48 protein-coding genes and 1 pseudogene (1 of these 49 running past the window's edge) are annotated in these 57,671 nt (G+C 39.6%); 40 read left to right on the forward strand and 9 right to left on the reverse strand.

Annotated features, from left to right (window positions below):
* Positions 1 to 520 precede the first annotated feature (520 nt).
* The 5 genes from ribD (at position 521) to ACVRZ8_RS06855 (ending at position 4,181) form a co-directional block, all read left to right on the forward strand.
* Positions 521 to 1,612 (forward strand): bifunctional diaminohydroxyphosphoribosylaminopyrimidine deaminase/5-amino-6-(5-phosphoribosylamino)uracil reductase RibD, encoded by a 1,092-nt coding sequence (ribD, locus tag ACVRZ8_RS06835; protein ID WP_447448575.1) that lies wholly within the window; start codon positions 521 to 523, stop codon positions 1,610 to 1,612.
* Positions 1,597 to 2,205, forward strand: a complete 609-nt coding sequence (locus ACVRZ8_RS06840) for a riboflavin synthase (RefSeq protein ID WP_447448576.1) — start codon at positions 1,597 to 1,599, stop codon at positions 2,203 to 2,205. The genes ribD and ACVRZ8_RS06840 overlap by 16 nt, the downstream gene beginning before the upstream one ends.
* Positions 2,198 to 3,373, forward strand: a complete 1,176-nt coding sequence (ribA, locus tag ACVRZ8_RS06845; RefSeq protein WP_447448577.1) for a GTP cyclohydrolase II — start codon at positions 2,198 to 2,200, stop codon at positions 3,371 to 3,373. Before ACVRZ8_RS06840 ends, ribA begins: the two co-directional genes overlap by 8 nt.
* A 13-nt stretch (positions 3,374 to 3,386) precedes the next feature.
* A complete protein-coding gene (gene ribH / locus ACVRZ8_RS06850) occupies positions 3,387 to 3,860 on the forward strand; it encodes a 6,7-dimethyl-8-ribityllumazine synthase (RefSeq protein WP_447448578.1) in 474 nt (157 codons plus the stop codon).
* A gap of 120 nt (positions 3,861 to 3,980) precedes the next feature.
* Positions 3,981 to 4,181, forward strand: coding sequence for a hypothetical protein (locus ACVRZ8_RS06855; protein WP_447448579.1), 201 nt, complete (start codon positions 3,981 to 3,983; stop codon positions 4,179 to 4,181).
* 118 nt (positions 4,182 to 4,299) lie between these two features.
* Here the strand turns inward: ACVRZ8_RS06855 and ACVRZ8_RS06860 are convergent, their stop codons facing one another.
* Complete coding sequence (locus ACVRZ8_RS06860) at positions 4,300 to 5,235, reverse strand: dihydroorotate oxidase (protein WP_447448580.1); 936 nt, start codon at positions 5,233 to 5,235, stop codon at positions 4,300 to 4,302.
* A gap of 198 nt (positions 5,236 to 5,433) precedes the next feature.
* On the opposite strand from ACVRZ8_RS06860, the gene ACVRZ8_RS06865 reads away from it, so the two are divergent.
* From ACVRZ8_RS06865 to ACVRZ8_RS06890, 6 genes are all read left to right on the forward strand, one after another.
* Positions 5,434 to 5,736 carry an ArsR/SmtB family transcription factor gene (locus ACVRZ8_RS06865; protein ID WP_447448581.1) on the forward strand — a complete coding sequence of 101 codons (303 nt, stop codon included), beginning with the start codon at positions 5,434 to 5,436 and terminating at the stop codon, positions 5,734 to 5,736.
* 2 nt (positions 5,737 to 5,738) lie between these two features.
* Positions 5,739 to 7,619, forward strand: a complete 1,881-nt coding sequence (locus ACVRZ8_RS06870; RefSeq protein WP_447448582.1) for a heavy metal translocating P-type ATPase — start codon at positions 5,739 to 5,741, stop codon at positions 7,617 to 7,619.
* 138 nt (positions 7,620 to 7,757) lie between these two features.
* On the forward strand, positions 7,758 to 8,453 hold the full coding sequence (locus ACVRZ8_RS06875) for a phosphoglycerate mutase (protein WP_447448583.1): 696 nt from the start codon (positions 7,758 to 7,760) through the stop codon (positions 8,451 to 8,453).
* Between the two features lie 117 nt (positions 8,454 to 8,570).
* Positions 8,571 to 9,086 carry a transcription repressor NadR gene (locus ACVRZ8_RS06880; protein ID WP_447448584.1) on the forward strand — a complete coding sequence of 172 codons (516 nt, stop codon included), beginning with the start codon at positions 8,571 to 8,573 and terminating at the stop codon, positions 9,084 to 9,086.
* A gap of 80 nt (positions 9,087 to 9,166) precedes the next feature.
* Positions 9,167 to 9,697: an ECF transporter S component gene (locus ACVRZ8_RS06885; RefSeq protein ID WP_447448585.1), complete on the forward strand. Its 531-nt coding sequence runs from the start codon at positions 9,167 to 9,169 to the stop codon at positions 9,695 to 9,697.
* 197 nt (positions 9,698 to 9,894) lie between these two features.
* Positions 9,895 to 10,158, forward strand: coding sequence for a nitroreductase family protein (locus ACVRZ8_RS06890; RefSeq protein WP_447448586.1), 264 nt, complete (start codon positions 9,895 to 9,897; stop codon positions 10,156 to 10,158).
* 361 nt (positions 10,159 to 10,519) lie between these two features.
* On the opposite strand, the gene ACVRZ8_RS06895 is transcribed toward ACVRZ8_RS06890, so the two are convergent.
* Positions 10,520 to 11,053 (reverse strand): PadR family transcriptional regulator, encoded by a 534-nt coding sequence (locus ACVRZ8_RS06895; RefSeq protein WP_447448587.1) that lies wholly within the window; start codon positions 11,051 to 11,053, stop codon positions 10,520 to 10,522.
* A 3-nt stretch (positions 11,054 to 11,056) separates the two neighbouring features.
* Positions 11,057 to 12,433 (reverse strand): MFS transporter, encoded by a 1,377-nt coding sequence (locus tag ACVRZ8_RS06900; protein WP_447448588.1) that lies wholly within the window; start codon positions 12,431 to 12,433, stop codon positions 11,057 to 11,059.
* 505 nt (positions 12,434 to 12,938) lie between these two features.
* Here ACVRZ8_RS06900 and relB point away from each other — a divergent pair.
* From relB to pynA, 3 genes are read left to right on the forward strand one after another with little or no spacing between them, the layout of a single operon-like run.
* Positions 12,939 to 13,232 carry a type II toxin-antitoxin system RelB/ParD family antitoxin gene (gene relB / locus ACVRZ8_RS06905; RefSeq protein WP_447448589.1) on the forward strand — a complete coding sequence of 98 codons (294 nt, stop codon included), beginning with the start codon at positions 12,939 to 12,941 and terminating at the stop codon, positions 13,230 to 13,232.
* Positions 13,225 to 13,563, forward strand: coding sequence for a type II toxin-antitoxin system RelE/ParE family toxin (locus ACVRZ8_RS06910; protein ID WP_447448590.1), 339 nt, complete (start codon positions 13,225 to 13,227; stop codon positions 13,561 to 13,563). The genes relB and ACVRZ8_RS06910 overlap by 8 nt, the downstream gene beginning before the upstream one ends.
* Before the next feature lie 31 nt (positions 13,564 to 13,594).
* Positions 13,595 to 14,296 carry a pyrimidine 5'-nucleotidase PynA gene (gene pynA / locus ACVRZ8_RS06915; protein WP_447448619.1) on the forward strand — a complete coding sequence of 234 codons (702 nt, stop codon included), beginning with the start codon at positions 13,595 to 13,597 and terminating at the stop codon, positions 14,294 to 14,296.
* Between the two features lie 476 nt (positions 14,297 to 14,772).
* On the opposite strand, the gene ACVRZ8_RS06920 is transcribed toward pynA, so the two are convergent.
* Together ACVRZ8_RS06920 and ACVRZ8_RS06925 are read right to left on the reverse strand one after the other, a co-directional pair.
* Positions 14,773 to 15,969, reverse strand: coding sequence for an MFS transporter (locus ACVRZ8_RS06920; RefSeq protein ID WP_447448591.1), 1,197 nt, complete (start codon positions 15,967 to 15,969; stop codon positions 14,773 to 14,775).
* A gap of 20 nt (positions 15,970 to 15,989) precedes the next feature.
* Complete coding sequence (locus ACVRZ8_RS06925; RefSeq protein ID WP_447448592.1) at positions 15,990 to 17,480, reverse strand: FAD-dependent oxidoreductase; 1,491 nt, start codon at positions 17,478 to 17,480, stop codon at positions 15,990 to 15,992.
* Positions 17,481 to 17,593: 113 nt separating this feature from the next.
* Between ACVRZ8_RS06925 and ACVRZ8_RS06930 the strand changes: the two genes are divergently transcribed.
* The 4 genes and pseudogenes from ACVRZ8_RS06930 (at position 17,594) to uvrC (ending at position 21,825) form a co-directional block, all read left to right on the forward strand.
* Positions 17,594 to 18,478, forward strand: coding sequence for an AraC family transcriptional regulator (locus tag ACVRZ8_RS06930; RefSeq protein ID WP_447448593.1), 885 nt, complete (start codon positions 17,594 to 17,596; stop codon positions 18,476 to 18,478).
* A gap of 100 nt (positions 18,479 to 18,578) precedes the next feature.
* Positions 18,579 to 19,193 (forward strand): NADPH-dependent FMN reductase, encoded by a 615-nt coding sequence (locus tag ACVRZ8_RS06935; RefSeq protein WP_447448594.1) that lies wholly within the window; start codon positions 18,579 to 18,581, stop codon positions 19,191 to 19,193.
* Between the two features lie 11 nt (positions 19,194 to 19,204).
* A pseudogene (locus ACVRZ8_RS06940) lies at positions 19,205 to 19,754 on the forward strand (NADPH-dependent FMN reductase); the annotation flags it as partial.
* Positions 19,755 to 20,040: 286 nt separating this feature from the next.
* Positions 20,041 to 21,825: an excinuclease ABC subunit UvrC gene (gene uvrC / locus ACVRZ8_RS06945; RefSeq protein WP_447448595.1), complete on the forward strand. Its 1,785-nt coding sequence runs from the start codon at positions 20,041 to 20,043 to the stop codon at positions 21,823 to 21,825.
* A gap of 74 nt (positions 21,826 to 21,899) precedes the next feature.
* Here uvrC and treR read toward each other — a convergent pair whose 3' ends face one another.
* Positions 21,900 to 22,610: a trehalose operon repressor gene (treR, locus tag ACVRZ8_RS06950; RefSeq protein ID WP_447448596.1), complete on the reverse strand. Its 711-nt coding sequence runs from the start codon at positions 22,608 to 22,610 to the stop codon at positions 21,900 to 21,902.
* Between the two features lie 187 nt (positions 22,611 to 22,797).
* Between treR and treP the strand changes: the two genes are divergently transcribed.
* The 13 genes from treP (at position 22,798) to ACVRZ8_RS07015 (ending at position 42,384) form a co-directional block, all read left to right on the forward strand.
* Entirely contained in the window at positions 22,798 to 24,762 is a 1,965-nt protein-coding gene (treP, locus tag ACVRZ8_RS06955; RefSeq protein WP_447448620.1) for a PTS system trehalose-specific EIIBC component, read from the forward strand.
* Between the two features lie 61 nt (positions 24,763 to 24,823).
* Complete coding sequence (gene treC / locus ACVRZ8_RS06960) at positions 24,824 to 26,458, forward strand: alpha,alpha-phosphotrehalase (protein WP_447448597.1); 1,635 nt, start codon at positions 24,824 to 24,826, stop codon at positions 26,456 to 26,458.
* Between the two features lie 92 nt (positions 26,459 to 26,550).
* Positions 26,551 to 27,531, forward strand: a complete 981-nt coding sequence (locus tag ACVRZ8_RS06965; protein WP_447448598.1) for an NAD(P)-dependent alcohol dehydrogenase — start codon at positions 26,551 to 26,553, stop codon at positions 27,529 to 27,531.
* 152 nt (positions 27,532 to 27,683) lie between these two features.
* Positions 27,684 to 29,222, forward strand: a complete 1,539-nt coding sequence (cls, locus tag ACVRZ8_RS06970; RefSeq protein WP_447448599.1) for a cardiolipin synthase — start codon at positions 27,684 to 27,686, stop codon at positions 29,220 to 29,222.
* A 272-nt stretch (positions 29,223 to 29,494) separates the two neighbouring features.
* Entirely contained in the window at positions 29,495 to 30,286 is a 792-nt protein-coding gene (locus tag ACVRZ8_RS06975) for a hypothetical protein (RefSeq protein ID WP_447448600.1), read from the forward strand.
* A 201-nt stretch (positions 30,287 to 30,487) separates the two neighbouring features.
* Positions 30,488 to 31,564: an aspartate-semialdehyde dehydrogenase gene (locus ACVRZ8_RS06980; RefSeq protein WP_447448601.1), complete on the forward strand. Its 1,077-nt coding sequence runs from the start codon at positions 30,488 to 30,490 to the stop codon at positions 31,562 to 31,564.
* Positions 31,565 to 31,690: 126 nt separating this feature from the next.
* On the forward strand, positions 31,691 to 32,626 hold the full coding sequence (gene dapA, locus ACVRZ8_RS06985) for a 4-hydroxy-tetrahydrodipicolinate synthase (protein ID WP_447448602.1): 936 nt from the start codon (positions 31,691 to 31,693) through the stop codon (positions 32,624 to 32,626).
* 160 nt (positions 32,627 to 32,786) lie between these two features.
* Positions 32,787 to 33,476 carry a ribonuclease III gene (gene rnc, locus ACVRZ8_RS06990; RefSeq protein ID WP_447448603.1) on the forward strand — a complete coding sequence of 230 codons (690 nt, stop codon included), beginning with the start codon at positions 32,787 to 32,789 and terminating at the stop codon, positions 33,474 to 33,476.
* Between the two features lie 2 nt (positions 33,477 to 33,478).
* The gene (gene smc, locus ACVRZ8_RS06995; protein WP_447448604.1) at positions 33,479 to 37,012 is read left to right on the forward strand and encodes a chromosome segregation protein SMC; all 3,534 of its coding nucleotides are present in this window, start codon (positions 33,479 to 33,481) and stop codon (positions 37,010 to 37,012) included.
* A 667-nt stretch (positions 37,013 to 37,679) separates the two neighbouring features.
* Complete coding sequence (gene pheS, locus ACVRZ8_RS07000; RefSeq protein ID WP_447448605.1) at positions 37,680 to 38,723, forward strand: phenylalanine--tRNA ligase subunit alpha; 1,044 nt, start codon at positions 37,680 to 37,682, stop codon at positions 38,721 to 38,723.
* 25 nt (positions 38,724 to 38,748) lie between these two features.
* Positions 38,749 to 39,273, forward strand: a complete 525-nt coding sequence (locus ACVRZ8_RS07005) for a GNAT family N-acetyltransferase (protein ID WP_447448606.1) — start codon at positions 38,749 to 38,751, stop codon at positions 39,271 to 39,273.
* A 190-nt stretch (positions 39,274 to 39,463) separates the two neighbouring features.
* The gene (gene pheT / locus ACVRZ8_RS07010) at positions 39,464 to 41,869 is read left to right on the forward strand and encodes a phenylalanine--tRNA ligase subunit beta (RefSeq protein WP_447448607.1); all 2,406 of its coding nucleotides are present in this window, start codon (positions 39,464 to 39,466) and stop codon (positions 41,867 to 41,869) included.
* A 176-nt stretch (positions 41,870 to 42,045) separates the two neighbouring features.
* Positions 42,046 to 42,384, forward strand: coding sequence for an ATP cone domain-containing protein (locus ACVRZ8_RS07015; protein WP_447448608.1), 339 nt, complete (start codon positions 42,046 to 42,048; stop codon positions 42,382 to 42,384).
* Between the two features lie 377 nt (positions 42,385 to 42,761).
* Here ACVRZ8_RS07015 and ACVRZ8_RS07020 read toward each other — a convergent pair whose 3' ends face one another.
* On the reverse strand, positions 42,762 to 43,997 hold the full coding sequence (locus ACVRZ8_RS07020) for an aminotransferase-like domain-containing protein (protein WP_447448609.1): 1,236 nt from the start codon (positions 43,995 to 43,997) through the stop codon (positions 42,762 to 42,764).
* A gap of 96 nt (positions 43,998 to 44,093) precedes the next feature.
* On the opposite strand from ACVRZ8_RS07020, the gene ACVRZ8_RS07025 reads away from it, so the two are divergent.
* From ACVRZ8_RS07025 to ACVRZ8_RS07035, 3 genes are all read left to right on the forward strand, one after another.
* Positions 44,094 to 44,945 (forward strand): pyridoxamine kinase, encoded by an 852-nt coding sequence (locus ACVRZ8_RS07025; RefSeq protein ID WP_447448610.1) that lies wholly within the window; start codon positions 44,094 to 44,096, stop codon positions 44,943 to 44,945.
* Positions 44,942 to 45,478, forward strand: a complete 537-nt coding sequence (locus ACVRZ8_RS07030) for an ECF transporter S component (RefSeq protein WP_447448611.1) — start codon at positions 44,942 to 44,944, stop codon at positions 45,476 to 45,478. The genes ACVRZ8_RS07025 and ACVRZ8_RS07030 overlap by 4 nt, the downstream gene beginning before the upstream one ends.
* A gap of 322 nt (positions 45,479 to 45,800) precedes the next feature.
* A complete protein-coding gene (locus tag ACVRZ8_RS07035) occupies positions 45,801 to 47,342 on the forward strand; it encodes an ABC-F family ATP-binding cassette domain-containing protein (RefSeq protein WP_447448612.1) in 1,542 nt (513 codons plus the stop codon).
* A 557-nt stretch (positions 47,343 to 47,899) separates the two neighbouring features.
* Here ACVRZ8_RS07035 and ACVRZ8_RS07040 read toward each other — a convergent pair.
* Entirely contained in the window at positions 47,900 to 48,304 is a 405-nt protein-coding gene (locus ACVRZ8_RS07040) for a PASTA domain-containing protein (protein WP_447448613.1), read from the reverse strand.
* 259 nt (positions 48,305 to 48,563) lie between these two features.
* Here ACVRZ8_RS07040 and nox point away from each other — a divergent pair, with 259 nt between their 5' ends.
* Both nox and ACVRZ8_RS07050 read left to right on the forward strand, forming a co-directional pair.
* Complete coding sequence (gene nox / locus ACVRZ8_RS07045; protein WP_447448614.1) at positions 48,564 to 49,931, forward strand: H2O-forming NADH oxidase; 1,368 nt, start codon at positions 48,564 to 48,566, stop codon at positions 49,929 to 49,931.
* Between the two features lie 92 nt (positions 49,932 to 50,023).
* Positions 50,024 to 50,830, forward strand: coding sequence for a methyltransferase domain-containing protein (locus ACVRZ8_RS07050; protein ID WP_447448621.1), 807 nt, complete (start codon positions 50,024 to 50,026; stop codon positions 50,828 to 50,830).
* 293 nt (positions 50,831 to 51,123) lie between these two features.
* Here the strand turns inward: ACVRZ8_RS07050 and ACVRZ8_RS07055 are convergent, their stop codons facing one another.
* On the reverse strand, positions 51,124 to 52,113 hold the full coding sequence (locus tag ACVRZ8_RS07055) for an L-lactate dehydrogenase (RefSeq protein ID WP_447448615.1): 990 nt from the start codon (positions 52,111 to 52,113) through the stop codon (positions 51,124 to 51,126).
* A gap of 184 nt (positions 52,114 to 52,297) precedes the next feature.
* Between ACVRZ8_RS07055 and gyrA the strand changes: the two genes are divergently transcribed.
* The 4 genes from gyrA to ACVRZ8_RS07075 all read left to right on the forward strand — a co-directional run.
* Positions 52,298 to 54,751 carry a DNA gyrase subunit A gene (gyrA, locus tag ACVRZ8_RS07060; RefSeq protein ID WP_447448616.1) on the forward strand — a complete coding sequence of 818 codons (2,454 nt, stop codon included), beginning with the start codon at positions 52,298 to 52,300 and terminating at the stop codon, positions 54,749 to 54,751.
* A gap of 639 nt (positions 54,752 to 55,390) precedes the next feature.
* Positions 55,391 to 56,143, forward strand: a complete 753-nt coding sequence (locus ACVRZ8_RS07065; protein WP_447448622.1) for a class A sortase — start codon at positions 55,391 to 55,393, stop codon at positions 56,141 to 56,143.
* Positions 56,144 to 56,349: 206 nt separating this feature from the next.
* On the forward strand, positions 56,350 to 57,312 hold the full coding sequence (locus tag ACVRZ8_RS07070; protein WP_447448617.1) for a DUF1002 domain-containing protein: 963 nt from the start codon (positions 56,350 to 56,352) through the stop codon (positions 57,310 to 57,312).
* A 132-nt stretch (positions 57,313 to 57,444) separates the two neighbouring features.
* Positions 57,445 to 57,671, forward strand: partial view of an NRAMP family divalent metal transporter gene (locus ACVRZ8_RS07075; protein ID WP_447448618.1) — the start only. 1,039 nt of this gene lie beyond the right edge of the window; 227 of the gene's 1,266 nt are visible here — the first part of the coding sequence; its start codon is at positions 57,445 to 57,447; its stop codon lies off the right edge, out of view.

A 57,671-nucleotide genomic window follows, 5' to 3' on the forward strand; every position in this document is an offset into this window, starting at 1 on the left:
GGCTTTCGAAACTTCAAAAACTTTAAAACTAAAATTCTTATCGCTTTGAACATGCAAAGAGAGAGAACCAATCTGATTCTCTCTCGTGCTTAGTTATAAGTCACCCACTACAGTTGACAAAGAGCCCCAATTTCTGTTTTTGCAGAACTTGTGCTCTTAATTAATTGTTTGATTAATTTGATTTCTTTTACTTTTGCCCCGTTATCTTTAGATAGCGGGTTTTTGTTTTGTATCGTTTTTCAGTTTGCTTTTAGTATGAGGCAACGTCTTAAGAAAATCCGCTAATGCTGGATTTTCTACGCCAAGCTCTATGGAGCTGGCTAAAGACCTTACTAGCTCGTTGGTGAAATAATATCGATTTCACCTCCTCGCGTCGCGACGAGCTGCAGGCTTTGCTTGAGTACAGTAAAGCGAGTTAACGAAGTCATAAAAGAAAAACTGAATGACTATATAACAAAGAAAAGACTCTCCCTGTTTTCCTGTTGACAGTCTATTTGAATTCATAATGAGAGGAGTTAAAATGGACAAAACATTCATGGCTTTAGCTATTGAAAAAGCTAAAAAAGGGTTTAAACAGACTTATACCAATCCCCTTGTTGGAGCTGTCATTGTAAAAGATGCTCAGGTTGTAGCCTGTGGAGCCCATTTGAAATATGGGGATTACCATGCCGAAAGAAATGCTATAGAGGCCTGTTCGAGTTCAGAAGTTTTAGAAGGTGATACCCTTTATGTCACCTTGGAACCCTGTCATCACCAAGGCAAACAGTCGCCTTGCACACAAGCCATTCTTGAAGCGGGTATTAAACGGGTTGTTATTGCTCAATTAGACCCCAATCCGCTTGTTTCTGGTAAGGGCAAACAATTTCTGGAAAGTCACGGTTTGTCAGTTGAAACGGGTCTTCTGGAAGAAGAGGCACGAGCTCTCAATCCTTATTACAATCATTTTTATCAAACAGGCAGACCTTACATTGTTTTGAAGACTGCTATGAGTTTGGATGGGAAAATAGCCTTGAAGGGGGAACGTACACAGCTGACTGGCTCCATGGCTAATCAATTGGTTCATGAGGAGCGTGATCACTTTCAAGCGATTCTGGTTGGCAGTGAAACTGTTTTGGTGGACAATCCCAGCCTTTTAGGAAAAAACAGCAGCCTCTATCCTCCCATTCGTATCGTCTTAGATCGCAGAGGCCGCATTTTCAAGCAACAGCAGCTAGCTCTTTTTAACAAGAATCAGGCACCGCTTTATGTTTTTACTCAGAGAGAGTTGAGTCAGCAGGAAGCAGCAGACTTGCCCAGTCATGTCACTGTTTTTACTGCCAAGCAATGGACGGTTTCTGAAGTTGTTGCTAGATTAGCTCAAGAAGGTATTCAGTCTCTCTATGTTGAAGGTGGCGGCCGCATTCATGATGCTTTTTATGAAGCGGATTTGTGGGATGAATGGTTACTTTACTTAAGTCCGACACTTTTGGGGGGCAATGCTCTGCCCAGTCTCAGCAGCCTAAGAAATGCTAAAGCAATGACACGGCTATCCGATGTCTCTTTAGAGCAAATTGGTCAGGACTGGCGCATTTCCGCTAAGAAAGGAAGGTTAGCATCATGTTTACAGGATTAATTCAGGAAAAGGGGAAGATTATTCGTCTTCATCACAGTAGCAAAGGCATTCAGTTGACCTGCCAAATTTCGGCTACTTTACTGGCTCAGATTAAAATCGGTGACAGTATCGCTGTTGATGGTGCCTGCCTGACCTGCATTTCTAAAAAAGGTCGCCAGTTCACTGTCGATATCATGCCAGAAACCTTTAAACGCACTTGCCTATCGCAAAAGCATATAAATGATACTGTTAATATTGAGCTAGCTATGACAGCAAGCAGCCGCTTTGAAGGACATATTGTCACGGGGCATATTGACAGTCAGAGTCGCTTGTTGGTCAAAAAATCTTTAGAAAATGCCCTTATTTTAACGTTTTCATATCCCAGCGAACATGAGGGAGAAATTATTCCTCAAGGCTCAGTTGCCATCAACGGTGTCAGTTTGACGGTTGTTTCTTGTGATAATCAGTCCTTTACCATTTCTCTTATTCCTCATAGCCGTCAGGAAACGAACCTCGGTCAACTGAAAGTTGGAGATAGTGTTAATATTGAAACGGATATTCTCGGAAAATATATCAAAGCTCAGTTTAAAGGTGAAAGGAGAGCCTATGTTTAAAAAAATAGAAGTAGCGATTGAACGATTAAAAAGAGGAGAGCTCATTATTTTAGTTGATGATGATGAGCGCGAAGCAGAAGGAGATTTGGTTGGTCTGGCTGATTTGGTCACTGCTGAAAATATTAATTTTATGACCAAATACGCGCGTGGTCTCATCTGTGCTCCTGTTTCCAAAGAAATTGCCAATCGACTAGATTTATCAGATATGCTGCAGGAAAATACAGATGACTTTGGGACGGCTTTTACGGTCAGTGTTGATCACAAGACGACTTCGACTGGTATTTCTGCTTTTGATCGAGCAGCGACCATTCATGCTTTAGCGCTTGGTAATAGCAGAGCTCATGATTTTCATAGGCCTGGGCATATCTTTCCTTTGATCGGAAAAACTGGCGGTGTTCTCACAAGACGCGGACACACAGAAGGGGCGCTTGACTTAGCTCATTTAGCTGGTTCGACAGCCGCCGCTTATATTTGTGAGATTCTCAAGGATGATGGGCATATGGCCAGACGAAAAGATTTAGAAAAGCTGGCTCAAGACTGGCAAATGCCCTTAATTTCAATAGAAGAGCTGGCAACTTACTTGCGTTTTCAGGAAGCAGTGAAAACAACTTTACCTACCCGATATGGGCACTTTGACCTGACTCTTTTTGAGGATAGTCAAGGCAAGGAAAATCTGCTTTTATCAAAAGGTGACCTGAGTCAAGAAGAGGCTCCGCTCTTTCGGATTCATTCGGAGTGTGCGACAGGAGATATTTTTTCATCAGTGCGCTGTGACTGTGGTGAACAATTGGAAACAGCCATGAAACTGATTGAAAAGGAAGGCAGTGGCGCTATTCTTTATCTTAGACAGGAAGGCCGCGGTATTGGTTTGAAAAATAAGCTGCGCGCTTATCAGTTACAAGATAAAGGATTTGACACTTATGATGCCAATATTGAGCTCGGCTTTGCAGCAGACGAACGCCATTATGATTTTGCCAAATCTGTTTTAGATTACTTAGGAGTAGAAAAGGTTAGACTCTTAACCAATAACCCTGATAAGGTTCAACAGTTGGAGGCAACAGGTATAAGTGTAACGGAACGCCTGCCTCTTCAAATTCCTGCACGTCAGGAAAATATCACTTATCTCAGAACTAAAAAAGAAAAATTTCAACACGATATTCAATTATAAGAAAGGATATAAAATGACTGTATTTGAAGGACAATTTAATGTAAATAAAGAGAAAAGAGTTGCGATTATTGTGACCCGTTTTAACGAATTTATTACCTCAAAACTGCTGGCGGGTGCTAAGGATAATTTGCTGCGCCATGGTCTGGCAGAAGAAAATATTGATGTTTATTGGGTACCGGGAGCTTTTGAAATTCCTTATTTAGCACAACAGTTACTGGCACATAAAGATTATGATGGCATCTTAACTTTAGGCTGTGTCATCCGCGGGGGCACTAGTCATTATGACTTGGTTTGCAATGAAGTGGCTAAAGGGGTTGGTCACCTCAATCTTGAAAGCAAGATTCCGCTTATCTTTGGTGTCTTGACAACAGAAGACATTGAGCAGGCGATTGAGCGCTCAGGCACCAAGGCTGGTAACAAAGGTTATGAAACAGCTCAAAGTCTCTTGGAAATGATGTCTCTAACAGAACAGATTAAAGAAGGTTAATATGGACGGGCAGCTTTATAGATTGTTATGACGAACCTTATTATGTTATAATCAAAATACTGATAGAGCTTTTGTCTTCAGAAATCTATATAATCTTACAGAAGTTAGTGAGGACTTCGAATGACCGTTTTGCATATTGTTATTATAGGACTTTTAATCTTTTCACTGTTTAAAATCATTTCCTTCGTTTTTATCATGCGGGCAATGAAACCGAGTGAAGAGAAAATTGCTCAATCAAAAGAAAGACAGGCTGAAACATCTAATAAACAAGATAAAATTCAAGAACTAGAAGACCGTTTAGAAGATGACTCCCTATTTTAAAATCTCGCTCTGCTAGGGCGGATTTTTTTATTTAGTATATGGATACTATGTTATTTGTTAATGAGAATTTAAGATTAGTGACCCAATAAAAAAAAGCCACAGATGTGACTTTAGTTTGTTAATCAATATATTGGAGTTTACCGCGGAAATCTTCGAGGCTGCTGTATCCTTTTTCCTCCATAATGGCTCTAAGTTCATCAGTAATACGTTCAAAGACTTGAACTCCTTCTTTTTGAAGAGCTGTACCAATTTGAACCATGCTGGCTCCGCAGAGAATATGTTCAAAAGCATCACGACCGGTTTTAACGCCACCTGTTCCAATAATTTTGATTTCTGGTTTTAAACGTTGATAAAAGGCATGGACATTAGCAAGGGCAGTTGGTTTAATGTAGTCGCCTCCGATACCGCCAAAACCATTTTTAGGTTTGATAACCACGGCCTCGTCATCAACGTAAAGCCCATTACCAATAGAGTTTACACAGTTAACAAAAGCCAGTGGAAATTGATTGAAAACAGCAGCTGCCTGATCAAAATGAACAATATCAAAATAAGGCGGTAATTTCACTCCAAGAGGCTTAGTGTAGTAGGAGAATACTTTAGTTAAAATTTCGGTTGTTGTTTCAAAATCATAGGCAATTTGAGGTTTGCCAGGGACGTTTGGACAAGAAAGGTTGAGTTCCACCAACCCTTGATAGTCACTGTCCTGAATTGTTTGAAGAATTTTATGCGTCTCATCAACAGACAAACCAACGACAGATAGGAAATGGTTTTTAGTATGAGGTTGATTTTGCAGTTCGATCACATAATCCAGATAATAATTAAAACCGTTATTTGGCAGTCCCATTGAATTGATAGAGCCCAATGGAACATTGACATAGCGGGGCTCTGGATTTCCTAAACGTGGTTCAAGAGTCCCTGTTTTGGTAACAAATGAGCCAGCAGCAGAAGCCTCGACCTCCGCCAATTCATCCTTGGTCATGCAGTAGACACCAGCAGCATTCATGAGGCAGTTGTCAAAGGTAAAATTTCCGATTTTGGTTGCAGTTGATGGCATAATATTCCCCTATTGTAAATGATTTACTCTATTTTACTATTAAAAAAATCCTAAAGCAAGTATTTTCCGAACAATACTATTTTATTGATATAAAGGATTGCAAAAATACTTTTGAAAGCATATAATAGAACTAAAGAACAATTGAGCAAATGTTCAATCATAATATTCAATAAATTGGCATTTCAAGGGAAGAATCAAATGGAAAAAAAGGACTTATTAGAAATTGATTTATTAAAAGATGTTTCAAGTTTTTTTAAAGCATTGGGGAATGATACCAGAAGTCAAATTCTTTGGTGTCTGAGCCAAGGAGAACTGCGTTCCAGTGAACTTGCTGAGATTTTAGACATGACGCCATCGGCAATTTCACACCAATTAACCTTGTTAAAACATTTAAAAATCGTCTCATCACGGCGTGACGGAAAAAATCAAATCTATTCGCTGGCAGATGAGCACATCAACCGAGTCTTAACCTCGGTCGTAGAGCATTATCAGGAGGATTAGTTATGACAAGCAAGGATAAAAAGCGGCTGATCCGTATTGTTTTGGCGAGTTTCATTTTGATTTTCGTCTATGGTTTTAGTAAAATGGCAGAGCTGTCTTTGCCGCTTCAAGCTTTGCTCTATTTATTTCCTTATCTGCTGGCAGGATATGATGTTTTGGGTAAGGCTTTTAAAAAGATCAGGCAAGGTAAGGTTTTCAGTGAACATTTTCTCATGTCTTTAGCCACAATTGGAGCTTTCGCTCTGAGTTTCATGACAGGAGAAGCAGAGTTTGCGGAAGCTGTTTTTGTCATGATTTTTTATCAGATTGGCGAACTTTTTGAACACATTGCAGAAGGCAGCAGTGAAAAATCTATCTCTGCCCTGCTAGATTTACGGCCTGACACTGTTCAACTAGAGAAGGATGGAGACTTGCTTACTGTTTCGCCGAAAGAGTTGAAAAAGGGACAAATCATCCTGATTAGGTCTGGGGAAAAAGTTGCTGTTGATGGTATTATCATTGAAGGTAAATCACAAATTGATACAGCAGCACTGACGGGTGAAAGTTTACCACGTTCTGTGGATGTCGGTGACGAAGTACTTTCTGGGACTATCAACATGACAGGACTCATTCGCGTCAAGGTTCTGCGTCCTCTGGAAGAATCAACCCTGACTAAAATTCTTGATTTGATGCAGCACTCTGCGGCTAATAAGTCTAGAAATGAAACTTTTATTACTCGTTTCGCTGCAATCTACACTCCAACTGTTGTCGTGTTAGCAGTGCTGGTTGCTTTTGTGCCACCGATTTTTTCAGGAAGTTTTGTAGAAAACTTTCCAGAATGGTTTAGCAGAGCCCTGACTTTTCTGGTTATTTCCTGTCCCTGCGCTTTAGTTATTTCTATTCCCATGAGTTTTTTCGGAGGTTTGGGAGCCAGCTCCAAGGCTGGCGTCTTAGTTAAGGGATCAAATTATCTGGAAAATCTTGCCCATCTTGAAACACTCGTCTTTGATAAAACTGGAACGCTGACCGAGGGTGTTTTCACAGTAACTGCCCTGCATCCTAAGGGAATTGATGAAGAGCGCCTTTTACACTTGGCAAGCCATGTGGAACGTTTTTCTAGCCACCCCATTGCACAATCGCTGCGCACTGCTTATCAAAAAGAAGCTGATGATTGTTTGATTACCGATGTCGTTGAAACGGCAGGTCATGGCATTAGTGCTAATGTGAACGGTCATATTGTGGCTGTTGGCAATACAAAATATATGGATCTACTTGGTGCGGACTGGAAAGTCTGTCATCAGGTAGGAACTATCGTTCATGTGGCTATTGATGGTGTTTATGCAGGTCATATCGTCATTTCTGACCGAATCAAGCCTGATACAAAGAATGCCCTGCACAAACTACAACATTTAGGCCTCAAACATTTAGTTATGTTAACGGGAGATCAGGAAAAGGTTGCTCAAGCTGTAGCTGCTGAGTTGGACTTGACTGATTACAAAGCAAGCCTACTACCCGCTGACAAAGTGTCAGAACTTGAGTTTTATCTCAATCATAAATCTCCAAAGAAAGCTGTCGGCTTTGTTGGTGATGGCATCAATGATGCGCCTGTTCTAGCACGAGCGGATGTCGGTATTGCCATGGGAGGTTTAGGCAGTGATGCGGCGATTGAAGCCGCCGATGTTGTTGTTATGAATGACCAATTAAGCAAAATAGCGCAAGCCATTATCATTGCCAGAAAAACCATTAGAATTGCTCACGAAAATGCTATTTTCTCAATTGCTGTGAAAATTTTAGTCTTACTTTTAGCTACTATGGGCTTTGCTAATATGTGGTTGGCTATTTTTGCGGATGTTGGTGTCACAGTTTTGGCGGTTCTCAATGCTATGCGAGCATTAAAAAGTTAAAATTTTAATGAAAACGTTATTTTAGTAGCTTTTTTCAGTAATTTTTTGTAAAATGAAAAGGTAGGCGACATTTATGTCGCAAATAAAACAAAACACAGCTTTTATAAGCTATGTTATCTTTTGAAGGAGACACAACTAATGGTAAAATTGGTTTTTGCTCGCCACGGTGAGTCAGAATGGAACAAAGCAAACCTCTTTACTGGTTGGGCTGACGTTGACCTTTCAGACAAAGGAACTCAACAAGCTATTGATGCTGGTAAATTGATCAAAGAAGCAGGTATCGAATTTGATGTTGCCTATACATCAGTTTTGAAACGTGCTATCAAAACAACTAACCTTGCTCTTGAAGCAGCAGATCAGCTTTGGGTTCCAGTTGAAAAATCATGGCGCTTGAACGAACGTCACTATGGTGGTTTAACTGGTAAAAACAAAGCTGAAGCAGCAGAGCAATTTGGTGACGAACAAGTTCACATCTGGCGTCGTTCATATGATGTTTTGCCACCAGACATGGCAAAAGATGACGAATATTCAGCTCATACTGACCGTCGTTATGCACACCTTGACCAATCTGTTATCCCAGATGCAGAAAACTTGAAAGTCACTTTGGAACGTGCCCTTCCTTTCTGGGAAGACAAAATCGGCCCAGCTCTTGTTGATGGTAAAAATGTTTTCGTTGGTGCACATGGTAACTCAATCCGCGCCCTTGTAAAACATATCAAAGGTCTCTCAGACGATGAAATCATGGGTGTTGAAATTCCAAACTTCCCACCATTGGTGTTTGAATTTGACGAACATTTGAATGTTACTGCAGAATATTACCTTGGTGACAAATAATCAAGACTTAAAGCCAAATCTTCGGATTTGGTTTTTCGTTTTATTGCCTACTAGAAGCTGTCATTACTGTGTTTCTTATTTTTGTGGTAAGATAAAAAAAGAAAATGGAGGAACAATATGAAAGCTAAAGAGCGACGTCAAGTCATTTCCAAGTTATTGCTGATGGCCAGTGAACCTATTTCTGCCTCAAAGCTGGCAGAGCAAGTAGGCGTTAGCCGACAGATTATTGTGGGAGATGTGGCGCTTTTAAGGGCTAATGGTTGGGATATTTTATCTACTCCCAAGGGCTATATTCTATCTCCAGCTGTTACAGTCAGTGGTTTCACAGGAAAAATTGTCTGTCATCATAGTTTAGAGGAAACAAAAAGGGAACTGGATATTATTGTGGCTAATGGCGGTCAAATTCTTGATGTTGAAGTGGAACACCCTCTTTACGGTCTTTTAACTGCTCAGCTGCAAATCAAAAATCAAGACGACGCAAATCGTTTTTGGCAGCGCCTATCTCAATCAAAAGCAGAGCTTTTGTCCAGTTTAACAGAAGGTATCCACCTGCATACAATAGCTTGTCAAGATAGCGATACTTTTGAACAGATTAAAAAAAGTTTGGCAGCAGAAGGATTTCTGCTTGTTTAATCTACGGGATATTACAGGTGTCTTGACACCTGATTGAAAAACTTTTATAATAATACCATTACTAAAAAGAGAGATTATTAATGAGACGACAAGAGACAAAACATCTAGCTTTGGCTGCAGTTCTGACTGCTTTTGGAATTATTATTCCCATTATTATGCCAGTTAAATTAATTGTTGAACCGGCTTCCTATACTTTAGCCAGTCATGTACCGCTTTTTCTGGCCATTTTTATTTCACCAGTCGTTGCATTTTTTGTTGGTGTTGGGACTGCAGTTGGTTTTCTAGTTTCTGGTTTTCCAACAATCATTGTTTTTCGTGCGCTGTCTCATTTGATTTTTGCTGTCATCGCAGCTGTTTACCTTAAAAAGCGTCCGCAGACTTTAGAAAAGCCCGTTTCTACTTTTGTATTCGCTTTTTGGGTAAATATCATTCATGGTTTAGCAGAATTTCTTGTGGTAACAGTTTTGGCAACAACAACCTTGACTGCAGCTTATCTGTGGACACTTTTTAGCCTAGTGGCAGTTGGCTCAGTTATTCACGGTCTCATTGATTTTTACATTGCTTATTATATCTGGTTTTTCTTAACTAAAAAAGCAGGTTTCAAAATCTAACTTAAGTCACCCTGGCCTGGGTGGCTTTTTAATTTGCCAATAGTCTATAAAATCTGTAATCATATTATTTTTATATTACTCTTGACAAAAAGTAGGTAGATGATATAATGATACCCTTTATCAAAATTTGTGGGGGCGATATGTCGGATATTTATTTACAGGGTTCACAGTTTCATTTGTCATTGCATAATGAAAAGATGATTGTGAGGAATGAAGAAAAGGGGATTGAGGGTTTGCGATTAGATGTTGGTCTATTTGCTATGAATCTCATGCAGGTGGTGCGAACTTTTGGCTATGATAGCGTACCTATGCGGGGTGTTGATTTTGAGGTAATTAAAACCTATCTCAAAGTACCGAATGATTGGGAACCAATTTTGATGCTGCCAGTGGGCAAGGCCTTACAGGCGGGTTATCCACATGTGAGAAATACTGTTGAGGAATTTGCCGAAATCATTGAATAGAATAATATTGGAGATTAGATGAATTGGGTAGTAAAAAAACATAATATACTATTTTAAAGGATGGCTAATTCACACTAATATTTATAGTTATAGCTGCTTTAGATTTTGGGGTTCATGACTACCTTTATCTGACTTAGTTTCAAAGTGATGTATCAAATTAGGTGACTATTTTTTAGAATTCTGAGGTTGTTATTTACTTACTACGGTAAGCTATAAACAAAAGGAAGTTTAGAAAACGAAAAAATGACTTAGAGATTTTCCTAGGTCATTTTCTTGTTATTAAAAGGAGTTTCGCATGCTGTTTGGCTTCTACTTCTGTCACTTATTTAGGATTCCAAGCATAGGAAATAGAATGTTTGTTTTATTTATTTGACAAAGAGGTCTTCTCTTTTTCCTTTTTTAATTGCTTCAACTCCTCAATTAAAACCTCTTTTTGTTTCAATCCAGTTTCTAGGCTAAATTTTTGAAATCTATTCATCCGTTTTTCGAGTAATTTTTGAAGTTCGAGTAACTGTTCTAAACTATCTTCTTGTCTCATCAATTCAACATCAATTATTTCTTTCTGTTTTTGGATTGGCAAGTTATCTGCAAAATACATTCGCACCATGAAATCCCATTTATTTTTCCGAGGTTCAATTTCTGTTTGAAGATAGTAATAAAAAGACTTTAATCCATTTTCAGTAATTGTATAAACCTTTTTATCAGGTTTACCATCCTGATGAACAACTGAAACTTCAATTTTTTCTTGTTGTTCTAGCTTGTGGAGAATTGGATAAATGCTGCCAAAAGAAGCATTATAAAAATTGCTAAAAACTGTTTCAAATTTTTGCTTAATTTCGTACCCCGTTGAAGGAGATTCAGATAAGATTCCTAATAAAACATCTTCACTTCTCATTTTTTACTTCCTTACATTTATGAATTTATTTGGAAGATACCAAAATAATAACACTAATACGAATGCAACAGGTGCTGCATAAAGATAAATGCTAGTAAACGAAGAAATATAATCCTTCAACCCTTTTGCCAATGAGAGATTATAAGTTAAGCCACTAATAAAAAGAGTTGTTGCTAAAACTGTTCCTAACTGTCTCAACACACCGATTACACTCTGCGAGACTGTTAAACGACTTCCCCTAAAATCAGAAGTTGATAAAACGCTAATTGGACCAACAATTAGCCCATATCCCGCTCCTATAAATATACTACAAATGATGTAAAAAATATAGTTAAAAGGAAGCTGAAGAAAAGATAGCCCTAAATATCCTAGACCAATGGTGAGAAATCCAAATGCTAATAAATAATAAGGTCGTACTTTCTTAATCAATTTACCGGCGAAAGGAGATAAGAGGAAAATCATAAAAGTAGACGGTGTAATCAATAAAGCAGCTTGTAAGGCAGTTTTATGGAAAATATTTTCAAAGAATGTAGGCATTAATACCATAAATCCAACTAACAGAATCTGTCCTAAAATAGTTCCGATAGTTGCCATATTAAAGTTTGAGCTTTGAAACAAACTAAAATCTATAACAGGATTACTAATCCTTTTTTCATGCCAGATAAAGAAAATAAAACTTAGTAGGGAAACAAAGAGTAAAGATAACATCAGTAAAGACAGCCCTTCACTTCTGATATTTATTAGAAATAGAGTTAATGTAAAGAGACCAATTACCATTCCCATTGTTCCTAGCCAATCAATTTTAGTATTTTCTATTTTTTCATTAACTGAAGGCAAATAAAAGAGGGTAAGTAAAAGTGAAAATAGCGCAATTGGAATATTGATAAGAAAAATCCATCGCCAACCTAAGAAATGAATTAGAGTACCACCAATAGTGGGACCAAAAGCGGAAGCGGAACCTTGAGTAATACCCACAATTAAAGTTGCCTTACTTCGATAAATATCTTTTTGTGAAGAAATAGCCATATCCATACTTAAAGGAAAAATGACAGCTGCACCAATACTTTGTAAAATTCTCCCTAACGTCAGCCAAAAGATAGTCTGAGATAAACCACTAACAAGCGAGCCTAAAGCAAATAAAAATAAAGCATAAAGATAAAAACTCTTCTTTCCAAAAATATTTGCGAGTTTTCCTAAAGGAATGGTAAGTGAAGCAAAAAGAATTGTATAAGCATTTAAAGGTAAAGATAAATCTGAAAGAGTCACAGAAAATTGATTTTGAATACTTGGTAAAGCAATATTCATGATAGTTGTATCAAGCATTACAATAAATGTTCCTAAACACATTGCAAGGACAATAAGTTTATGCTGTTTAGTCATACTAATCACCTTATTTCTATAATATGAATTAAATTTATATAAATTTAATTCATATTATACTTATTGTAAAACTACTTGTCAAGCATTTATTAAAATTTTTACAAGCTTATAACCTTTATTTGTTATTCATTATCGAAATTATGACCCCCAATTGTCAAGTCAAGTACAATAAAAGAGGCGAATTTGTCCTAAAATTTCTACTCTTCAAAATCAGTAGAAGTTGATTGATACAAATAAACAATTAAAATCCCTTAGAATCGCTTGATTTCAAGGGGTTTTCGTATATGCTGAAGCTAAACGAATAAGAAAGAACTGGTTGTTATTTCTTGGCAAATTGGAAATTTTGACTGAATTTCTGTAATCGTTTGGATAGTTTCAAATCGTTAGATAGTTTGATACAATATGATGATATTTAGTGCTAGAATCATGACCATTTTTGATTGCTTTGTAGCTTTGTGTGTGATAAAATGTATTTACAAAATATCTTTACAATGAGGTGGTTATTATGGCAAGCACTCAACCAGTGAATTTTAGAGCAGATTCCGCTTTTTACCAACAAACAAAAGAAATATTGGCAAATGAGAAAGTGACCTTGTCTGATGTGCTAAACGCAGCACTTCGTAAAATTGCGACTGGAGCAGTTGACCCTAAAGAGTTTGTATCCAGTGATTCTCAGGAGACGAAATATCAAGTCGCCTTTGAGGATTTGAAAAAGGAGATTCTTCTTGGTCATCAAGAAATTGAGCAAGGTAAGCTGACTGCTTTGGCAGATGTGAGAAAGGAATTTGGTTTTGGATAATCATAAACGTTACCATGTTTCTCTTACGGATCAAGCAAAGAAAGATTTACGAGAGATACATGATTATATTCTACTCAATTTCTACAGTCAACAATCGGCAGATGGTAAACTCGACCTTATTCTAACAGCTCTTGAAACCTTGGAAACTTTTCCAGAGGCTTGCCCATTGGTTTCTAGCCGAGGCTATGGGGAACTGACAGATGATGGTAAACGCTATCGCTACATGCCGATTGAGAATTACTTGACCTTTTACTATATCGAGAACCATGATATTTACGTTGCTAGAATATTGAGTTCCAAGCAAAATTGGGCGAAACTATTTAATAAGTAAGAGATTCACTAAAATGAAAGGAAAAAGCCTCTTGTCTTACAAATTTCTACTCTTCGATCTTGACCATACGCTTTTGGATTTTAATGCGGCGGAAGATGTGGCTTTAACACAATTATTGAAAGAGGCTCAAGTGCCTGATGTTCAGGCTTATAAGGCGTTTTATATTCCCATGAATCAGCAGCTTTGGCAGGATTTGACCTTGAAAAAAATCAGCAAGAAAGAGCTGGTCAATACGCGTTTTGCACGGCTTTTTGCTCATTTTGGCCAGCAAGTAGATGGTTCTGCCTTTGCCCACCGTTATCAGGACTTTCTCAGCCAGCAGGGACAGACCTTGACTGGTGCTAAGACCTTGTTGGAAAATCTAACTGATGATGGTTATCGTATTTTTGGTGCGACCAATGGGATTACCAAAATTCAGACGGGACGTATGGCCAAGTCTGATATTGCGCCCTATTTTGAGCAGGTTTTCATCTCAGATAGGATTGGTTTTCAAAAACCTGATAAAGCCTTTTACGATTATATTGCTAAAGATATTACTTATTTTGACCATAGCAGAGCCTTGATGATTGGAGATAGTTTATTAGCCGATATCCAAGGTGGTAATAATGTTGGCATTGACACTGTCTGGTATAATCCTGAGAAAAAAGAAAATAAAACAGCCGCAAGGCCTACCTTTGAAGCAACGACTTATCAAGAAATCCAAGAAATTCTAGAAAACAAAGCAATTTTTTGATGGTATGGCTGTAGCTAAAAAGGGCATCTATAAATGCATAGATGTCCTTTTTTTAATTGATTTTGTTTTTATACTCTTTGAAAATCAAATAATACATCGTTAACTTCGCCTTGCCATACTTTTTGAGGAAAGGCAAGCTTTCCTTATTGCCATAACCTCAAAAGCTCCCCCAGATCTTTTGAGTTGCCTGCGGTTCGTTGCGACGCGAGGAGGTGAAATCGATACTATTTCACCAACGAGCTAGTAAGGTTTTTAGCCAGTTTCATAGAGCTTGGCGTAGAAAATCCAGCATTAGCGGATTTTCTTAAGACGTTTGCGACGTGAGCCGGAGAAGCCGATAATGCTTCGGTAGGCGAGCTAGTAAGGTTTTTTAGCCAAGGTCCTTATAGGACATGGCGTAGCAAATTCAGCGTCAGCGAATTTGCTTAAGACGTTGCCTAGTCTGATTTTGATTTTCTTTGCGTCTGATTTTATTTTTAGGATGCTTTTTTAGCATCAAAGAAATTGTAGATATATTCAATGATTGCAAGGATGGTAAATCCAATGGCTACCAGACCAAGAACACCTGTGGCACTTGTCCGACCAAATGCTCCTGCAACGGCATTGACCATAGGAGCGGCAAAGGCGGCGCCTAGATTGATCCCCATGAGAATGACAGAAGTTGTTAAAGTTCCGCCGTTTTTAGGACCTACTTGCGCTACGCGAAGAAAAGCCTGTGGGAATACCCAGCCAAAGAAGATTCCTGAGATAACCACGCCAGTTGTGACGATAACAGTGTTTGATGCTGTTGCAACAAGGTAGAATCCAAGGGCAATTCCTGTGTAGGAGACGGGCAGAATGAAGTTGCCGATTAGTTTTGAGACAGGGGCATAAAGCAGAGCAGCCACCATAGAGGCCAAGCCAAGGAGAGCTAAAATGGAAGAGGCTGTAGATGGTGTGAAAAGTCCCGTTTCTTGCCCAAGCACTGCCATTTTAATGGTCATCATGAGAAACATAGCAAAGGTTACAAGGAAAAGCAAGGCCAGAAGCAAGATATGACCGTTGACCGCTTCCTTAAAGCTAGATTTAGCAGGTGCAGGGGTCTCGGAACTTGCTGTTTTATCATCAGGAATAGTAACAAAAATCCAAATGAGAATGAGCGGAATTAGGCCAACGAAAAATCCAGTAAAAGCCGTACGCCAGCCACTGATAATCAAAGCTGACAGAAGAAATCCGAAGGCTGCATTTCCGAGATTTTGAGCGGTGTTTTGAAAACCAAGCATGCTTTTGAGTTGCTGTCCTTCGTAGAATTTGTACATGAGGCTGACAGAGTAAGGATTGAACAATCCGATTCCCAGTCCCATGAGAAGACGCGCCGCTATGATAATAGGAAAGCTTGTTACGACCGCAGGAAGGACACCTCCGATAATGTAGAGCGTTAAGCCAAAGAGAATGGTGCGCTTAATTCCAAACTTATTGCCGATAACTTCTGCAAAAAGAATGAGGACAAGAACGCTGAAGTTAGGAAGTGTCGAAATCAGCTCAATAGTTGATTGAGAGATTTTTGGGAAAGCCTCTGCTAGCTGTGTGTTTGCGATAGAAATAGAAGGTGCGGTCTGTGCCAAAAGAGATAAAGAAAGCAGTGCTCCTTTAAAAAGCCAAGAAGAGGCATTAACTGTTTTTTGCTTTGTCATGATCGTTCTCCTAAATGTTCTTATTTATTTTCAGCAATGTCTTTGACAGCTGCTAATCCGGCTAGGCGCCCAGAAGTCCAGGAGAAGCCAGAAGCCAAACCTTCATAGGCAGGATAGTTGCGTGGAGCATAGTAGCCGCCAGCATTGGCACCGCCAGTGTAAAGTCCAGGAATTGGTTTGTTGTAAACGTCCAAAACACGCAAGTCCTTGTCAACACGAACACCACCAACGGTTCCAAGATAAACGACCTGAGCGATAAAGGCATAATAAGGACCATTTTCAACAGCGTATTTAAGGGAAGCTGCTGGTTTTGAGAAATGCTTGTCATTTTGTGAATGAATGGCAGTGTTGTATTCTTTGATGGTTTGCTTGAAAGTTTCTGCATCAAAGCCTGCTTTTTGCGCCAATTCTCCAATACTATTTCCTTTGAAAGCGATGCCTTGCTCTACGGCCTCGTCAGCCAGAGCGACAAAATCTCCTTTGGCATCTGAAGCACCTGGTCCTGATTTGGAAATGACAACTTGCGGTTCTTTGGTATAGCTGTCTAGTGTCGCCTTGTCCATCACGTAGAAATATTTTGAGCCGATACCATAGGCAGCATTGGACCATTGAACGGTGTCGTAGACCACATCTTCATTGGTGAAGCGAGCACCATTTGGATCAACCCAAAGGAGCGGTGACAGCAGCAGTTGTGTCAGAGGTGAGTCATTAAAGCCTGCTAACCGCTTGCCTTTGGTTTCTTGACTGACAACAGATTCTGCCATTTGAGCAGCATGGATAAGAGCGGCGCCATCAATATTGACCCCGCCGGCATTTTCCATAGCAGAGAGTCCTTCACCAAAGTTTGGAACACCTAGGGAACGCAGGTTGATGGTACGCATAACCTTTGCTACCCGGCGTTTGTCTGCCCCAAAGCCACCGGTTGTAATGATAGAAGCCTTAGCATGTACGATGATTTCCTCACCCTTGTCATCTGTAGCTTTGACACCTGTAATGCGGCCAGAAGTATCTTGAAGGAGCTCTTTCATGGTAACGCCAAAGATAAATTCAGCCCCTTCAGCTTCGATAGAATGCTGCACCGCTGGGAAAGTGCGATCCTTGTCCATATACATGTGGTAGGATCCGCCACGGTATTTATTATCACGATGGGCGAACTGGGTGGTGTTTTCAACAGGATTGAGCTGAATCTCCATACCCAAGCTTTCGATTTCTTCTAAGGTTTCCTTGGCGTGTTCAATAACATTTTTAAGCAGTGCACCATTTGATAGAAAATGATTATGCTCTTGCAGCTGATCAATTGCTTCTTGGGTTGTCAAATCGTAGCCAAGTGCTTTTTGTTCCTTCGTTTCAACGGCAAAAAAGCCAGATGAAATCTTGGTATTGCCACCTACCTGCGGTAATTTTTCAAGAACAAGAACTTTAAGTCCGTTTTGGGCAGCAGCGTGAGCAGCGGAAAGTCCAGCACCACCAGCTCCAGCAATAACAACATCAACAGTAAATTCTTTAGTCATGTGAAATTCCCCCACTTCGTTTTTATGCTATAATTATAAGTGAAATAAATCACGTTTGTAAGCCCTTTAAATATCTTGTTTTATGACTTTTAATGACTTTTACGAGGTGTATCATGCTAAAAAAGATTTTTAATTGTCAGGAGTATCTCTTGAATGAACCGATCTTACCGCAAGATGAAAAAAAGAAGCACCTTTATATTTTGGAATGCTTGTCGTCTGTTTCCGTTAAGCATCCCAAGGGGCAAGTTATGATGAAGCCTTTTGATCTTTTGGTGGGACAGACCTTTATAGATTTTCAGCTGTCTTCCCAGGATCGTACGCCTCTTCTTTTAAGACTTTACTCAATCTCCTTTGACCTGCCAACTCCCTTGAGCCAATACACTGTTGGTGATAATCCGCTTATCCATGATTTGATGAATGAGGAGAATGCCAGTCAGGCTTATATTTTTTTCACAGAACTTGATGCCAAGCTTTGCCATGCTTATCTGGATGCGCTGGCTTGTTTGGAGGACTTGTCTGAGAAGGCCAAGGAAACTGATTATGTAGCTTTTCAAAGTCAAAAGGTAGCAGGACTTTTATTTACTGAATTGCTGCGCGATCATGAGCACAAGGTCTCTAAATCAGCTTCGCAATTCCCAAGTGCACAAGTAAAATACGCCAGCAAGGAGACACAGTCGGGCATGATTATGAAATATGTAACAGAAAATATTCAGTCGGTAAGTTTGAAGGAGGCAGCTGCGTATTTCGCCTATCAGCCAAACTATTTTTCCCGTCTCTGCCAGAATTTATTTGGGCTTAGCTTTAAGGAACTTAAAACTCATATCAAGCTAGAGCTGGCCAAGGAACAGCTTCAGCTGACCACCAAAAGCTTGGAAGAAATTAGTCAGGAGCTGGGTTATAAGGCAGTTTCCAATTTTCATCGCAACTTTAAGTCTTATACTGGGCTGACGCCTAAGGCTTATCGTCAGGAGAGTCGATTGCCAAGATTTGAGGACTAAAAGATACCAAAAGTCATGTTATAGGATACAAATTATTTGAGTCAACTTAGACATTTTTCCTTATAATTATTGTTAGAATGTTTACAATAAGGAGAAGCCTATGACTAAATTGATTGCATTGGTTGGAACTAATTCTGATAAATCTACCAACCGTCAGCTTTTACAGTTCATTGCCAGCCATTTTGAAAAAGAGGCAGCTATTGAACTGATGGAAATCAAGGATATTCCGCTATTTCACAAAGGTTTGCTCCATTCAATTCCAGATACGGTTAAGAAAAAGGAAGAGAAGATTGCGGCAGCTGACGGTGTCATTATTGCCACGCCAGAATATGATCACTCTATCACATCAGCACTTCAAAATGCTTTGGAGTGGTTTTCGGTTGGTCAGTATCCTTTTGTTGACAAGCCTGTCATGATTGTCGGAGCCTCTTATGGCACGCTTGGTTCTTCCAGAGCACAGGCTCAGCTTCGCCAGATTCTTGATGCGCCTGAGCTGCGTGCCTATATCATGCCATCATCAGAGTATCATCTGTCTCATTCCTTGCAGGCTTTTGACGAACAGGGAGAATTGAAAGATAGAGAGCAGCTGGTACGCTTGGAGGCTTTATTCGCAGACTTTTTAACCTTTATCAAGGTAACCAGCCAATTAACAGAAACGCACAAGCAGCACCAGAAAGAAGTTGCAGACTTCTCATGGGATTGCCTGACACAATAAGGAGAGAGTCTATGAAAATCATTGGTATTGTCGGCTCAAATGCGCCATTTTCACATAACCGTCTTTTACTGCACTATATCGGTTATCAATTTAAAAATCTATTTGATTTGGAAATTCTCGAAATTACAGATGTTCCGCTTTTCAATCAGTCAGATGATCAGACAGACAGTCCGGTCATTCAAAATCTTGCTCGTAAGATAATCGCTGCTGACGGTGTCATTATTGCTACGCCAGAACACAATCATACGACAAGTGCAGCGCTTAAAAGTACAATCGAATGGCTGTCTTTCAATATCCATCCGTTTGATGGCAAGCCTGTCATGATTGTCGGAGCCTCTTATTATCAGCAAGGCTCATCTCGTGCGCAGCTCCATCTTCGTCAAATTCTTGATTCTCCAGGTGTCAATGCCATGGTTCTGCCAGGAAATGAATTTTTGCTGGGTAATGCCAAAGAAGCCTTTGATGAGTATCATTGCCTCAAAGACGAAGCTACCGTTCAGTTCTTGGGAAGCTGCCTTGAGAATTTTGTCAAATACGTTCGCTTGGTCAGGGGATTAAAAACAGCAGAAGTCCCAGCAGCAAGTGACATTTCAGCAAATGAAACGGATGCGAACTCAGGCGCTTCAGCCAGTTGGAATGCCGTAGCAGCACCAGTAGCACCAGCAGTCGTAACAGACTCTCAAACACCCTTTGAAAAGGCGCTTGATCAAACCTTTGGAGCAGATCTAGGTATTGAAGGACGAGATGTCATTGCGGAGCTTGATCTTGCTTGATATGGGTTGAGATTCTATTTTACTAAAATGCAAAGAAAGGAGCTTTTGTCTCCTTTTTTTGATAGAATAGACCTATGAACCAACTGATTAAACATAAACTGGAGCTTTTGCCAGACAGTCCAGGCTGTTATCTGCATAAGGACAAAAATGGGACAATTATTTATGTTGGCAAGGCCAAGAATTTAAGAAATCGTGTGCGCAGCTATTTTCGTGGCAGCCATGATACCAAGACAGAACTGTTAGTCTCTGAAATTGAGGATTTTGAGTTTATTGTGACAGAGTCTAATATCGAGGCTCTGCTTTTGGAAATTAACCTGATCCAAGAAAATATGCCCAAGTTCAATATCAGGCTTAAGGACGACAAATCCTATCCCTTTATCAAGATTACAAAGGAGGCTTATCCGCGTCTGTTAATTACACGTCAAGTCAAAAAAGATGGTGGGCTTTATTTTGGTCCCTATCCGGATGCTGGCGCGGCCAATGAAATTAAAAAGCTGTTGGATCGAATCTTTCCTTTCAAAAAGTGTAAGAATCCGGCTAACAAAGTCTGTTTTTATTATCATTTAGGCCAGTGCAAGGCGCATACCATTTGTCAGACTGATCAAACTTATTGGGATGGGCTTAAGGAGGACGTCAAGAATTTCCTCAACGGTAAGGACGATAAGATTGTCAATGAGCTGCGCGATAAAATGAGCAAGGCTTCTGAATTGATGGAATTTGAGCGGGCAGCCGAATACCGTGACCTCATTGAGGCAGTTAGCCTCTTGCGCACCAAGCAGCGTGTTATGAGTCAGGATATGCAGGATCGCGATATTTTTGGTTATTATGTTGATAAAGGCTGGATGTGTGTGCAGGTTTTCTTTGTCCGCCAGGGCAAGCTCATTCAGCGCGATGTCAATATGTTTCCTTATTACAATGAACCTGAAGAGGATTTTCTGACCTACCTTGGCCAATTTTACCGCGACAGCAAACACTTGATGCCACGTGAGATTTTTATTCCGTCAGACATTGATCAGATGTCTGTTGAGGCCTTGGTTGAGAGCAAGGTAATCAAGCCTCAGCGTGGTGAGAAGAAGCAACTGGTCAGCTTAGCTATAAAAAATGCCCGCGTCAGCCTTGAACAAAAGTTTGACCTGCTAGAAAAAGATCTGATCAAAACGCAGGGTGCGGTTGACAATCTCGGTGTTCTTCTAGGAATCGCTGCGCCCAATCGCATTGAAGCTTTTGATAATTCCAATATCATGGGAACTAGCCCCGTCTCAGCTATGGTTGTTTTTGAAAATGGCAGACCTAATAAAAAAGAGTACCGAAAGTACAAAATCAAGACAGTTCAAGGTGCAGACGATTATGCCAGCATGCGCGAGGTTATCAGAAGGCGTTACAGCCGCATTCAGCGTGATGGTTTGATAGCGCCAGATCTCATCATTATTGATGGCGGTCAAGGTCAGGTCAATGTTGCGCGTGATGTCATTGAAAATGAACTGGGCTTGACGATTCCAATCGCAGGGTTGCAAAAAAATGACAAACACCAAACGCAGGAGCTTCTTTTTGGTAACCCATTAGAAGTTGTTGACCTGCCAAGAAATTCTCAGGAATTTTTTCTGCTTCACCGTATTCAAGACGAGGTGCATCGCTTTGCAATTACCTTTCACAGACAAGTTCGCAGCAAAAACAGCTTTAGTTCTAAATTGGATGGCATTCAAGGACTTGGTCCTAAACGCAAACAGCTTCTGCTCAAGCATTTTAAATCAATGGCAGCTATTCAAAAAGCCAGTATAGAAGACATTCATGCTCTAGGCATACCCGAAAAGGTTGCTCAGGCAGTACTGGAGAAGCTGGCAAAGGATAGCTTGAAATAATTTATCAGTTACTAAACTACAGGATGGCAAAATAAAACGGTTCAAAATTTTTGCCGTTTTTTTATTAAGCGGAATTAGTGTTTCCTTTTAGCAAAATCAACAAATTTAAATTTCTCAAGTTTATGCCGGCTGTCAGTAAATTGAAATTGCTGATGGTTGGCTAAATACACTTTAGATTTGATGGAGACAACATGATGTTCACTGCCAATATCCAAGAGGATTTTGTCTTGTTCTCTTATCTGATCAATGGTAATTTCTTTTTGAGCGTAAGAAATATCTAAATGCAGCTCATTTTCCAAATAATCATAAATGGAGTTTTCTGCAACAGATCTCGTTATTTCAGGGATAATTTTTTGACTGAGATAATCAATATCCAGAACAGACGGACTGTCATCAACCACTCTTTGGCGGGTAATTTTCCAAACGATGCTGTGTATTGGAAAACCTGTCAGTTTAGAGAGGCTGCTGTCCACAATCAACCTATGAATGGAAATAACATTTGTTTTTGAATGAATACCGTGCTTTAACACTAATTCCTGATAACTCGTCAATTCAGCTATGGGAAAATTTATTTGCTCGTGTTTTATAACTTGCGAACCAGAACCGTGTATTTTTCTAATGAGTCTCTCTTCAACGAGCATTGTCAGTGATTTTCTGACTGTATCACGGCTAACTTGGTAAATAGTTGTCAATTCTTTTTCAGTGGGCAAATAATCCCCCACTTGAAAAACGCCATTGAGAATGTCTTCTTCAATTGATTTATAAATCATTTCGTATTTTTTCATAATTGCTTTTTTGTCCAATAAGTTGTCTTTTATTTTTCATACAACTTACTTTATTTTACCAAAAAAGTTCCAAATTTATAACAACAACTTGTATACAATTAAGTAAACGATTACAATAACATTATAAATAAAAGCTAGCAGGTATTTATAATCTAATAAAGGAGACAGGCTATTGCCGAGAAGTGTTATGGGAAAATTTGAAAAAGATGCCCGTGAGATGTTAAAGGCCGTTGGGGGCAAAGAAAATGTAGCGGCAGTCACACACTGTGCGACACGCATGCGTTTTGTTTTAAATGATGACAGCAAAGCAGATGTTAAGCGTTTGGAGCAAATTCCTGCGGTCAAGGGAACGTTTACCAATGCCGGACAGTTTCAGGTAATTATTGGAAATGATGTTCCTCTTTTTTATAATGACTTTACAGCTGTATCAGGAATTGAAGGGGTTTCAAAAGAATCCGTTAAATCTGCTGCCAATAAAAATAAAAATTGGTTCCAGCAGGCACTGGGTTTCTTAGCTGATATTTTTACTCCCATTATTCCAGCCATTATTGTAGGCGGTTTAATTTTGGGATTCCGTAATGTCTTAGGAGATATTGCTTTTGACTCTCTTGGCGGAAAAACAATTATTGAAGTATCGACATTTTGGAATGGGGTTTATGAATTTTTGTGGCTACCCGGCGAAGCTATTTTCCATTATCTTCCCGTTGGGATTGTTTGGTCAGTGACTAGGAAGATGGGAACCAGTCAAATTCTTGGTATTGTGCTTGGTATTTGTTTGATTTCGCCTAATCAATTACTAAATGCCTATAATGTTGCCAGTACGTCAGCCGCTGATATTGCAAAAGACTGGACTTGGAATTTTGGCTATTTTTCAATTGAACGTATCGGCTATCAAGCCCAAGTTATACCAGCTCTTTTAGCGGGATTGTCACTCGCTTATTTGGAACGTTTTTGGCGTAAGCATATTCCAGAAGTGGTTTCAATGATTTTTGTTCCTTTCTTATCATTGATTCCGGCCATCATCTTGGCGCATACTGTTCTCGGTCCTGTGGGATGGAGTATTGGTAAAGGCATTTCATTTGTTGTTCTTGCTGGTTTGACAGGTCCAGTCAAATGGCTCTTTGGTGCAGTATTTGGAGCCTTCTATGCTCCGCTTGTTATTACTGGTTTGCATCATATGACCAATGCGATTGATACCCAGTTAATTGCAGATTCAAATGGTACCGGTCTATGGCCAATGATTGCTCTTTCTAACATTGCGCAAGGTTCCGCTGTTTTATCGTTTTATTTTATGAACCGTCATAATGAACGTGAAGCTCAAGTGTCACTTCCAGCAGCTATCTCAGCCTATCTTGGTGTTACAGAACCAGCTCTTTTCGGGGTCAATCTTAAATACCTTTATCCATTTGTAGCAGGTATGATTGGCTCAGCCTGTGCGGGTCTATTTTGTACATCGTTTAATATCACAGCAAATGCTATCGGTGTTGGCGGACTTCCAGGTATTTTATCAATTCAAGCTAAATATATGGGACTTTTCGCCATTGACATGGTCATTGCTATTGTTATCCCATTTGTTCTGACCATGCTTTTCCGTAAAATGAGTATTATGACTAAGGCTGAAGACGAGGTCAGAGCAGAAGCTGCAGAACCGACAGAGATTAAAGCAGAGAAGGCTCTTCCATCCAAAGGAACTGTCGTTACCATTCAAAGCCCTTTGACAGGAGAAGTGAAGAATTTACATGACGCTGCAGATCCAGTCTTTTCTCAAGGAATTATGGGACAAGGAGTTCTCATTGAACCGAGTGAGGGTGAGTTAGTTGCTCCTTTTGATGGTATTGTTTCAGTTCTGCTTCCTACCAAACATGCAATTGGTCTGATTTCAACAGAGAGTGTTGAATTACTCATTCATATTGGTATGAATACTGTCGATTTAAATGGTGACGGTTTTACCGTTTATGTTAACCAAGGTGATGCGGTAAAGGCAGGAGATAAACTTATTGGTTTTGATATTGATAAAATCAAATCTGCAGGCTATGTGGTTGAAACGCCAGTTATTATCACGAACCAAGACACCTATCAGCCGGATGCTGTAAATGATCTTCCTTATTCTGTCAAACGAGGAGAAGCTCTGATGACCGCAAGTAAGCTATAAAAGGCTATTTCACATGAGTCTGGAACATGTCTGTCCCAGACTTTACTGTAAGGAGAATATCATGAGTTTTGATAAGAAAAAAGTTGTTTATCAAATTTATCCAAAATCTTACAAAGATACAACCGGTAATGGTATCGGTGATTTACGTGGGATTATTGAAAAACTGCCCTATTTGGAAGAATTGGGGATTGAAGTAATTTGGCTCAATCCCTTTTATTTAAGTCCTCAACGTGATAATGGCTATGATATTTCCAACTATACAGCTATTAATCCTTTATTTGGTACTATGGAAGACTTTGAAGAATTAGTCAGAGAGTCCAAGAAACATGGTATTGAGCTGATGTTAGACATGGTTCTTAATCATTGCTCAACGGATCATGAATGGTTTCAAAAGGCTCTAAAAGGTGATAAATATTATCAAGATTTCTTTATTCTGCGCGATGAACCAACGGATTGGCGCTCTAAATTTGGAGGAAATGCCTGGGCTCCCTTTGGAGATACAAAAAAATATTATTTGCATCTTTATGATGTTACTCAAGCTGACCTCAATTGGCATAATCCTCATGTTCGTGAGGAACTGTTCCAAATCGTTAATTTTTGGCGTGCTAAGGGTGTGAAACATTTTCGTTTTGATGTCATTAATGTTATTGGCAAGGACAATGTTTTAGAAAATTGTCCCATCAATGATGGTAAGCCTGCCTATACAGATAAGCCAGTCACGCATGATTATTTAAGAATGCTAAATAAAGCAACGTTTGGTCAAGATATTGGCAGTATGACAGTTGGTGAGATGAGTTCGACAACAATTGAAAATTGTATTCAATACAGCAATCCAAAAAATCATGAATTGTCAATGGTATTTAATTTTCACCATTTGAAGGTTGATTATGATAATGGAAACAAATGGACCTTGAAGGCATTTGATTTTAATGAACTCAAAACCTTGTTTCATTCGTGGGGTGAAGAAATGTGTAAAGGCAATGGATGGAATGCCTTGTTTTGGAATAACCATGATCAGCCCCATGCGCTTAACCGCTTTATTGATTACAAGCATTTTCGTAATGAAGGGGCGACAATGCTTGCAGCCAGTATCCATCTCTCAAGGGGAACACCTTACATTTATATGGGTGAGGAGATTGGCATGATTGATCCTGATTATGATTCTATGGCAGATTATGTGGATATTGAAAGCCTTAATGCATATCAGGAACTTATGGCATCAGGCAAAAGTTCGGAAGAAGGTTTTGAAATCATCAAATCGAAATCACGCGACAACTCACGCATTCCTATGCAATGGGATGATAGCATAAATGCAGGTTTCTCATCAGGCAAACCGTGGCTTAAAGCAGCCAAGTCCTATCAGACTATTAATGTTAAGATGGAAAAGAATGGTTTTATTTTTCCTTTTTATCAAAAGCTGATAGAGTTGAGAAAAACATTACCAATCATTTCGGAAGGTTCGTATCGGGCTGCATATACCGACAGTCAATCTGTTTATGCTTTTGAACGAGAATTGGATGGGCAAAAGCTATTAGTATTGAACAATTTCTTCAAAGATGAAACGGAAGTAGAAATTCCAGCGGATTATCAGTTAGGTCAGATTCTCATCAGTAATTATTCAGACACTCAGCTGAAAGACAAAATCATTTTAAGACCCTATCAAACCTTGGCCATTATTTTGGAAAAAATAAATTAATAGATTAACAGGATGCAATAAAGCCAAGTTTATAAAAGTAATGATTTTGAGAAAATACCGATAAACTATGTTGAAAAGAGAAGGAAAGATTCATGAAAGCTATGGTTTACACACGTTTATCTGGTTTAGATGCATTGCAGATAAGGGAGGTTCCAAAGCCTGAGCCAAATGATAATCAGGTTGTGGTTGCTGTCAAGGCTGCTAGCTTTAATATCACAGATTATCAGCGTTTTACCGGTTTGGAAAAAGAATTTTCCTTGTCAAAAAAGATTATGGCTTGGTTTATGCGCTTCAAGGGACAGCCTATTGGTTCAGAAATTGCTGGTCAGGTTGTTGAAGTGGGAAAAAATATTAGTCATATTAGACAAGGTGATGCTGTTTTTGGTAAAACACCAGCTTTCTTTTCAAAGGGAGGTTTTGCTCAGTACGCATTGTTGAATAAGGAAGGGGTCTGTCTAAAACCATCGTCTTTGACTTTTGAAGAAGCGTCAGCTTTACCCTCTTCTTTTGAAGCTGCTTGGGGTGGCATCAATAAAGCGAAAATTAAAGCGGGACAGCGAGTTCTTATTTACGGTGCTTCAGGTGGTGTAGGGCTCTATGTGCTGCAGCTGGCAAAGTCTAAAGGTGCCAAAGTGACCAGTGTTTGCAGCACTAGAAATTTGGAATTGGCTCGAAAAATGGGCAGTGATACCATTATTGATTACAAAAAAGAAGATTTCACACAGATTAAGCAGCAATATGATCGTATCATTGCCGTCAATGGCTGCTATTCTCTAAAGACTTATCGTAAACTTTTGACAGACAATGGGATTTTCGTGGCTTTGGGTAATGCCAAGCAGTTGTGTCAAGCAGCTATAGCTTCGTTATTTTTACGGAATGTAAAGTTTTTTAGTTATTTTCTAACGCCTCCTAAAGATTATTTGGCTGTTGCTAAAGACCTAGCAGAAGCTAATCGGTTAAAACCTCATATTGATAAGGTTTATTCGGTGTCAGATACCAAGTCTGCTATTTCTTACATTATCACTCAGCATACGCAGGGGAAAGTCGTGGTGAAAATGGACTTTAAAGAGTAATTCAAAAACTGAGGGTTTCCTCAGTTTTTTCATATTCCATCTAAAATTTTCGCCTGATATTGTGCTATAATGTTAATTAACACATTTTCAATTAGGAGGCCGCTGTCATCGAAAACGAAAAGCAAACCGGTCAAGAACGTGTTTTAACACTTTTGGATAAGAGCCGCCGCGGTTTTTTGCGCGGGGTATTTTCACGCGGTACAATCATCTTTATATTAATTCTGATCCAAGTGGCTGCTCTTTTATCATCATATATTTGGTTTCAGCAGTACCAAATTCATTTAGAGATTGTAGAACTTATCATGGTAACTGTTGCTACGATTTATTTGATAAACAGCGATATGGACTCAACCTCTGTCATTACTTGGCTGCTTTTGATTCTCCCTTTTCCTTTTGTGGGGACCCTATTTTTAGCTTATACTCGGCTTGATTTGGGCTATAGGGGAATGAAACGTGGTCTGCAGTCTACCTTTGCTCAGGCTGTGCCTTATTTCAAGCAGGATAAAGAAGCAGTTGCAGAGCTGAGAAATTCACATACTTCCAATTACAATCTGATCTCTTATTTTGAACGCCATGGGAGTTTCCCAGTTTACCGTAAGAGCGAAGTCACTTATTTTCCATCTGGAGAGGCTAAATTTGAAGCCATGAAAAATGAACTCCGTAAGGCTGAGAAATACATTTTTATGGAGTATTTCATTATTGACGAAGGGCTTATGTGGGGAGAGGTTCTGGCCATTTTAGAACAAAAGGTTAAAGAAGGAGTAGAAGTCAGAGTCATGTATGATGGCATGATTGAATTATCAACACTCAGCTTTGACTATACGGATAGGTTGAAAAAGATTGGTATTGATGCCAAAGCTTTTGCCTCTATTACACCTTTTTTATCAACTTACTATAACTATCGTGATCACCGTAAAATTTTAGTGATTGATGGCAAGGTTGCTTTCACAGGCGGCGTCAATCTAGCAGACGAATATATCAACAAAGTTGAGCGGTTTGGCCATTGGAAAGATACCGCAATATGTGTTAAGGGCAGAGCTGTTGATACTTTTACTTTGCTCTTTTTACAGATGTGGACAGAGCCAACAGAAGTCATGCAAGCCCAGCATTATTTGCCAGAAAAACATGAAAGTTATGATGTGGCAGGATTTGTGGTGCCTTATGGAGATTCACCTTTGGATAAGGATAAGGTGGGTGAAAATGTTTATATTGACATTCTCAATCATGCGCGTGATTATGTTCACATTATGACGCCTTATTTGATTTTAGATGGTGAGCTGACTCATGCCCTCAAATTTGCGGCAGAACGTGGTGTGGACGTTAGGATTATTATGCCAGGCATTCCGGACAAGGCCTACGCTTATGCCTTGGCTAAGACTTACTATCGCACACTGGTTGATTCCGGTGTTAAAATTTATGAATATATTCCAGGTTTTGTTCATGCTAAGGTCTTTGTTTCTGACAATCAAAAAGCGGTGGTAGGAACCATTAATTTGGATTATCGCAGTCTCTATCATCATTTTGAATGTGCAGCTTACATGTATCAAACTAACTGTATTGTTGATATAGAGGCTGATTTCAAAGAGACTTTGACTAAATGCCGCAAGGTAACCTATGAAACGATTAAGGCAACGCCGTTAAAAACCAAGGCTTTGGGACTTTTAGCCAAGACAGTTGCACCTCTTATGTAGACATGTTATAATGACATTATGCGATGAGCCGAATTTGTTTTTAACAAATTTTACGCTGGGGAGGTCTGACATTAGATTGTAAGGCAGGAGCCGACCTTGATAAATTGCTGTGAACCTTTTTATCACACAAATGTGCCCCGTCCTCTATCTTTTGATGGAGGACTTTTTTGAGATAATGTCATACAATAAAAATAATATTGTTATTAACTTTTTTTTATGGTAATATAACTATATATTAATAAAAAACTGGTTTTACCAGATGGAGACAATTTATGGATTCGCAAAAGAAAACTTCTGGGTTAAATAAATTTAAATTTGGCTTGGCCTCGGCTGTGCTTGCTTTAACCGTTTTAACTGCTGGATCTGTTACTTTAGCAAGTGAAGCTGCTGCCAGCTCTAAAAGCTCAGTGGTAAAAACGGATATGTCATCAACCACTGCCTCTAAGACTGTGACTTCATCATCTTCTTCTACAGAAGTAAGCAGCAGTTCTTCTGAAGAACAAGAGCCAAGCTCGTCTAGTGAAGAAACAGGTTCTTCTAACTCAGGTGAAAATCAAGATGTTACAGTTCCTGAAACTTCTGAGCAAAATCCTGACACAAGCACGCCTGCGTCAGATTACTACATTGAACCTGCTCCGTCAGAACCTGCATCAGAGGAAGCTCCATCTGAAAGCACAACAGAGTCATCTGTACCAGAGTCTCAATCAGAAGAAAGTTCAGAGTCTTCAACAGACTCCTCAAAGTCAGAACAGGATAAAAATGAGACCAAGGATTCTTCAAAGTCTTCTGAACCTGAAACTTCATCTGACAAGCCGACAGAAATAACGTCTCCAAATTTGTTTAGCATCAAAACGAGTATTGCAACAATTACGACTAGCCGTGTGTCGGTAGCAGGAGAAGGTTCAGATTATATTCATATCACAATTGATTTGTCAAAGGACGGTGAGATTTCAGGCGGTCAAGTTTATAATATAAAGATTCCCTATCTTGCCTTTACTATTCTTAGAAGTCTTTTTGGTTTGGAAAATCTATGGTTTCTAGTTAAACTTTTCCATCTCTATTAAAATGCCTTCCTTATGTTCCCTATCTTATTTTAGATAGGGATTTTTTGTGGTTTTATTTGAAAGCTTAGATGAGGTGGATTTTGGTAAGGAGAAAGCGAGATTAACTCTTTTCAATCCTAAGGGATTGTAGTATAATATCAAGTATATTCTTAGAAAATAATGAAGATAGCTCTGCTATTTTCAAAAACAATGAGGTATATTATGGGTTACACAGTTGCAGTTGTCGGTGCTACGGGTGCCGTTGGAACACGTATGATTAAACAGCTTGAAGAGTCAACGCTTCCAATTGATAAGGTTCGTCTGTTATCTTCAAGCCGCTCAGCAGGCAAAGTTTTGCAATACAAGGGGCAAGATATTACGGTTGAACTGACAACAGAAGACTCATTTGAGGGAGTTGATATTGCTCTTTTTTCAGCAGGCGGCTCTGTATCTGCTAAATTTGCACCTTATGCGGTAAAAGCAGGAGCGGTTGTTGTTGATAATACCTCTCATTTTCGTCAAAATCCTGATGTTCCTTTGGTTGTTCCAGAGGTCAATGCTCACGCTCTTGACGCTCATAATGGTATTATTGCCTGTCCTAATTGTTCCACTATTCAAATGATGGTAGCTCTTGAGCCGATTCGCCAAAAGTGGGGATTGGAGCGTGTCATTGTCTCAACCTACCAAGCGGTGTCAGGAGCAGGGCAGTCAGCCATCAATGAAACGGTCCGTGAATTGAGGGAAGTGGTTAATGATGGCACTGATCCTAAAGAGGTTAAAGCTGAAATTTTACCTTCAGGCGGAGATAAGAAGCACTATCCAATTGCTTTTAATGCTTTGGCGCAAATTGATGTTTTCACTGACAATGATTACACTTACGAAGAGATGAAAATGACCAATGAAACCAAGAAAATCATGGAAGATGATTCTATTGCGGTTTCAGCGACATGTGTGCGTGTTCCTGTGCTGTTTTCACATTCAGAGTCAGTTTATATTGAAACAAAAGAAGTTGCACCTGTTGAAGAAATCAAGGAAGCAATTGCTGCATTCCCGGGAGCAGTTCTCGAAGATGATGTAGCTCACCAAATCTATCCTCAGGCGGTTAATGCAGTTGGTTCTCGTGATACCTTTGTTGGTCGTATTCGTAAAGATTTGGATGCAGAAAAAGGTATTCATATGTGGGTAGTTTCAGACAATCTCTTGAAGGGAGCTGCCTGGAATTCTGTCCAAATTGCAGAAAGCCTGCATGACCGCGGATTGGTTCATCCAACAAAAGAACTTAAATTTGAATTGAAATAATGTAAGGACTAGCAGCTTTTGATTCTGCAGTCTTATCATGGAATATCGTCTAATGAGGCTGAGACACTTGGTCTCAGCCTCATTTTTTTACAAAGATTAGTTATCAAAAAACGGAAGGAGATTGAGATGTCTATTGAACAACTTCGCAATGCCAAAATTATCACGGCTATGATTACACCTTTTAATACCGATGGTTCAATTAATTTTGATGCTCTGCCTAAATTGATTGAGCATCTCTTGGCACATCACACAGATGGTCTCTTATTGGCTGGAACAACAGCTGAAAGTCCAACGCTGACACATGATGAGGAATTGGAGCTCTTTGCGGCTGTCCAGAAAATTGTTGCAGGGCGTGTTCCTTTAATTGCAGGTGTCGGTACTAATGACACTCGTGATTCGATTGAATTCGCAAAAGAAGTGGCTGATTTTGGCGGTTTTGCGGCAGGACTGGCCATTGTTCCTTACTATAACAAACCATCTCAGGATGGTCTTTATCAGCACTTCAAAGCTATTGCTGATGCTTCTGATTTGCCAATTATCATCTATAATATTCCAGGCCGTGTTGTCGTAGAGATGACGCCAGAAACCATGCTGCGTTTGGCAGAGCATCCCAACATCATTGGTGTTAAAGAATGTACAAGCCTAGCCAATATGGCCTATCTTATCGAACATAAGCCTGATGATTTCCTGATTTATACAGGTGAGGATGGAGATGCTTTTCATGCCATGAATTTAGGAGCAGACGGTGTTATTTCGGTAGCTTCGCATAGTAATGGAGATGAAATGTTTGCCATGCTTCAAGCGATTAAAAATAATGACATAAAGGCTGCGGCAGCTATTCAGCGTAAATTTATTCCAAAAGTTAACGCTCTCTTTTCTGTACCTAGCCCAGCACCTGTTAAAGCGGTACTGAACCATCTTGGTTTTGAGGTGGGACCATTGCGCCTGCCTTTGGTTTCTTGTACGCCAGAAGAAGCTAAAAGAATTATCAAGGTAGTTCTTGAGGAAGATATTGTCGCAACGCGTGAAACCGTCACAGGTGTTGTTCGTCCAGATTATTAGTAGAATATCAGAGAACCAGCCGGTTCTTTTTTCTTGCCATCAATGAAATTGACGTAAATCCTAATCATTTGACTATAATTTTGGTATAATAGACAAGATACAGCTAACTTGCTGTCTTTTAAAATCTAATGTATGATAATAGAAAAAAGAAAGGAGCTTTATGAAAGCTTTAGAAACAAAGCTAGCGCAGGATTTTGATATTGTATTTAATCAAAAAAATCTGCTTGAAACAGCTTTTACTCATACCAGTTATGCCAACGAGCACCGTCTCCTAAACATTTCACATAATGAGCGTTTGGAATTTTTAGGAGACGCGGCTCTGCAATTAGTCATTTCTAATTATCTTTATCGGCGTTATCCAGACAAACCTGAAGGTGAGATGTCTAAATTGCGCAGCATGATTGTCCGAGAAGAAAGTCTGGCAGGCTTTACTAAGGTTTGCGGTTTTGAGAAATATATTCGTCTGGGAAAGGGTGAAGAACGCTCAGGCGGCCGCAAACGTGCTACCATTTTAGGAGATCTTTGGGAAGCTTTTTTGGGTGCTCTCTACCTCGATCAGGGATTGCCTGCTGTTGAAAAATTTTTGGGCGAAGTCATGATTCCGCAGGTTGAAAAGGGCGACTTTGACCGAGTGACAGACTATAAGACAGCTCTTCAAGAGCGTCTCCAAATTCACGGTACCGTTGATATTGCTTACACTGTAATTGAAGAATCAGGACCTGCCCATTCCAAAATATTCACTGTTTTAGTGACTGTTGATGGTAAAGAACTGAGTTCAGGAACTGGAAAATCTAAAAAATTAGCAGAACAGGCAGCTGCAGAAGTAGCTCTAAAACAATTAGGAAACTAAACATGTATCTCAAATCAATTCAAATGCAGGGCTTTAAGTCTTTTGCAGATAAAACACAGGTGGTCTTTGACAAGGGGGTTACTGCTGTGGTTGGGCCAAATGGCTCAGGTAAATCTAATATCACAGAAAGTCTGCGCTGGGCTTTAGGGGAATCGTCCGCAAAAAGCCTTCGTGGCGGTAAAATGCCTGATGTTATTTTTGCAGGTACTGAAGTTCGTAAAGCTCTGAACTATGCAGAAGTAGCCGTAACTCTTGATAATTCCGATGGTTTCATTGCCAATGGCGGAGCTGAAATTCGTGTAGAGCGTCACATTTACCGCAATGGTGACAATGATTATTTGATTGATGGGAAAAAGGTTCGCCTGCGTGATATTCATGATTTATTTATGGATACTGGACTTGGACGCGATTCTTTTTCAATCATTTCGCAAGGCCGTGTAGAAGAAATCTTTAATTCTAAACCCGAAGAACGCCGTGCTATCTTTGAAGAAGCAGCTGGGGTTCTTAAGTATAAAACACGTAAAAAAGAAACTCAGAACAAGCTGCAACAGACGCAGGATAATCTGGATCGTCTTGAGGATATTATTTATGAGCTGGTATCTCAGGTTAAACCTTTGGAAAAGCAAGCAGCGACAGCTAAGCGCTTTTTGGAATTAGATGAAGAGCGTAAGCAGGTTCAGCTTAATCTTTTAGTACACGATATTGAGTCTGGTAAGACTGATTTAGAAACGGTTCAAACTCGGCTTGCAGCGGTCAAGAAAGAACTTTCAGATTACTATGCAGAGCGTCAGCGATTGGAGACTGAAAATCAGGAATTAAAGCAAAAACGCCATCAACTCTCAGAACAGATGACGAAAGATCAGCAGACTCTGCTTGAGGTAACCCGTTTAATTTCGGATTTTCAGCGTCAAATGGATATCTTTACAATGGAGAGCCAGCAAAAGTCTGAAAAGAAAGAAGAAACGCAGGCACGTTTGGCCGAAATTGCTGAGCTAAAAATACAGCTTAATAATAAGCTAAAGTCGGTCAAATCAAATCAGTCTGAGATGTCCGCAGAGCTTGCAGAAATCGCTGAGAACTTAACCCAGGTTCAAACCAGTTTATCTCAGTTTTCCGATGATCCAGATTTAATGATTGAACGCCTTCGTGAAGATTATGTGGCTCTCATGCAAAAGGAAGCTGCTTTTTCTAACCAATTAACCCAGACTAGGCATAGTTTGGAAAGTCAGGAAGAAGCACAAGCTGCTCAGGCTGAGGAGAAAAAGCAGGCTCAGGAGCATCTTTTGCTGGCGAAACAGGCAGCTAAAGAAGGAAATGAGAAGCTTGAGCTGGCTAAAGAGCAAGTCAAATTGCTTTTGGATGACTATCAAAAAGCCAACCAAGCGCATCAAGCCTCAGAAGAACATTATCAAAAATCCCAAACGGCTATGTTTGAATTGCTGGATAATATAAAGGGTAAGGAAGCCCGCAAAAACAGCTTGGAGGCCATCCAGAAAAGTCACAGCAATTTTTATGCAGGTGTAAAAGCAGTACTTCAGAATGCACGTGAAATTAAGGGAATTATTGGAGCGGTCAGTGAGCATTTGACTTTTGATAAAAAGTACCAGACGGCTTTGGAGATTGCTATGGGAGCCAGTAGTCAGAATATTATTGTAGAAGATGAGGCTGCGGCCAAACGTTCCATTAATTTTCTTAAGCGCAGCCGTCAAGGGCGCGCAACTCTCTTGCCATTGACCACGATAAAACCGCGTCAGATTAGTCAGCAACATGCTCAAAGTTTGGCTAAAAGTGCAGGTTTTATTGGTTTAGCGAGTGATTTGGTAACATTTGAACCGCGTCTTTCAGGTATTTTTCAAAACTTACTTGGTGTAACGGCTATTTTTGATACGATTGATCATGCTAATGCAGCTGCGCGCGCTGTCCGTTTTCAGGTGCGCATGGTGACCTTGGATGGATCGGAAATTCGTCCGGGCGGAGCTTTTGCAGGTGGTACCAATAGGCAGAACAATAATCTTTTTATCAAACCTGAGTTAGATGCCCTGCTGACTGAGATTTCTGAATTAAAAGCGGAGCTATCTCTGAAGGAAAGTAATGTTGAAAAAGCCCGTTTAGCTCGTGAGCAGGCTAAAGAACGTGTGGAGAAAGTCAAGGAAGAAGGAGAGACAGCTCGGCTGAAAGAGCAAAAGGCTGCTATGGAATATGAGCAGCAGGTGCAGGTATTGGAGCAGGCTAAGCAGTTACTTGCAGGTTTTTCTGAACTTCTTGACCAAAACGACAGAGATGAATTAGTAGCTAGTAAAAGTGGGCTAGAAGCAGAGATTTCCAAGATTCAGGCAGAACGTAAAAGTATCAATAAACGTATTGAAGAGATAAAAACGGATAAAGATGCTATTACTAAGCAAACGCAGGATCTTCAAGAACAAGGCTCTGCTTTACGGTTGAAAGAACGTGATTTACAAGCAGAAATTCGTTTTGGGAAATCAGAAATAGAGCGTCTGCAGACAGAGTTAACAGATTTAGAAGCAGAAGAGCAAGAAAGACAGGCTCTTTTGACAAATCAAGAAAGCGGTCATGATGCAGAGCGTTTGCCGCGCTTGCAGTCTGATTTAGCAGAAGCCAGTCAGCGAAAGACAGATTTAGAGCAAAATCTGGTTCGTGCTAAATTTGAATTGGAAGACTGTGAAGGGCAGTTAGAAGATTTAGACGATCGCTTGATGAAGGCAGGAAACCGCAATGAAGATCTCATTCGCCAGCAGACACGTTTGGAAAGTAATGAAAGTCAGCTGACTCAATCTTTGCGCCAATTTGCTGCGCGTCTGGCAGAAGAATACCAACTGTCACTTGAAGGGGCTAAGGCTATTGTTGACAGCATAGACAATGAAACGTCTGCTCGTCAGAATTTAAAAAATTTGGAACGTGCCATTAAAGCTTTGGGCCCTATCAATTTGGAGGCCATCACGCAATTTGATGAGGTAAGCCAGCGTCTTAGTTTCTTAAATGCTCAAAAAGAGGATTTGACCAATGCTAAAGATCTTCTTTTGGAAACAATTCATGATATGGATGATGAAGTCAAGGCGCGTTTCAAGACGACTTTTGAGGCCATTCGTCAATCATTTAAGCAGACCTTTACACAAATGTTTGGTGGGGGGACAGCAGACCTTTTGCTGACTTCAGATGATCTGCTTAATGCTGGTGTAGACATTTCTGTTCAGCCGCCGGGTAAGAAAATTCAATCGCTTAATCTTATGTCTGGTGGCGAAAAGGCTCTGTCGGCTTTAGCTCTGCTATTTTCTATTATTCGTGTAAAAACGATTCCTTTTGTCATCCTAGATGAGGTTGAGGCAGCATTAGATGAGGCCAATGTCAAACGTTTTGGAGATTATCTTAACCGCTTTGATAAATCCAGTCAATTTATCGTGGTGACTCACCGTAAGGGAACCATGTCTGCAGCAGATTCTATCTATGGAGTGACCATGCAGGAATCTGGTGTCTCTAAAATCGTCTCAGTCAAACTGAAGGACTTGCATTTGGACTAAAATTTGATTAGAGAATGCTGAAAGCATCCGAACGAGCTGCCGTTATTTTTAGATAATATACGGGAAAAGTCTGCGATATTATGAATTAACGGCGAAACATATCAGAAAAGTAAAGAATTGGATTTCATACTTTTTGAAACTATATTGAAAACGATTCCTTTCTTAATATCATAGAATTTATGAGAAGGTAAAAAGTTGCAATTTTATTACTATATGGTAGAATATATGTGAAATGTCATATGGGGATATGGATATTTCAAAGTGCATTAGTAGTTAAATTTGACAGATGGTATTTCATTTTGAACACATCCGATGATTTCGAGGTAGATGATAACCTCATTTAATTACTACTGTAGGGAAGCCCGAGGTGATGAAATCTTGGGCTTTTCAATTCGACTTGAAAGCTAAGCCATTTTTTGGTAAAATAAAAAGCAATTGAATAGAGCCTGAGAGACTAGTAACCTTTTGGAATTTGACAGGGAGTGGGGATCGTGACTGGAAGTCCCCTCAGAGAAAGATTGGCCAATTCACTCTCATTAAGGCTGGGAATTAAGGTCTGGTTTTCCAGATAAAAACGGATGGTACCGCGTGTCAACGCTCCGCTTGGGGATTGATAGGCGGTATTTTTGTGGTTTTAATTCTGTATCGAAATTTGAAAGGAAATCTCATGGATTTACAAACACAATTAGAAGAGTTGAAAGTTTCGACTCAGGCTAAACTGAAAGAAATGAAGGGCAATCACGCCAAAGAATTGCAGGATTTGCGCGTGCAGGTGCTCGGAAAGAAAGGGTCATTGACTGATCTTTTGAAAGGTCTGAAAGACTTATCAAAAGAAGAACGGCCTGTTGTCGGTAAAATGGTCAACGAAGTGCGCGATGTTTTGACAGAAGCTTTTGATGAGACTGCTAAAATCGTTGAAGCTGCAAAAATTCAAGCACAATTAGAATCAGAAAGCTTAGATATCACACTCCCTGGACGTCGTGTCAAATTGGGAAATCGGCATGTTCTTAGTCAGACAAGTGAAGAAATTGAAGATATTTTTCTTGGTATGGGCTTTCAGGTCGTTGATGGATATGAAGTCGAGCAAGACTACTATAATTTTGAGCGTATGAATTTGCCAAAGGATCACCCAGCGCGTGATATGCAGGATACTTTCTACATTACTGAGGATATTTTGCTGCGCACGCATACCAGTCCTGTCCAAGCACGTACACTTGATAAGCATGATTTTTCTAAGGGACCACTCAAGATGATTTCGCCCGGACGTGTTTTCCGTCGTGATACCGATGATGCGACGCACTCTCACCAATTCCATCAAATCGAAGGTCTAGTCGTTGGTAAAAATATCTCTATGGGCGACCTCAAGGGAACGCTTGAGATGATTAGTAAAAAAATGTTTGGTGAAGATCGTAAAATTCGTTTGCGTCCCTCTTATTTCCCATTTACTGAACCTTCTGTTGAGGTTGATGTTTCTTGTTTCAAATGCGGCGGTAAAGGCTGTAATGTCTGCAAGAAAACAGGTTGGATTGAGGTTCTTGGTGCAGGTATGGTTCACCCAAGTGTTCTTGAAATGTCAGGTGTTGACTCTGAAGAATACTCTGGCTTTGCCTTTGGTTTAGGTCAAGAACGTATTGCCATGCTGCGTTACGGAATTAATGACATTCGTGGTTTCTACCAAGGCGATGTTCGTTTCAGCCAGCAGTTCAACTGAGGCAGTCACCACAGGTGAGGCTCTTATGTCTAAAATCACATTAGAAAAAATTGAAATGGAAGATGTCAATAAGCTTCGTGACATCGCCATCCAAACATTTACAGAAACCTTTGCTCACGACAATACTCCTGAACAATTGCAGGCTTTCTTTGATCAAGCCTATACCATAGAAGTCTTGTCAGCAGAGCTAAGTCATCCAGAATCGCTTTATCGATTCATCAAGGTAGATGGTCAGATTGCAGGCTATCTCAAGGTCAACTGGGGGGCTGCTCAAACGGAGCATGAACTGGCTGACGCTTTTGAAATCCAACGGATTTATGTCTTGCAAAAATTTCAAGGACTGGGCTTAGGTAAGCAGATGTTTGAGTTTGCTTTGGAAATAGCAGAGCAAAAAGGCTTTACTTGGGCCTGGCTGGGAGTTTGGGAACATAACTTCAAAGCGCAAGCTTTTTACAAAAAATACGGCTTTGAAAAATTTGCCGAACATGCTTTCCCTGTCTCAGATGACAAAGTCGATGTGGACTGGCTCTTGCGAAAGCGACTGAAGTAGAAATTAGATGGCGACAGCCATTCCAAAATGATTGTCTGTATTAACTTAGAAAAAAAGACTTATAAGAAAAACGAAAGGAATTGAATCCACCCGGCAAGCTGTGTCAAAGAGTTAGAAACTGTCTAGGCATAGGCATTCTCGTCAGCTTTTCTAGACGACTTTGCTTGTTAGAGGTTTGGTATCTTGAATTATGTTAGTATCATATAAATGGTTAAAAGAACTTGTGGATGTTGATGTCACCACCCACGAACTCGCCGAAAAAATGTCAACGACAGGTATTGAAGTCGAAGGGGTTGAAAGCCCAGCTGATGGCTTGTCAAAATTAGTTGTTGGTCATATTGTATCTTGTGAAGATGTGCCAGAAACACATTTGCACCTTTGTCAAGTGGACACAGGTGACGAGACCTTACGTCAAATTGTCTGTGGAGCACCGAATGTCAAAGCGGGTATCAATGTCATCGTAGCCCTTCCTGGCGCTCGCATCGCTGACAATCACAAAATTAAAAAAGGTAAAATCCGTGGTATGGAATCTCTGGGTATGATTTGTTCTCTTCAAGAACTTGGTTTGCCTGACAGCATTATTCCAAAAGAATTCGCTGATGGTATCCAAATCTTACCTGAAGATGCGGTGCCTGGCGATAGCATCTTCCCATACCTTGACTTGGATGATGAAATTATCGAACTGTCTATCACACCTAATCGTGCGGACGCCCTCTCTATGCGTGGAGTAGCTCACGAGGTGGCAGCCATCTATGGCAAAGAGGTGCACTTCTCAGAGAAGGCTTTGGTGGAAAATGGCAGAGCGGCTAAGGATGTTATTGATGTTGCGATTGCATCTGATAAGGTTTTGACTTACAAGGCTCGTGTCGTTGAAAATGTCACCGTTAAACCAAGTCCGCAATGGCTGCAAAATCTGCTCATGAATGCTGGTATTCGTCCTATCAATAACGTGGTGGACGTAACCAATTATATTCTTCTCTATTTTGGACAACCCATGCATGCCTTTGATTTAGACAAGTTTGAAGGCAAGAAAATCCTTGCGCGTGATGCACGTGACGGTGAAAAATTGGTCACTCTTGATGGCGAAGAACGCGATTTGACAGCAGAAGATATCGTGATTACCGTTGCAGATAAGCCTGTTGCTCTTGGTGGTGTCATGGGCGGTCAATCAACTGAAATTGATAATGCCTCTAAGAACGTTGTTCTTGAAGCAGCTGTTTTTGATGGCAAATCAATCCGTAAAACCAGTAGCCGTCTTAATCTGCGTTCTGAATCGTCATCACGTTTTGAAAAAGGCATTAACTATGCCACAGTTGCGCAAGCTCTTGACTTTGCAGCTGCTATGCTGACAGAATTAGCAGATGGCGAGGTCTTATCAGGACGTATTGAAGCTGGTTTAGTACCGACAGAACCTGTCCAAGTGTCAACGACTCTTGACTATGTCAATGTGCGTTTGGGAACAGCCCTGACTTATGCAGACATTGAAGATGTCTTTGCCAAGCTTGGCTTTGATGTAACAGGAAATGCTGAAAAATTCACCGTTTCTGTACCTCGTCGCCGTTGGGACATTGCTATTCAGGCTGACTTGGTGGAAGAAGTTGCCCGCATCTATGGTTATGATAAGTTGCCAACAACGCTTCCTGAAGCAGCAGGGACAGCCGGTGAATTGACTAAGTCGCAAAAATTACGTCGCAAGGTTCGTACGATTGCTGAAGGTGCAGGTCTGTCAGAAATCATCTCTTATGCTCTGACAACACCTGAAAAAGCGGTAGAATTCACCCTTACTCCAAGCAACGTGACTGAGCTCATGTGGCCAATGTCTGTTGAACGCTCTGCTCTTCGCCAAAACATCGTATCAGGCATGTTGGACACTGTCGCTTACAATGTTGCCCGTAAGAACAGCAACCTTGCCATCTATGAAATCGGTAAAATCTTTGAACAAAAAGGCAATCCAAAAGCTGAATTGCCAAATGAAATCAGTACCTTTGCCTTTGCTATCTCTGGTCTTGTGGCTGAAAAAGATTTCCAAACCAAGGCAACGCCAGTTGACTTCTTCTATGCTAAAGGTATCGTGGAAGCCTTGGCTGCCAAACTTGGATTGACCTTTGCCTTTGTCGCTGAGAGAGGTTTAGCAAGTATGCATCCAGGTCGTACAGCAGCTATCTTGCTGGATGGTCAAGCAGTTGGTTTTGTAGGGCAAGTGCATCCGCAAACCGCTAAAGACTATAGCATTCCAGAAACTTATGTGGCTGAAATCAACCTAGATGCAGTAGAAGCTGCGCTCACGGATGACAAGGTCTTCCAAGACATCACGAAATTCCCAGCTGTTTCTCGTGATATTGCTCTGCTATTGGACGCAGAAGTCAGCCATCAAGAAGTCGTGGATGCTATCCAATCTGCTGGCGTCAAACGTCTGGCAGCAATTAAACTCTTTGATGTCTTCTCAGGTGAAAAACTGGGTCTTGGCAAGAAATCAATGGCCTACAGCCTGACTTTCCAAAATCCAAGTGACAACTTGACTGATGAGGAAGTCGCCAAATACATGGAAAAAATCACCAAAGCTCTGACCGAAACTGTCGGAGCGGAAGTGAGATAAGCCGAAAATCTATCCTTCGGGGTAGATTTTTTGCTCTAATGAAAAAATTACACGGGAAAGTCTTCTAAAGGCTGTTTCAAAAATTATACATAATTGTCTGTTTTCAGTCATTTTTACTTGACAAATATGCAAAAGCTTTGCATAATATTTAAAAAGACATGAAAAGAGGGCAGAACATGCAAATTATCAAGCGTGACGGTCAAGTAGCGGATTTTGATCCGGATAAAATTTATCAGGCCATCTTAAAAGCAGCTCAGACTGTATATGTTTTAGATGATACTTGGCGTCAAAATTTAGCACAAGTTACTAAAAAAGTAGCTCTTGATTTGGAAGATGCACAAGTAGAACGCCCAACAATCAATATGATTCAATCCTTGGTTGAAAATCGTTTGATGGAAGCTGGTTATATCAATATCGCTGAGCATTATATCTCGTATCGTTTGCAGCGCGATCTTGAACGTAACGGTTATGGTGATAGTATTATTGTTCATCTGCGTTTTGAGCAGACAAAGTAAAGAGAGTGGGACAAAAATCGGTAAATCGTCATGGAATGGCGATTTCGATTTTGTTGTCCCACCTCCGCACAGTTTATTAGGGATTGATATGAACTAACGTTCATAGGATTAGATAACCTCAAACAGTTCCCCAAACTGTTTGAGCTATCACTTGCGTAATTGAACACGAGCTACGAGCTGTGTCAAAAAGATAGTTTCTCCTAGAGTCTTGTGACTCTTCGTCAAAACTCCTATTTTGCCTTTGCTCGTAAACGCTCTTTGTATCTTGTCTAGCAAGGGATAAGGACTTCCAATAAACCACTGCGTCAAACATTTGATGTTGCACAGATTGAAGGAGTTTGAGACTTTTGTCCCACTCTCTTTTTTGTATGATCAAATTAGAGATGTGATTTCCATTTTTCAAGATTATAAGAAAGCTTTTCGTCAATGGTCAACCGCAGATAATGTGATCTTTCCCTATTCATATAGTTTTCGATTAACGAGTCGCTTTTAGCATCTGTTAAATAAAGACTGACGAAATGCGGAGCTAGAACATAATTTTTGGTTATTTGGTATTTTGCCAACTTTGCCAGAGTTTGTTTCATGTGATGAGCAAAGACTCTATTTAGGTATTTGAGATTTTTGGCAAACATGCCATTATCAATATAAAGAGAGAGAGCTTTTTGCATAATGAGGTTAGTATCATAATCAATAAGCCTTTTATAATCTAAAAAAGAACGGGTCAAATTCTGAGGTAAAACTAAACTGCTCAAACGCAGAGCAGGAAATAGGGTCATAGAGAAGGATTTTAGATAGATCACTTTTTCGTGAGTATCATAATAATGGATTGGTAAATCTCCAGTCTTAGCAAAATCTCCCATGTAGTCATCTTCGATAATATAAACATCGTACTTATAAGCAAGTTCTGCTAAGGCCTGCTTTTCCTGCAAATGATAGGTTAGGCCTAAGGGGTTGGAGTAGCGTGATATGGTATAAAAACACTTAATCGGATAATTTTGAAAAAGTTCCTCTAATTTTTTAAAATCAAGTCCCTGAAAATCTCGCTTAATTGTCATGTAAGGAAGATTTTGTGAGCGCACTAAGTCATTCATTCGATGATAGGTTGGCTGTTCAAGCAGAATCATTTCTTTGTTGTTGGGAAAGTCCATCTGAGTGAGAATATAAAGCGCCTGTTGGCTTCCCGATGTGACAACAATATTTTTTTTCTTGCTGTAAACGCCTGTATCTTCCAGTTGCTTTTGAAAAGAAGCGATCAAAGCTTCTAAACCTTCCTGCTGATGATAGTAGTTGAAGAGATAATTTTCCCTGCCTTCCAAACTTTCATTGACACATAAACGAAAATCTTCGTAAGCACGGTTGCTGTAGTCTGTCAGACTAATATCTAATTCGTCATTCTCCTGCATGCCTTCAAGAACATAATAACCGCTTTTATGAACAGCGTAAAGAATATTTTGATATTTCAGTTCCAGCAGGGCATGCTGGACAGTGTCTTTGCTGCAGCCGTATGCTTTACTAAGTTTGCGAATAGAAGGGATTTTATCCCCTTTTTTTAGCAGTCCTTGATTAATATTTTGTTTAATGTCTTGACAAATTCTTGAATATTTACTAGTCATAATATTTTTTGTCCCCATACAGTTTACTTGTAAGACTATTGTACAGCAGTTTTCTTTTTTATACAATGATTCTATCAATTAATAATGGAGTTCAAGATGCCTAAGAGAATTATTGCTGCTAATGATTTAGTTGGCTTAGGAAAAGTCGCCTTGACCAGTATGTTGCCTATTTTAGCGGCTTGCGGAATTGAAGTCAGTCCTCTGCCGACTGTTATCCTATCCTCACATACAGGAGGATTTGACCACCTATATGCTGAAGAATTTACAAAAGGCATGTCAGCTTCTCTGTTTCAATGGGAACAGCTGAAAATTCCTTTTAATGGTGTGGTTACGGGGTATTTAAAAAATATCAATCAAGCAAAACTTCTTGGAAATTATGCAAAAAAACACTCTTTGCCGCTAGTAGTTGATCCTATCATGGGAGATGACGGAAAACTGTACTCAGGTTTTAATGCCGATCATGTCAAGGTACTTAAAGAGCTATGCCAATCAGCAGAGCTTATTTTGCCTAATTTAACCGAGGCTGCCTTTTTGACTGAAACTGAATTTTTAGCTGAAGAATATTCTCAAGAACAGGTTGAAGAGTTGTTGCATCGTTTAGCGGATTTAGGAGCTAAACATGTCATTTTAACAGGAATTTCATTTTCTTCTGAGAAAATAGGAGTCGCTTATCTAAATGCGAAAACGAATACGATTAACTATGCAATGTCTTTGCGTTACCCTGAGCATTTTTTTGGAACAGGCGATCTCCTAACAGCAATCGTAACAGCGGTCTATTTTCAGGGAATTAGTTTAGCTGATGGTATTCCTTTAGCCTTATCTTTTCTTGACAGGACAATGGAAACAACTCGCAAAAATCAATCTGATTTAAGATTAGGCTTGCTTTATGAGGAACATTTAGGCTATTTATTTAGTGCATTTAGGACATTATTGGAGGATAAAAAATGAGATCAGATAAAACACGCTTATTAGTAGAAATGAGCCTTTTTGCGGCTTTAATCTTCATTAGTATTCAAGCTTTGCGTATTCCTGTTGGACCGCAATTTGTACATTTTGGCAATGCTTTGGTTGTCATAGCTGTTTTGATTTACGGTGTCAAACGCGGTGCTTTGATTGCTGCAGTTGGTTTAGGGATCTTTGATATTTTTAATGGCTATGCAGCAGAGGTTTGGCTGACCATTTTAGAAGCTTGGGTGGTCTGCTTGATTATCTATTTCGTTTTTGAAAAATGGCTCAAGGGAGACGATAAACTGATCCATATTATTATCGTTGCTATCAGTGCAGCTGTGATTAAAATTATTATGAACGCTGTTGAATATACTTTAACGGGTGTCATTGTTGGGAATTTAAGCTGGTCTGCGGCGTTTTTGGCAGCTCTTGTTAATATAGGTGGAACTTTTGGGACTTCTTTGGTTACAGCGATCTCAGTACCTATTTTATATCCTATCTTCAAAAAAATATTAGGAAGAAAAGAAAGCTAATCAAAAGAGACGACAAAAAACGAAGTTGCTGTTTAAGTTGGTTTTGACAAACCGTTTGGCTTTAAATAAACGATAAAAAGAGGTTAGGATAGACTGCTCTTAAATGAGATAGAAAAAATCTAATTTGGAGAGGCAGGTCAGTAAAGTCCTGGCTCTTTTTTTGCGTAGTAGTTGTTATATATTTCAAGATGGCATTAAAGAAATCAGCTGAAATGTGCTCAATTTCTTCTAAAAAATGATAAAATAAAAAGGCTATTTACAGTTAGAAAGGAATCAACATCTTCCAAATCTCAGTTTATGAGCTTTTGGATTTTAGTGTTTTATGTCAATTTTAGAAGTTAAAAATCTCAGCCATGGTTTCGGTGATCGTGCTATTTTTGAAAATGTTTCTTTTCGTCTGTTGAAGGGAGAACATATCGGTCTTGTTGGTGCTAATGGTGAAGGAAAATCAACATTTATGTCCATTGTAACAGGGCATTTGCAGCCTGATGAAGGTAAGATAGAGTGGTCACGTTATGTGTCAGTCGGCTATCTTGACCAGCACGCAGTTCTTGAAAAGGGAATGACGGTGCGTGACGTCCTTCGCACAGCTTTTGACGAACTCTTTAAAACAGAAGCACGCATCAATGATATCTATATGTCTATGGCTGAAGAAGGTGCTGATGTTGCAGTCCTCATGGATGAGGTTGGTGAGCTGCAAGATCGTCTGGAATCGCGTGATTTTTATACGTTGGATGCTAAAATCGATGAGGTTGCGCGCGCCTTGGGAGTTATGGAATTTGGGATGGATTCGGATGTGACAGAATTGTCAGGTGGTCAAAGGACTAAGATTTTGCTTGCAAAGCTCCTTCTTGAAAAACCAGACATTCTTTTACTTGATGAACCGACTAATTATCTGGATACAGAACATATTGCTTGGCTTAAGCGTTATCTGCAAGAGTATGAAAATGCCTTTATTCTCATCTCACATGATATCCCTTTTCTTAACGATGTCATCAATATTGTCTATCATGTAGAAAATCTTAACTTGGTTCGCTATGCTGGAGATTATGATAATTTTCAGTCGGTTTATGCCATGAAAAAAGCACAGCTGGAAGCAGCCTATGAGCGTCAGCAAAAAGAAATTGCAGATTTACAGGACTTTGTCAACCGAAATAAAGCACGTGTAGCTACTCGTAATATGGCTATGTCCCGTCAGAAAAAGTTGGACAAAATGGATATTATTGAACTGCAGGCAGAAAAACCAAAACCAGAATTTCATTTTAAAGAATCACGGACACCAAGCCGTTTTGTCTTTCAAACCAAGGATCTGGTTATCGGTTATGAGCGTCCTCTGACTAAAACGCCTCTCAATCTCACTTTAGAACGCAATCAAAAAATTGCTATTATTGGTGCCAATGGTATTGGGAAAACAACTTTATTGCGCAGCTTGCTTGGTGAAATTAAACCACTGCAAGGAAATGTTGAAAGAGGCGATTTTATTGATCTAGGTTATTTTGAGCAGGAGACTGAGAGTTCGCGTCAAACTCCACTGGAAGCTGTTTGGGATGCTTTTCCAGCACTAAATCAGGCAGAGGTTCGCGCAGCTCTTGCCAAATGCGGATTGACTTCCAAACATATTGAAAGTCAAATTCAAGTGCTCTCTGGTGGAGAGCAGGCCAAGGTACGTTTTTGTCTGCTGATGAATCAAGCAAATAATGTTCTTGTTTTGGATGAACCTACGAACCATTTGGATACGGATGCTAAAAATGAGCTTAAGAGAGCTTTGCAAGCTTATAAGGGAACTGTTCTAATGGTTTGTCATGAGCCTGATTTCTACGAAAGCTGGGTAACAGCTGTCTGGGATTTCAATGAATTAACCTGAGCAATCTGGATTCATGGTGCAATAATTGATTAAATTTATGACCCCAAGTCCTGTTTAGATTCTCTGTTGAAGTAATACAGGATTTGGGGTCATGTTAAAAAAAGCTTGGGGGCTGGGTTCTTTGTTAGTAGAGTGGATTGATTTGTCCCACAATGAATAAGTAATCAACTATAAAGGGAGTGGGACAAACCACAATGATTGCTGTGCAATCATCCACAGAAGAGTGTAATCGTGAAGATTACGTATAAGAAAATCCCCAGTGGATGTTTTCTTCATGAGCTTAAAAACAAAAAGCGAATCAGGATTTCATAGAAATCGATTTCTCGGCAAGCCCTAGTTTTTTGTTGCTAATCTGAAACAGTCCACTGGACTGTGTAGGGGAAACTCTGTTGACTTTAGTCAACAGAGTTTTTTTCAACCACTGTATCAAACTGTTATGGCTATTTGTATGACAATCTTAGAGGGACTTTCGTCCCAGCCACTTTTCTGTATTTGCTGCAGGTAAGTGCGTAGCAAGCATGGTTGTCTATCCCATTTACAGTCTCTTGGTTTTTATATTATTTATTTTTCTGAGCACGCTTTTTGCTTTCTGCTAGAAGTTCTTCATTAAGATAATAGAGTTTAATTAAAGAATCTGGTGCAACTTTTCCAGCACGGGGAACCATACGGACGACTTCATTGCATCTAGAACGGCTCCATCTCTGGCTGGCTTTAGCCAGAACAGTTATGACTGTAAAGCCTTTAGATTCAAGGTGCTCCTTAGCTAGATTAACGTCTAAATGTCTAACATCATCTAAAGTGAGTAAAGCAGATTTACGAGCATGCCTGCGATCTAATTCTTTTTGGATAATAGGGGATGTATTCTCAATAGCGCGTCCGATAATTTCAGTTGTATCGGGAATAACAGATAAGATTCTGCCCACGGCTCCTAGCCCTTTAATCCATTTAGATTTACTTGCCATAAAACACCTCCGCTTTAGATTATAGCAGTTTTTTAGCAAAATAGCAGAGCAAAGCAAATAATGGAAGTATTATTATTTATGGAGTAGGTTTTCATTGATTTGTAATAGCTTTCATAACTGCCATCCTTTTATTGCCACCTTTTAAATTTCTTGGGATAAAAAATTACTGGAGATGAGCATATTAGGTGTAACCGTTTTCTAACTATGATAAAATGACAAGGTAAAAAAGAAAAGTAAAAACAAAGAAAGTTGGAAAACTATGTCTAAAATTGTTGTTGTCGGTGCGAATCATGCGGGTACGGTCTGTATTAAAACCATGCTGACAAATTACGGGGATACTAATGAAGTTGTGGTTTTTGACCAAAATTCAAATATCTCTTTTTTAGGGTGCGGTATGGCACTTTGGATTGGTGAGCAAATCTCAGGCTCAGAAGGTCTTTTTTATTCCAGCAAAGAAGAGTTGGAATCTCTTGGAGCCAAGGTTTATATGGAATCACCAGTTATTTCGGTTGATTATGATAAAAAAGAAGTAACAGCAATTGTTAATGGTCAAAAACACGTTGAATCCTATGACAAATTAATTTTGGCAACAGGTTCGCAGCCTATTTTGCCGCCAATTAAAGGTGCTGAATTCAAAAAAGATTCTCGTGAATTTGAGGCAACTCTTGAAAATCTTCAATTTGTAAAGCTCTATCAGAATTCGGTTGATGTTATTGAAAAACTTAAAAGCAATGACATTAATCGTGTAGCAGTTGTTGGTGCTGGTTATATCGGAGTCGAATTAGCGGAAGCATTCCAGCGTAAAGGTAAAGAGGTTATCCTTATTGACGTTGTAGATACTTGCTTAGCGGGGTATTACGACAAAGACCTGACAGATATGATGGCTAAAAATATGGAAAACAACGGTATCCAATTAGCCTTTGGACAGACTGTCAAAGAAATTGCAGGCAATGGCAAAGTTGAAAAAATTATTACAGATAAGACAGAGTATGATGTTGATATGGTAGTTCTTGCAGTCGGTTTCAGGCCAAATACTGCTTTAGGGGATGGTCGAATTGAACTTTTCCGAAACGGTGCTTTTCTTGTCAATAAGCAGCAGGAGACATCAATTCCAGATGTTTATGCTATCGGTGACTGTGCAACTATTTATGATAATACTACAGGAGAAACAGGTTATATCGCTTTAGCTTCAAATGCCCTTCGTACAGGAATTGTCGCTGCGCATAATGCCTGTGGTAAAGAGTTAGAAGGTATCGGTGTTCAAGGCTCAAATGGTATTTCTATTTACGGTCTTAATATGGTTTCCACTGGTTTAACCCTTGAAAAAGCTGAGCGTAATGGTTTCAATGCGGCTGTAACGGAATACAAAGACAAGCAGAAACCAGATTTTATGGAACATGATAATTTCCCAGTAACTATTAAAATCGTCTATGATAAAGATAGCCGCCGTATTTTAGGGGCACAAATGGCCTCTAAAGAAGATATTTCCATGGGAATTCACATGTTTTCACTTGCTATTCAAGAAGGCGTTACTATTGACAAACTGAGCTTAATGGATATTTTCTTCCTGCCTCATTTCAATAAACCTTATAACTATATAACCATGGCAGCACTTGCGGCTGAGTAAGCGGTGAGATTTTCATTGACAAATATTTAAACAAAAGCGATGACTGTGTTTTCTTTGTAAAAAATACAATCAATCGCTTTTTCGTATTGCAGATGTTATACTGTATAAAATGTATAAATAGAGGAAATGTTATGTTTGACTGGAATGCAGAACAATATCAGAAGTTTATCGCAGAACGAACCCAGCCAGCTATTGATCTGGTAAATAGAATTGACAGAGAACCCCAGACAGTTTTTGATTTAGGCTGCGGTCCGGGAAACAGCACTGCAATTTTATTTCAACGCTTTCCGCAAGCAAACATTTTAGGCGGCGATTCATCAGAAGATATGCTTATTCAGGCTAGAGAAAATCATCCTCAGTTGAAGTATGTTCGCTTTGATGCACAATCCGATTTTGAGAGATTGAATTCTGCTTTTGATTTAATTTTTTCAAATGCCTGTATACAATGGGTGCCCAATCACGAAAAACTTTTGCAGGATATGTTAGATAGTCTGGCTGATAATGGACAGCTGGCTGTTCAGATTCCTTTAACGGATAAGGTCTTAATGGAGGAGTTGATTAACCAGCTGATTAATCAGCACAGCTGGTCTGCTAAGATGAGCCAGTCCAGTTTTTATCATACTTTAGAAGTTAAGGACTATGCAAATATTCTTGCAGCTAAGTCCAGTAATTATTCGTTATGGGAAACGACTTATTTCCATGTAATGCCGTCTCATCAGAGTATTCTGGATTGGTATCAAGGAACAGGTTTAAGACCCCATCTTTCTCAATTAAGCTCTAGAGAGCAACAACTGTTTTGTCAGGAACTGTTAATGATGATCGAAGAAGCCTATCCTGTTCAGAAAAACGGGGAAATTCTCTTTCCGTTTCCAAGATTATTCTTCATAGCTAATAAATAATGTTGTTATTAAAAAGAGGGCGGAACAACCATGTTTGAGAGATCTTTGAGCTAATAAGGAAAGTTGATTTTGTCAGTAAATTCGTTTTAATTACTAATATAAAACAGTCTATCCCAGAGTCTTGTTGTGCAAAGCTCCACTTGTTTTATTTTTCATTTCTGACAGTTTGACAGACTTATTTGTATCAGCTGCAGTTAGGCATTGTGAAAGCGTCTAATGAACTGTATAGGGAGAAGGTCACTGCATCAAAAAGGCAGGTCATTTGTGACCTGCCTTTATATATATCTTTAAGCTTAGTTTTTGGAAGCTGCTTGGAAGTCTGGATTTTCCCAAGCTTTATCAATAATAGCTTTCAATTCCTTTGCAGAAGCTTGCATTTTTTGCTTTTCAGCATCATTTAATGGAATGTTTACTGGACGTACAATACCGTGTGCCCCAACAATAGCTGGTTGACCAATAAAGACATCATTAACACCAGCATAATGACCGTCTTGGAAGACTGAAAGCGGAAGCACTGCATTTTCATCATCAAGAATAGCTTTGGTAATACGAGCAAGTGCAACTGCGATACCGTAGAAAGTAGCTCCTTTTTTGTTGATGATAGTGTAAGCAGCATCGCGGACACCTTCAAACAATTCAACTAATTCAGCAGCGTTGAAATTTTGGATATCTTGCAGATAGCTTTCAAGATTGACACCGGCAACGTTAGCGTGTGACCAAACTGCAAATTCTGAATCACCATGTTCTCCCATAATGTAAGCATGGACTGAACGTGCATCAACATTAAGTTTTTCAGCAAGAGCTTGACGGAAGCGAGCAGTATCAAGAGAAGTACCTGAACCGATGACACGTTCTTTAGGGAATCCTGAGAATTTCCATGTTGAGTAAGTCAACACATCAACTGGGTTAGCAGCTACAAGGAAAATACCGTTGAAACCTGACTCAATAACCTGAGTAACGATAGATTTATTAATGGCAAGGTTTTTACCAACAAGATCAAGACGCGTTTCGCCTGGTTTTTGAGGTGCACCAGCGGTGATAACGACGAGGTCTGCATCAGCACAGTCAGAGTATTGTGCTGCGTAGATTTTTTTAGGTGAAGTAAAAGCAAGGGCATGGCTAAGGTCAAGGGCATCACCTACAGCCTTTTCGTGAAGTTGTGGGATTTCGATAATACCAAGCTCTTGTGCAATTCCTTGAGTAACCAAAGCAAAAGCATAAGATGAACCTACGGCACCATCACCGACAAGGATAACTTTTTTGTGTTGTTTAGTTGCAGTCATGTCTAAACGTCTCCTTAATTATTTATTTGGGGAACCCCGTATAAACTTTATTCTATCACTTTAAGTGAAAGTTGTCACGATATATTGAGTGAAATACGTATGAAACCGTTTTTATAAACGAAAAAATATGGTTTTTATGGTATAATAAAATAGAAGTTTTCTACTAGAAAAGGGGCATTTTTAAATGCAAGATACTAATTTAGTCGATGTTAATCTGACGTCGGAAATGAAGACTAGCTTTATTGATTATGCCATGAGTGTCATCGTATCGCGTGCTCTTCCAGATGTCAGGGATGGACTTAAGCCCGTTCAGCGTCGTATTCTATATGGGATGAATGAACTTGGTGTAACGCCAGATAAACCCCATAAAAAATCTGCCCGCATCACTGGGGATGTCATGGGTAAATACCATCCGCATGGAGATTCATCAATTTATGAAGCTATGGTTCGCATGGCGCAATGGTGGTCTTACCGTCATATGTTGGTTGATGGCCATGGAAACTTTGGTTCTATGGATGGGGATGGAGCTGCGGCTCAGCGTTATACAGAAGCACGGATGAGTAAAATTGCTCTGGAAATGCTACGTGATATCAATAAAAACACTGTTGATTTTCAAGACAACTATGATGGCTCTGAGCGTGAACCGATTGTTTTACCGTCTCGTATTCCAAATCTTTTAGTTAATGGTGCCACAGGAATTGCCGTTGGTATGGCAACCAATATTCCTCCCCATAATCTAGGAGAGACTATTGAAGCTGTCAAGCTAATGATGGATAATCCTCAAGTAACAACGCGTGAATTGATGGAAGTTTTGCCAGGACCTGATTTCCCAACGGGAGCTTTAGTCATGGGTAAATCAGGTATTCATCGTGCTTACGATACTGGTAAGGGTTCTATTGTTCTTCGTGCTCGTACAGAGATTGAAGAGACCAAATCTGGACGTGAGCGCATTGTTGTAACAGAGTTTCCTTATATGGTCAACAAAACAAAGGTTCATGAACATATTGTTCGTCTGGCTCAGGAGAAACGTGTAGAGGGGATTACAGCGGTTCGTGATGAATCATCTCGTGAAGGCGTGCGCTTTGTTATTGAAGTTCGTCGTGATGCATCGGCAAATGTTATCCTTAACAATCTCTTCAAGCTAACTAGCTTGCAAACTAATTTTAGTTTCAATATGCTAGCTATTGAAAAGGGCGTTCCCAAAATTTTATCTTTGCGTGAAATTTTAGCCAATTATATTGAACACCAAAAAGAAGTTATTGTTCGCCGTACTCAATTTGATAAAGACAAAGCAGAAGCACGTGCTCATATTTTAGAAGGCTTGCTGATTGCGCTTGATCATTTGGATGAGGTCATCGCTATCATCAGAAATAGTCAGACAGATGCAGAAGCGCAAGCTGAACTCATGGTGCGTTTTGAATTGTCAGAACGTCAAAGTCAAGCTATTCTGGATATGCGTCTTCGTCGCCTGACAGGATTGGAACGCGATAAGATTCAAACAGAGTATAATGACCTTTTGGCTCTAATTGCTGATTTAGCTGATATTTTAGCCAAGCCTGAGCGTGTTGCAGCTATTATCAAAGAAGAGCTAGATGAGAGCAAGCGTAAATTTGCAGATCCCCGCAGGACGGAACTGATGATTGGTGAAGTGCTGTCTTTGGAAGATGAAGATCTGATTGAAGAAGAAGATATTGTCATTACACTCTCAAATAAAGGCTATATTAAACGTCTTGCTCAAGATGAATTTCGTTCTCAAAGACGTGGCGGACGCGGTGTTCAAGGAACGGGAATCAACGACGATGATTTTGTTCGTGATATCATTTCAACATCAACCCATGATCATGTTTACTTCATGACCAACAAGGGGCGTGTTTATCGCCTCAAAGGCTATGAAATTCCTGAATACGGCCGCACAGCCAAAGGACTTCCAATTGTCAATCTTTTGAAGCTTGATGAAGGAGAATACATTCAGACAATCATTAATGCCAAAAGTGATGTTTCGACAGATAACTACTTGGTATTTGTGACCCGACGAGGCATTGTCAAACGTACCCGTGAATCTGAGTTTAAGAATATTAGGCAAAATGGTTTAATTGCTCTCAATTTAAAAGATGGTGATGAGCTTATCAATGTCTTTTTAACAAAGGGCAATGAGGAAATTATCATTGGAACCCGCTTTGGCTACAGTGTTCGTTTTAAAGAAGATACTGTCCGAAGCATGAGTCGTATGGCAACTGGTGTTAAAGGTGTGACTTTGCGTGATAATGATGAAGTTATTGGAGCGGCAGCTGTTACTAATGACCAAGAAGTTCTTATTATTACCGAAAAAGGTTTTGGAAAACGTACGGCAGCTAGTGAGTATCCAACTAAGGGCCGCGGTGGAAAAGGAATCAAAACAGCCAATATCACAGCAAAAAACGGTAACCTAGCAGGGCTTGTTACTGTAACAGGTGAAGAAGATATTATGGTTATGACTGATACGGGCGTTATTATCCGAACAGCTGTTGCCAATATTTCTCAAACTGGTCGTGCAACCCAAGGGGTTAAAGTGATGCGTCTGGATAATGATGCTCACATTGTAACTTTTGCTCTAGTCAATCAGGAAGAAACGGAAACAGCATCCTCTCCTGAAGATTAAGACCCACTAAGGAAATGAGTTATGTCAAGATATAAAGCAAAACGTGCAGATAAGCACAAGAAAACAGCGAGATTAGATAAGACAGATGAATTTAAAATGGACCATCTGGATTTAGATGAGCATGTAGACAATAGCGATTATCTAGATATGGAATCACATAAAAATGAGTCTGATTATGCGACAACAAAAAGCCAGATAGCTGAATCCGAAACAGCCGATATTGCCAACCGAATGACTGGCTTTAGTAAGACTGAAGGAAGATTGGCCAGTATGGAAGAGCGCATGACTAATATTGAGCGGATTAATCATATTGAAGATAGAATTGACGGTATTGAGAGAAGAATTGATAGTTTAGAAGACCGAATGGATACTGTTGAAGGTTCTATTGCTGCTAGAGCAGCCAATAAATCTTTAGCAGCTGCTGATTCTGCCGATAAGGTTAGAACAGATTCTGCTGAAAAACTTTCTTCTACTGATGAACATGATTTAACAAATACAAAAGATGATACAGCTGTTGGTAAGCGCAGCTTAGCTGCAGTGTCAGTTGAAGAACCTGCAGACAAAAAAGATTATTCATCAGATGATTTAGAAACAATTGCTATTGGTGATGATGTTGATAAATCTAGGAGAAGCAGAAGAATGTCAAAAAAATCAAAAGGTTCCCAAAAGCCAAGATGGCGTGCGGTTCTTCGTACAGTGGCCATTATCTTGCTGGTTCTTATCGGTCTGATTCTTATCTTTAACAAATCCATTCGTAATACCCTAATTGCGTGGAATTCTAATAAATATCAGGTGGCAAAAGTTTCAAAAGAAACCATTGCTTCCAACCAATCAGCAAACGTATCCTATGATTTTGATTCTGTGGAGTCTATCTCCACTGAGTCTGTCTTACAAGCTCAAATGAATGCTCAAAATCTGCCTGTTATTGGCGGTATTGCCATTCCAGATGTGGGTATCAACCTGCCAATATTTAAGGGGCTTGGCAATACTGAGCTCAGCTATGGTGCAGGAACCATGAAAGAAAATCAAGTTATGGGTGGTGAAAATAATTATGCTTTGGCCAGCCACCATGTTTTTGGTATTACAGGATCGTCAGGCATGCTTTTCTCGCCATTGGATAATGCCAAGACAGGTATGAAAATTTATTTGACGGACAAAAATACAGTTTATACCTACACTATTACAGAGGTAACTGTTGTTGAACCAGAAGAAGTAGCTGTTATAGACGATACGCCGGGTCAAAAACAGGTTACTTTGGTAACCTGTACCGATGCTGAAGCGACCCAACGAACTATTGTTAAGGGTGTCTATGAGTCTGAAGTTCCTTATGATCAGGCTTCTGACGATGCTTTAGATGCTTTTAATACCTCTTATAATCAAGTTCAATCATAGCACGGCAAATGGTTAAAGGTTTCTTTTTGCTGTAAGTGTTCGGGTGAAATTATTGCTTAGTAAATGAGAGTTATCTCATCTGACAGTTTTAGGCTAGGATTATTGAATTATCGTGGTATAATTTTAGGGAGTTAGGTTGCAAAGCTTAGCTCCCTTTTCCAGTTTATCACTGGAAAAAATCTCTTTTTCAGAAAGGAAGAGAAAAAATGAAATTGAAAAAAATTCTATTAGCAGGGGTGACTCTCTTAGCCTCAATTATTTTTGCAGGCGTCGCTCAGGCAGCAAGCTCAGATGTTCAAGGAGTCATTGATGAAACCTATGTTCAGCCAGATTACGTTTTGGGTTATTCGCTTAGCGATTCTCAACGAACAGACACTTTAGGACTTCTGGGGTATAATAGCGCAACTGATACCTCAGTTAGAACCTTGAATACCAGCTCTTATGCTAAGATTATGAATGTAGCAGACGACCCTAGTCTTCAGCTATATTCATCAGTTAAAATTGAAAAGCTGGGCTCATCAGAAACTCTAAGTGTGAATATTGTAACACCTGAAAATATTACAAAGGTTACAGAAGATATGTACCGAAATGCCGCGGTGACTTTGGGGATAGAGCATGCAAAGATTACAGTAGCATCACCGATTGCAGTTACAGGAGAGTCCGCTTTGGCAGGCATCTACTATTCCTTAGAGGAAAATGGAGCACAAATTCCTGATGAAACAAAACAAGTTGCTCAGGAAGAGTTAGATACTCTATCTGAAGTCAATGAAACAGAGTCTGGCAGCAGTAACTATGATGCTGACAAACTTAATGTTGCTATGACTGATATTAAAACAGCTGTAGCTGACGCAGGTGATGGTTTGACAAAAGAAGATGCTAAAAATATTGTCAACAAAACCTTGAACAATTATAATCTTAACTTATCAGATAACTCCGTAAACCTTATTGTTAACTACGCTATTAATTTATCAAATAGCTCTGTTATTGATAATAGTAGTTTCACAGATTCACTTAAAAATTTAAAGGATTCTATCGTTGAAAAGGCTGGTGATAATTTTAAGGGTATCAATTTAGATTTTGACGCCAGCTCTGCTATTGAATCGGGTAAAAATTTCTTTGTCAGTCTTTGGGATAAGATAGTTGATTGGTTCTCAAGTTTAGGTAACTAAATGAAAACACTTTCTGTAAAAACAGAAGTGTTTTTCTTTTCAAAGGGCTTGACCACGGAGAGATTTTCCCTTATACTAGACCTAGTTTCTGAATTTTCAGATAAATTTTTATGATTTATTTAGGAGGTCTTTATGACAAATGAAAAAGGCAGTCAAGTATCTACTTGGCAAACGAAGCTTAAAGCTATGGGACCAGGTATTTTGATGGCATCAGCAGCTGTCGGTGGTTCTCATATTGTTTCTTCAACACAGGCAGGAGCTATCTATGGTTGGCAGTTAGCCATCTTGGTTCTTTTGATTAATTTATTCAAATATCCTTTTTTCCGTTTTGGTTCACAGTACACTGTGGAAAACAATAA

The sequence above is a fragment of the Streptococcus dentiloxodontae genome (assembly GCF_053206925.1).

Coding starts and splice junctions, on each gene's coding strand:
- ribD (WP_447448575.1), top strand. CDS start 521: ATGGACAAAACATTCATGGCTTTAGCTATTGAAAAAGCTAAAAAAGGG.
- ACVRZ8_RS06840 (WP_447448576.1), top strand. CDS start 1,597: ATGTTTACAGGATTAATTCAGGAAAAGGGGAAGATTATTCGTCTTCAT.
- ribA (WP_447448577.1), top strand. CDS start 2,198: ATGTTTAAAAAAATAGAAGTAGCGATTGAACGATTAAAAAGAGGAGAG.
- ribH (WP_447448578.1), top strand. CDS start 3,387: ATGACTGTATTTGAAGGACAATTTAATGTAAATAAAGAGAAAAGAGTT.
- ACVRZ8_RS06855 (WP_447448579.1), top strand. CDS start 3,981: ATGACCGTTTTGCATATTGTTATTATAGGACTTTTAATCTTTTCACTG.
- ACVRZ8_RS06860 (WP_447448580.1), bottom strand. CDS start 5,235: ATGCCATCAACTGCAACCAAAATCGGAAATTTTACCTTTGACAACTGC.
- ACVRZ8_RS06865 (WP_447448581.1), top strand. CDS start 5,434: ATGGAAAAAAAGGACTTATTAGAAATTGATTTATTAAAAGATGTTTCA.
- ACVRZ8_RS06870 (WP_447448582.1), top strand. CDS start 5,739: ATGACAAGCAAGGATAAAAAGCGGCTGATCCGTATTGTTTTGGCGAGT.
- ACVRZ8_RS06875 (WP_447448583.1), top strand. CDS start 7,758: ATGGTAAAATTGGTTTTTGCTCGCCACGGTGAGTCAGAATGGAACAAA.
- ACVRZ8_RS06880 (WP_447448584.1), top strand. CDS start 8,571: ATGAAAGCTAAAGAGCGACGTCAAGTCATTTCCAAGTTATTGCTGATG.
- ACVRZ8_RS06885 (WP_447448585.1), top strand. CDS start 9,167: ATGAGACGACAAGAGACAAAACATCTAGCTTTGGCTGCAGTTCTGACT.
- ACVRZ8_RS06890 (WP_447448586.1), top strand. CDS start 9,895: ATGATTGTGAGGAATGAAGAAAAGGGGATTGAGGGTTTGCGATTAGAT.
- ACVRZ8_RS06895 (WP_447448587.1), bottom strand. CDS start 11,053: ATGAGAAGTGAAGATGTTTTATTAGGAATCTTATCTGAATCTCCTTCA.
- ACVRZ8_RS06900 (WP_447448588.1), bottom strand. CDS start 12,433: ATGACTAAACAGCATAAACTTATTGTCCTTGCAATGTGTTTAGGAACA.
- relB (WP_447448589.1), top strand. CDS start 12,939: ATGGCAAGCACTCAACCAGTGAATTTTAGAGCAGATTCCGCTTTTTAC.
- ACVRZ8_RS06920 (WP_447448591.1), bottom strand. CDS start 15,969: ATGACAAAGCAAAAAACAGTTAATGCCTCTTCTTGGCTTTTTAAAGGA.
- ACVRZ8_RS06925 (WP_447448592.1), bottom strand. CDS start 17,480: ATGACTAAAGAATTTACTGTTGATGTTGTTATTGCTGGAGCTGGTGGT.
- ACVRZ8_RS06930 (WP_447448593.1), top strand. CDS start 17,594: ATGCTAAAAAAGATTTTTAATTGTCAGGAGTATCTCTTGAATGAACCG.
- ACVRZ8_RS06935 (WP_447448594.1), top strand. CDS start 18,579: ATGACTAAATTGATTGCATTGGTTGGAACTAATTCTGATAAATCTACC.
- uvrC (WP_447448595.1), top strand. CDS start 20,041: ATGAACCAACTGATTAAACATAAACTGGAGCTTTTGCCAGACAGTCCA.
- treR (WP_447448596.1), bottom strand. CDS start 22,610: ATGAAAAAATACGAAATGATTTATAAATCAATTGAAGAAGACATTCTC.
- treP (WP_447448620.1), top strand. CDS start 22,798: ATGGGAAAATTTGAAAAAGATGCCCGTGAGATGTTAAAGGCCGTTGGG.
- treC (WP_447448597.1), top strand. CDS start 24,824: ATGAGTTTTGATAAGAAAAAAGTTGTTTATCAAATTTATCCAAAATCT.
- ACVRZ8_RS06965 (WP_447448598.1), top strand. CDS start 26,551: ATGAAAGCTATGGTTTACACACGTTTATCTGGTTTAGATGCATTGCAG.
- ACVRZ8_RS06975 (WP_447448600.1), top strand. CDS start 29,495: ATGGATTCGCAAAAGAAAACTTCTGGGTTAAATAAATTTAAATTTGGC.
- ACVRZ8_RS06980 (WP_447448601.1), top strand. CDS start 30,488: ATGGGTTACACAGTTGCAGTTGTCGGTGCTACGGGTGCCGTTGGAACA.
- dapA (WP_447448602.1), top strand. CDS start 31,691: ATGTCTATTGAACAACTTCGCAATGCCAAAATTATCACGGCTATGATT.
- rnc (WP_447448603.1), top strand. CDS start 32,787: ATGAAAGCTTTAGAAACAAAGCTAGCGCAGGATTTTGATATTGTATTT.
- smc (WP_447448604.1), top strand. CDS start 33,479: ATGTATCTCAAATCAATTCAAATGCAGGGCTTTAAGTCTTTTGCAGAT.
- pheS (WP_447448605.1), top strand. CDS start 37,680: ATGGATTTACAAACACAATTAGAAGAGTTGAAAGTTTCGACTCAGGCT.
- ACVRZ8_RS07005 (WP_447448606.1), top strand. CDS start 38,749: ATGTCTAAAATCACATTAGAAAAAATTGAAATGGAAGATGTCAATAAG.
- pheT (WP_447448607.1), top strand. CDS start 39,464: ATGTTAGTATCATATAAATGGTTAAAAGAACTTGTGGATGTTGATGTC.
- ACVRZ8_RS07015 (WP_447448608.1), top strand. CDS start 42,046: ATGCAAATTATCAAGCGTGACGGTCAAGTAGCGGATTTTGATCCGGAT.
- ACVRZ8_RS07020 (WP_447448609.1), bottom strand. CDS start 43,997: ATGACTAGTAAATATTCAAGAATTTGTCAAGACATTAAACAAAATATT.
- ACVRZ8_RS07025 (WP_447448610.1), top strand. CDS start 44,094: ATGCCTAAGAGAATTATTGCTGCTAATGATTTAGTTGGCTTAGGAAAA.
- ACVRZ8_RS07030 (WP_447448611.1), top strand. CDS start 44,942: ATGAGATCAGATAAAACACGCTTATTAGTAGAAATGAGCCTTTTTGCG.
- ACVRZ8_RS07035 (WP_447448612.1), top strand. CDS start 45,801: ATGTCAATTTTAGAAGTTAAAAATCTCAGCCATGGTTTCGGTGATCGT.
- ACVRZ8_RS07040 (WP_447448613.1), bottom strand. CDS start 48,304: ATGGCAAGTAAATCTAAATGGATTAAAGGGCTAGGAGCCGTGGGCAGA.
- nox (WP_447448614.1), top strand. CDS start 48,564: ATGTCTAAAATTGTTGTTGTCGGTGCGAATCATGCGGGTACGGTCTGT.
- ACVRZ8_RS07050 (WP_447448621.1), top strand. CDS start 50,024: ATGTTATACTGTATAAAATGTATAAATAGAGGAAATGTTATGTTTGAC.
- ACVRZ8_RS07055 (WP_447448615.1), bottom strand. CDS start 52,113: ATGACTGCAACTAAACAACACAAAAAAGTTATCCTTGTCGGTGATGGT.
- gyrA (WP_447448616.1), top strand. CDS start 52,298: ATGCAAGATACTAATTTAGTCGATGTTAATCTGACGTCGGAAATGAAG.
- ACVRZ8_RS07065 (WP_447448622.1), top strand. CDS start 55,391: ATGTCAAAAAAATCAAAAGGTTCCCAAAAGCCAAGATGGCGTGCGGTT.
- ACVRZ8_RS07070 (WP_447448617.1), top strand. CDS start 56,350: ATGAAATTGAAAAAAATTCTATTAGCAGGGGTGACTCTCTTAGCCTCA.